The 41,938-nt window shown below is 38.0% G+C and carries 43 protein-coding genes; 3 read left to right on the forward strand and 40 right to left on the reverse strand.

Annotated elements, in window-relative coordinates:
- Window positions 1-140 precede the first annotated feature (140 nt).
- Window positions 141-503 (forward strand): helix-turn-helix domain-containing protein, encoded by a 363-nt coding sequence (locus B5E87_RS10665; protein WP_010817911.1) that lies wholly within the window; start codon window positions 141-143, stop codon window positions 501-503.
- Between the two features lie 39 nt (window positions 504-542).
- Here the strand turns inward: B5E87_RS10665 and B5E87_RS10670 are convergent, their stop codons facing one another.
- From B5E87_RS10670 to B5E87_RS10805, 28 genes are all read right to left on the reverse strand, one after another.
- A complete protein-coding gene (locus tag B5E87_RS10670; RefSeq protein WP_010817910.1) occupies window positions 543-785 on the reverse strand; it encodes a winged helix-turn-helix domain-containing protein in 243 nt (80 codons plus the stop codon).
- Window positions 786-993: 208 nt separating this feature from the next.
- Window positions 994-1,596, reverse strand: a complete 603-nt coding sequence (locus B5E87_RS10675) for a DUF998 domain-containing protein (RefSeq protein WP_078234315.1) — start codon at window positions 1,594-1,596, stop codon at window positions 994-996.
- 4 nt (window positions 1,597-1,600) lie between these two features.
- Window positions 1,601-1,840, reverse strand: coding sequence for an AbrB/MazE/SpoVT family DNA-binding domain-containing protein (locus B5E87_RS10680; protein WP_010817908.1), 240 nt, complete (start codon window positions 1,838-1,840; stop codon window positions 1,601-1,603).
- A gap of 140 nt (window positions 1,841-1,980) precedes the next feature.
- Complete coding sequence (locus tag B5E87_RS10685; RefSeq protein ID WP_236906564.1) at window positions 1,981-2,247, reverse strand: winged helix-turn-helix domain-containing protein; 267 nt, start codon at window positions 2,245-2,247, stop codon at window positions 1,981-1,983.
- A gap of 325 nt (window positions 2,248-2,572) precedes the next feature.
- Window positions 2,573-2,959, reverse strand: coding sequence for a DUF3592 domain-containing protein (locus B5E87_RS10690; protein WP_010817907.1), 387 nt, complete (start codon window positions 2,957-2,959; stop codon window positions 2,573-2,575).
- A 17-nt stretch (window positions 2,960-2,976) separates the two neighbouring features.
- The gene (locus tag B5E87_RS10695; protein ID WP_010817906.1) at window positions 2,977-3,618 is read right to left on the reverse strand and encodes an ABC-2 transporter permease; all 642 of its coding nucleotides are present in this window, start codon (window positions 3,616-3,618) and stop codon (window positions 2,977-2,979) included.
- 2 nt (window positions 3,619-3,620) lie between these two features.
- Window positions 3,621-4,478 carry an ABC transporter ATP-binding protein gene (locus tag B5E87_RS10700; protein ID WP_010817905.1) on the reverse strand — a complete coding sequence of 286 codons (858 nt, stop codon included), beginning with the start codon at window positions 4,476-4,478 and terminating at the stop codon, window positions 3,621-3,623.
- 1 nt (window position 4,479) lies between these two features.
- Window positions 4,480-4,854: a GntR family transcriptional regulator gene (locus B5E87_RS10705; protein ID WP_087244912.1), complete on the reverse strand. Its 375-nt coding sequence runs from the start codon at window positions 4,852-4,854 to the stop codon at window positions 4,480-4,482.
- Between the two features lie 127 nt (window positions 4,855-4,981).
- Complete coding sequence (locus B5E87_RS10710; protein ID WP_087244913.1) at window positions 4,982-5,875, reverse strand: conjugal transfer protein; 894 nt, start codon at window positions 5,873-5,875, stop codon at window positions 4,982-4,984.
- A gap of 15 nt (window positions 5,876-5,890) precedes the next feature.
- Entirely contained in the window at window positions 5,891-6,898 is a 1,008-nt protein-coding gene (locus tag B5E87_RS10715) for a bifunctional lytic transglycosylase/C40 family peptidase (protein ID WP_087244914.1), read from the reverse strand.
- Window positions 6,895-9,021 (reverse strand): CD3337/EF1877 family mobilome membrane protein, encoded by a 2,127-nt coding sequence (locus tag B5E87_RS10720; RefSeq protein ID WP_087244915.1) that lies wholly within the window; start codon window positions 9,019-9,021, stop codon window positions 6,895-6,897. The genes B5E87_RS10715 and B5E87_RS10720 overlap by 4 nt, the downstream gene beginning before the upstream one ends.
- Window positions 9,021-11,468: a conjugal transfer ATPase TcpF gene (gene tcpF, locus B5E87_RS10725; RefSeq protein ID WP_087244916.1), complete on the reverse strand. Its 2,448-nt coding sequence runs from the start codon at window positions 11,466-11,468 to the stop codon at window positions 9,021-9,023. Before tcpF ends, B5E87_RS10720 begins: the two co-directional genes overlap by 1 nt.
- Window positions 11,455-11,844, reverse strand: a complete 390-nt coding sequence (locus B5E87_RS10730; RefSeq protein WP_070087533.1) for a conjugal transfer protein — start codon at window positions 11,842-11,844, stop codon at window positions 11,455-11,457. Before B5E87_RS10730 ends, tcpF begins: the two co-directional genes overlap by 14 nt.
- Window positions 11,845-11,952: 108 nt before the next feature.
- The gene (locus B5E87_RS10735; protein WP_087244917.1) at window positions 11,953-12,456 is read right to left on the reverse strand and encodes an antirestriction protein ArdA; all 504 of its coding nucleotides are present in this window, start codon (window positions 12,454-12,456) and stop codon (window positions 11,953-11,955) included.
- 17 nt (window positions 12,457-12,473) lie between these two features.
- Window positions 12,474-12,971: an antirestriction protein ArdA gene (locus B5E87_RS10740; protein WP_087244918.1), complete on the reverse strand. Its 498-nt coding sequence runs from the start codon at window positions 12,969-12,971 to the stop codon at window positions 12,474-12,476.
- Window positions 12,946-13,182, reverse strand: a complete 237-nt coding sequence (locus B5E87_RS10745) for a hypothetical protein (RefSeq protein ID WP_087244919.1) — start codon at window positions 13,180-13,182, stop codon at window positions 12,946-12,948. Before B5E87_RS10745 ends, B5E87_RS10740 begins: the two co-directional genes overlap by 26 nt.
- Window positions 13,183-13,305: 123 nt before the next feature.
- Window positions 13,306-13,719, reverse strand: a complete 414-nt coding sequence (locus B5E87_RS10750) for a DUF3788 domain-containing protein (RefSeq protein ID WP_087203349.1) — start codon at window positions 13,717-13,719, stop codon at window positions 13,306-13,308.
- Between the two features lie 26 nt (window positions 13,720-13,745).
- Complete coding sequence (locus B5E87_RS10755) at window positions 13,746-14,204, reverse strand: VOC family protein (RefSeq protein WP_087244920.1); 459 nt, start codon at window positions 14,202-14,204, stop codon at window positions 13,746-13,748.
- A gap of 186 nt (window positions 14,205-14,390) precedes the next feature.
- Window positions 14,391-14,612 (reverse strand): hypothetical protein, encoded by a 222-nt coding sequence (locus tag B5E87_RS10760; protein WP_010817890.1) that lies wholly within the window; start codon window positions 14,610-14,612, stop codon window positions 14,391-14,393.
- Complete coding sequence (locus tag B5E87_RS10765) at window positions 14,609-14,749, reverse strand: DUF3789 domain-containing protein (protein ID WP_010817889.1); 141 nt, start codon at window positions 14,747-14,749, stop codon at window positions 14,609-14,611. Before B5E87_RS10765 ends, B5E87_RS10760 begins: the two co-directional genes overlap by 4 nt.
- Before the next feature lie 15 nt (window positions 14,750-14,764).
- Window positions 14,765-15,955 (reverse strand): MobT family relaxase, encoded by a 1,191-nt coding sequence (gene mobT, locus B5E87_RS10770; RefSeq protein ID WP_087244933.1) that lies wholly within the window; start codon window positions 15,953-15,955, stop codon window positions 14,765-14,767.
- A 190-nt stretch (window positions 15,956-16,145) separates the two neighbouring features.
- Entirely contained in the window at window positions 16,146-17,540 is a 1,395-nt protein-coding gene (locus tag B5E87_RS10775) for an FtsK/SpoIIIE domain-containing protein (RefSeq protein ID WP_074143639.1), read from the reverse strand.
- Between the two features lie 62 nt (window positions 17,541-17,602).
- Window positions 17,603-18,208 carry a VanZ family protein gene (locus B5E87_RS10780; protein WP_074143640.1) on the reverse strand — a complete coding sequence of 202 codons (606 nt, stop codon included), beginning with the start codon at window positions 18,206-18,208 and terminating at the stop codon, window positions 17,603-17,605.
- Window positions 18,209-18,321: 113 nt separating this feature from the next.
- A complete protein-coding gene (locus B5E87_RS10785; protein ID WP_074143641.1) occupies window positions 18,322-18,708 on the reverse strand; it encodes a YdcP family protein in 387 nt (128 codons plus the stop codon).
- Between the two features lie 15 nt (window positions 18,709-18,723).
- On the reverse strand, window positions 18,724-19,050 hold the full coding sequence (locus B5E87_RS10790; RefSeq protein ID WP_074143642.1) for a YdcP family protein: 327 nt from the start codon (window positions 19,048-19,050) through the stop codon (window positions 18,724-18,726).
- A 190-nt stretch (window positions 19,051-19,240) separates the two neighbouring features.
- Window positions 19,241-22,285: an SrtB-anchored collagen-binding adhesin gene (locus B5E87_RS10795; protein WP_074143643.1), complete on the reverse strand. Its 3,045-nt coding sequence runs from the start codon at window positions 22,283-22,285 to the stop codon at window positions 19,241-19,243.
- 434 nt (window positions 22,286-22,719) lie between these two features.
- A complete protein-coding gene (gene tpiA, locus B5E87_RS10800) occupies window positions 22,720-23,463 on the reverse strand; it encodes a triose-phosphate isomerase (RefSeq protein ID WP_087244921.1) in 744 nt (247 codons plus the stop codon).
- Window positions 23,464-23,479: 16 nt separating this feature from the next.
- Window positions 23,480-24,664 carry a phosphoglycerate kinase gene (locus B5E87_RS10805; protein WP_087244922.1) on the reverse strand — a complete coding sequence of 395 codons (1,185 nt, stop codon included), beginning with the start codon at window positions 24,662-24,664 and terminating at the stop codon, window positions 23,480-23,482.
- 230 nt (window positions 24,665-24,894) lie between these two features.
- On the opposite strand from B5E87_RS10805, the gene B5E87_RS10810 reads away from it, so the two are divergent.
- Window positions 24,895-25,188 carry a rhodanese-like domain-containing protein gene (locus B5E87_RS10810; protein WP_158095604.1) on the forward strand — a complete coding sequence of 98 codons (294 nt, stop codon included), beginning with the start codon at window positions 24,895-24,897 and terminating at the stop codon, window positions 25,186-25,188.
- A 69-nt stretch (window positions 25,189-25,257) separates the two neighbouring features.
- On the opposite strand, the gene eno is transcribed toward B5E87_RS10810, so the two are convergent.
- The 9 genes from eno to B5E87_RS15710 form a co-directional block, all read right to left on the reverse strand.
- Window positions 25,258-26,550 (reverse strand): phosphopyruvate hydratase, encoded by a 1,293-nt coding sequence (gene eno, locus B5E87_RS10815; RefSeq protein ID WP_087244924.1) that lies wholly within the window; start codon window positions 26,548-26,550, stop codon window positions 25,258-25,260.
- A gap of 189 nt (window positions 26,551-26,739) precedes the next feature.
- Window positions 26,740-28,329, reverse strand: a complete 1,590-nt coding sequence (gene pckA, locus B5E87_RS10820) for a phosphoenolpyruvate carboxykinase (ATP) (protein WP_087244925.1) — start codon at window positions 28,327-28,329, stop codon at window positions 26,740-26,742.
- A gap of 110 nt (window positions 28,330-28,439) precedes the next feature.
- Window positions 28,440-29,333 (reverse strand): DUF7916 family protein, encoded by an 894-nt coding sequence (locus tag B5E87_RS10825; RefSeq protein WP_087244926.1) that lies wholly within the window; start codon window positions 29,331-29,333, stop codon window positions 28,440-28,442.
- A gap of 56 nt (window positions 29,334-29,389) precedes the next feature.
- The gene (locus tag B5E87_RS10830; RefSeq protein ID WP_087244927.1) at window positions 29,390-31,204 is read right to left on the reverse strand and encodes an ATP-binding cassette domain-containing protein; all 1,815 of its coding nucleotides are present in this window, start codon (window positions 31,202-31,204) and stop codon (window positions 29,390-29,392) included.
- Window positions 31,201-33,195, reverse strand: coding sequence for an ATP-binding cassette domain-containing protein (locus B5E87_RS10835; RefSeq protein WP_087244928.1), 1,995 nt, complete (start codon window positions 33,193-33,195; stop codon window positions 31,201-31,203). Before B5E87_RS10835 ends, B5E87_RS10830 begins: the two co-directional genes overlap by 4 nt.
- Before the next feature lie 138 nt (window positions 33,196-33,333).
- On the reverse strand, window positions 33,334-34,542 hold the full coding sequence (locus B5E87_RS10840; RefSeq protein ID WP_087244929.1) for a sensor histidine kinase: 1,209 nt from the start codon (window positions 34,540-34,542) through the stop codon (window positions 33,334-33,336).
- Window positions 34,530-35,225 carry a LytR/AlgR family response regulator transcription factor gene (locus B5E87_RS10845; protein WP_087244930.1) on the reverse strand — a complete coding sequence of 232 codons (696 nt, stop codon included), beginning with the start codon at window positions 35,223-35,225 and terminating at the stop codon, window positions 34,530-34,532. Before B5E87_RS10845 ends, B5E87_RS10840 begins: the two co-directional genes overlap by 13 nt.
- Window positions 35,226-35,289: 64 nt before the next feature.
- Entirely contained in the window at window positions 35,290-37,611 is a 2,322-nt protein-coding gene (locus B5E87_RS10850; RefSeq protein WP_087244934.1) for an HAD-IC family P-type ATPase, read from the reverse strand.
- 620 nt (window positions 37,612-38,231) lie between these two features.
- Window positions 38,232-38,462: a tyrosine-type recombinase/integrase gene (locus B5E87_RS15710; RefSeq protein WP_479684547.1), complete on the reverse strand. Its 231-nt coding sequence runs from the start codon at window positions 38,460-38,462 to the stop codon at window positions 38,232-38,234.
- Between the two features lie 165 nt (window positions 38,463-38,627).
- Here B5E87_RS15710 and B5E87_RS10860 point away from each other — a divergent pair, with 165 nt between their 5' ends.
- Window positions 38,628-39,011: a hypothetical protein gene (locus B5E87_RS10860; RefSeq protein ID WP_241147170.1), complete on the forward strand. Its 384-nt coding sequence runs from the start codon at window positions 38,628-38,630 to the stop codon at window positions 39,009-39,011.
- Between the two features lie 68 nt (window positions 39,012-39,079).
- Here the strand turns inward: B5E87_RS10860 and B5E87_RS10865 are convergent, their stop codons facing one another.
- The 3 genes from B5E87_RS10865 to B5E87_RS10875 all read right to left on the reverse strand — a co-directional run bounded on the left by B5E87_RS10865 (window position 39,080) and on the right by B5E87_RS10875 (window position 41,505).
- The gene (locus B5E87_RS10865) at window positions 39,080-39,976 is read right to left on the reverse strand and encodes an ABC transporter permease (RefSeq protein ID WP_164483496.1); all 897 of its coding nucleotides are present in this window, start codon (window positions 39,974-39,976) and stop codon (window positions 39,080-39,082) included.
- Window positions 39,973-40,887: an ABC transporter ATP-binding protein gene (locus tag B5E87_RS10870; protein WP_087244932.1), complete on the reverse strand. Its 915-nt coding sequence runs from the start codon at window positions 40,885-40,887 to the stop codon at window positions 39,973-39,975. Before B5E87_RS10870 ends, B5E87_RS10865 begins: the two co-directional genes overlap by 4 nt.
- A 237-nt stretch (window positions 40,888-41,124) precedes the next feature.
- Window positions 41,125-41,505 carry a TnpV protein gene (locus tag B5E87_RS10875; RefSeq protein WP_087178933.1) on the reverse strand — a complete coding sequence of 127 codons (381 nt, stop codon included), beginning with the start codon at window positions 41,503-41,505 and terminating at the stop codon, window positions 41,125-41,127.
- Between the last annotated feature and the right edge of the window lie 433 nt (window positions 41,506-41,938).

Below are 41,938 nucleotides of genomic sequence, written 5' to 3' on the forward strand. Positions count from 1 at the left end.
CACGTAGCAAATAATATGAATAGCCAGGACAATTTAATATGAATATTACAGTTATCTCACCTTGTATTCTAACAAAATAAATTGAAGAACTATTTATCATTTAATTTGGCATTCAACAAGCAAGAAAGGAGAGGGGAACTGTGGAAATAGACTATAAAGCAATCGGACAGCGTATCAAGATAGCACGAATTAAGAAAGGCATAACACAGGAAGCCGTCGCAGACCTTATAGATATTACCCCAGCCCACATGAGCAACGTGGAAACAGGGAAAACAAAAGTCAGCCTGCCGACACTAATTGAGATTGCCAATGCTCTTTCCGTATCAGTTGATGTTCTCCTATGTGATAATGTACTTGCTTCACAGAATATTTTCAAGGGAGAAGCAAAAGAGATTTTTGAGGATTGCGACGAATACGAAATCCGATTTTTAGTTGACCTGCTGAAATGTGCCAAATCAGCCATGCGTAGGGATAAGGAAGTAAGAAATCAGTTCAACAGATAAAACCGTAGCGTGCAGATCACAATGAATTGTGAAATACAGCTACGGTTTTTCTTCTCCGCTGAATTTATATCCCACACCCCAGACAGTGATGATATATTGTGGATTGTCTGGGTGCGGTTCGATTTTTAGTCTTAGTTTTCTGATGAATGAGGAGAGATTGCTTGCGTCCGGTGCATTATCATATCCCCATACGTTTTCGTAAATCTGCTCCTTTGTGAACACTTGTCCTTTGTGACGATAGAGAAAGAATAAAAGGTCAAACTGTTTAGATGTCAAATACACTTCTTCTCCGTTAATTTTGACGTAACTTCGTGTATACGGGTCAATAGAAAATTCTGGTGTATATTGTTTGAGCTGAATAGGAGAGGTAACTAATTCGTTTGATAGCCATTCAAGTGCTTTTTTGAAAACTTCTTCCTCATTATCAGAAAGAGAAATAACTAATAACTTCCCATGTAATCACCACCTTATAGATTTCACTACTAATACGCTATTTTTCCAGTAGCATTAAACAGCCCAAAGGTAAGTACATGAACAGCAATGATAACCGTTGCCATAAGCCTTCAAGTGCTAAAAATGTGTTCTTATAATTAGGCTTATCTCCCATAACAAAACATGAAAAAAACAATATTGCTAATATAAAGCACCCTATGCAGAAAAATAAAAATTTGATGTCGTTTATTTTATAAGCATAAATCCCAACCAAAAGCGGTGCAAATGTTAGGCACATAAAACCAATAACAGAGCCATAACCATGTATTTTTTCTGAAAGAGTATCAAGACTTTTCACTTCCCCAACAGAGAATAAACCAGAAAGAATACACCCCCCGATTGCATAAATCAACACTATGAAAAAAAGGATTACTGCAATCAGTTTTGAACTTTCTGAAATAATCGCATATATTTTAAAATCGATTACTGCTAATGTAATTCCAAAGACTATTAGCCACATATTATACACATTATGGAACGGTGCCTTACTATTTCCGAGAACGCTCATAACTTGCGTCAAATGATTATACCCTTTATAGGAAGGTGCTAAGATAAAGGGAATGACCAAATCTAAAATCAAAACTATCGGTAATATAATCATAATGTTATTCTTCATCATTAATACCTTTACTCAAATTACCGAGTCCTTTTAATATTTTTACAGCCAATTCTTTCATAATATCAGCTTTTACAATAGCAAGCCCTTGTTCTTCATCACCCAGCACTAATAAAGTATCTCCTGCCTTAATATCAAAAATCTGCCTTGCTTCTTTCGGGATAACAATTTGTCCCTTTTCTCCAACTTTTACTGTTCCAAATATATGCTGTCCTTTTTTCATTGCCATATTTACATCTCCATTCTTACTTTTTTGTTTAGTCATACTTTTCATACCAACAATACAAGTATAAATCAAAATGAAAAACCTGTCAATATATCCAACACAAAAACCGTAGCGTGCAGATCACAATGAATTGCGAAATACAGCTACGGTTTTTCTTCTCCGCTGAATTTATATCCCACGCCCCAGACAGTAATGATGTATCGTGGATTGTCTGGCTGTGGTTCAATTTTCAGTCTTAGTTTTCTAATGAATGAGGAGAGATTGCTTGCGTCTGGAGCATTGTCATATCCCCACACGTTTTCGTAAATCTGTTCTTTTGTAAATACTTGTCCTTTATGTGAGGATAAGAAATATAAAAGGTCAAATTCTTTTGCAGTCAAATTTATTTTACTTCCCTCTCTATCTATCACGATACGAGTGTAAGGATTGATAGATAATTCTGCCGTTTGAATTTTAATAAGTGTTGGAGTGGTATTCAGTTTTGTAGATAGACATTCTAAAATATGCTGAAAAAAGTCATTATCTTTATCAGTAAATTCTATAATTAATATTTTCCCATACTACCACCCACTTTTAAAATATATATGATGTTTTATTTTCAATATTTTATAACCTTTTACCGTGTATTTATTCACTTCTTACTATTTTTCCATTTGCGATAGATAAAGTTCCCGATTGGCAATAGAATACAAATAGCAATAAACCAGTCTGGAAAATGTGGCATTTTATTCCCTCCTAATGCATTATTTTGAAAGTGATAATTAACAAGCATCCAACTACAACTAAAGAAGAAACAATAATACGCTTTACAGAAAAATGATACAGTTTCTCCGGCTGGAATATATCATACCGTATTTGAACAACGCTTCCAACATCTGCTGTCATGGAAACTTGTATCTGATTTTGTGAAATATAATTTTTTCCAGCAACATTATAGGATACGGTAGCCCATTTTGAATTTCTCATTTTTTCGGTCGAAGGATTGATTGTCCTAAATGAGATTATCGTTCCCTGCGTTTCTTTAGAGTGGCTTCTGTTTATCAAAAAAGAAGCAATATTAGTTAGACAAAATCCGAAAGCAAATAGAGCTATAACACTCATAAAAATAATTTCTTTGTCCATAATAAGCACCTCAAAAATTATGATAAGTCGGCTTTTTTATAAATTCTGACCGAAATAGCAGAAGATACAATTAAAATCAGAAAACTGGCTATCATACTACAAGTCACCAAAAATACAGGGTTTATATTGTCTAAAATATTTGTAATGAAGCTGTTTTCTATTTTTAGCGACTGCGCAAATATAAATGGTGAAGCCATAATAAGCACCACAAAAAACAGCTTTGTTTTTTCATAACCAAGTTTATATTGCGCTGGCAGATAGACACCTAAAAACAATGAAACTACCATGAACAATAGAATTGGTACTTTATATCCGATACTGCGAAGCTGTGGAAATATAAGTGTTTCAATACCAAAAATCAAACAGCAAGCAAGGTATATCAATATGCAAAAAATATATTTTGACAATACTATGTTTTTTCGTGAAAATGGTAAAGCACATAATAAAGTTGAGGCTTTTGGATATTGCGTTTCTTTTAAAGATACATATTGCAAAAGCATGAAAATTGAAAAAATCGTTATCAGTACAAATCCAAGTATACCTGCATATTCTGGGGAACGCCATAATAAAAACACTGGGAAAAGAATACATACTGCGAACATTATTAATACATATTTTTTTACAATCAAAAAGTCCTTTTTCACTAATTGAAATAGCATTTTTACTTCCCTCCCTTAACATTACATAGCATAATATCCTCTATGGTCGGACGCTCAATAATACAATTTGGCATAATTTTCTTAATTTCATCAGCATATTTAGTAATTGCCGTAAAGCCAAAAATTGTTTTATCAATATTCATGAATAGTTTTTCCATTTCTATATTCAAATCTTTTATATCGCCTTTTACTATTCGATAACTATCGAGTAAAATATCTTTTTCCTCTTGAAAGACAATTTTTCCATTGTCAATCATAATTAACATATCAGCGATTTTATCTAAGTCAGAAGTTATGTGTGTAGAGAAAAAAACACCACGCCCACCATACTCCATAAACTCTTTCAGTATATCAAGCAGTTGACTTCGAATAAGAGGGTCAAGTCCGCTGGTTGGTTCGTCCATGATCAACAGTTCTGCTTTATGAGAGAGAGCAAGAGCTAACGCATATTTCATTCGCATACCTTTTGACAGGGTGCCAATTTTCTGTTTAGGGTTGAGCGTAAAGCGTTCAAGATACGATTGAAATACCTTATTGTCCCATGACTTATAAGCCGAAGCTACAATATTTTTCATTTCTGAAAGACTTAATTCATCATAAAAACCGCCATCGTCAAGGACAATTCCGATACGTTCTTTAATTTCTTTTTCATTTGTATCCATATTTAGTCCAAATAAGCGAATATCGCCAGATATTTTAGGAGTTAAGCCTAGTATAGATTTTAATGTACTTGTCTTACCAGCTCCGTTTATTCCGATAAAACCCGTAATACATCCTTCTGGCAATGAAAAGGAAACGTCTTGTAGCGAAAAGTGCTGATAACTTTTATTCAACCCTTTGACTTCTAAAATATTCTCCATATTATTCCTCCTCAAATAGAATATTCATCATGTCATTTAATTCTTGTTGTGTAATTCCAAGTGATTTTGCAGTCTGTATCATTTCCAACATTTTTTGCTCTACAAGGCGACGTTTAGAATCTCGCAAAAGTTCTACATTACTTGTGGAAACAAATGTCCCAATACCCACTTGACTGTTAACGAAGCCTTCTTTTTCTAAATCGTCATAAACTCGTCGTATCGTTAAAACACTTACTTTTAAATCATTGGCAAATGCCCTAATAGACGGTAAAGGGTCTCCCTCAACCAGTTCACCTTTTAAGATAGCGTCAATAATCTGTTCTTTTATCTGCTGGTAAAGAGGGGCATCTGACGTGTTGGAAATAAGAATTTTCATATCGTACCCCCTTAGTGTGATGTTTATATATACACACTATACACTATATGCACTATGATGTCAATAGATATAACTTGATGTAAAGAAATAAAGCGTATATCCCTTAAAAAGATATACGCTTCAATAATTAACCTATAATCTTCCAGTTGCTATCTTTATGGAGCGTCAGCTCATACTGTGATACCTGTGTCGCCTTTGTTTGATTGTCAATAAACTTCACCGAAACGCTCACTTTCACATTGTCGCCGTCAGCCGTGAATACCGGATTGACAAGCTCGGAGTAGAGATAGTCCCCGTTTATCGGTTCAAGGGCATTTCCCTCTACATAGTAGGCAAGCTCCTTGTCCGTTGCGGTAGGGTACAGCTTGAAGAATGTTTCCAGAAATGCCGTAGCGTCATTCACCGTATCAGCGTCCACGCTGTTGTCGGCTTCCTGTGTCTTTGGTTCGTAGCTGGATTTTTCCATAGCAGGGGCAAGGGTCGGGTTCTGGATAATCACCATATCCCCGTCAGTGTCCACATGAACGGTTACGGTATAGGTTTCTGATACGTTCCTTGTCTGGTCGCCCTCTTTTATCTGTTGATCTATTTCATAGGTAACAGAAAAAGCGTTCTCCCCAGACTGTTCCACGTCCCAGATAAGTACGTCCGTAACCGTGGAGCTGGTCGGTATATCCGTTCTCACAGTATCAACATTCAAATCCTGCAATTCCTGTGTCAGATAGGCACTGATAGCCTGTCTCCTTGCTTCGATTGCTTCCTTGTTGTTGCTCCATGTGTAATAGGACTTCGCAAAGTTCTTGACGAAATTTTCTATGCCGTTGGTGTCATTCAAGCGGAGCTGTATGGTTTCTATTTCATGCATGGTGTGCTGGTCGATAGCGGTAAAATTCTTATACACACCAAAGCTCACGCTTGCGATAAGCACCACCCAGAGGGCAATGACGGACTTCTTATGTGTCCCCACTTTCATAGTGCGGATTTTCTTTTCCTTTATCGGTTTTTCTTTCTTCTTGAACATGATTTCCATTCCTTTCTATTGCTTAATTCTGCCAGCCCCGATAAGGTGTTGTTGCCAGTAGGAGCTTGTAAGGTCGGCATAACCTATCGGGTCGCCAGCGTGGTACATCTGGTTATTTCCCACATAGATACCGACGTGGGTTACATACGTCCCAGCATTGTAGGTACTGTGGAAGAACACTAAATCCCCAGCCTGTGCCTGTGATAGCGGGATATGCTGGGTAGCGTCATACTGTGCCTGTGCGGTTCTCGGCAGACTGATACCCGCCTTGCCATAGCACCATTGAACCAGCCCCGAACAGTCAAAAGAAGTGTTAGGATTGCTCCCGCCATACACATAGTCCCAGCCTTGATATTTCAGAGCTTCATTCATTATCTTCTGTGCCAGCTCGCCCGATACTTGACTGACAGTGAGATACTGGCTGACAAGCTCCACATAGAACATATTCCCGTACCCGTATCGCCAGCCACCGTTGCGGGCGACAGCGATAGGGTTCGTGTAGGTGACTTTTGTTCCAACCGACTTGTCACGGGCGAAATTCTCTGCCAGCGTGAAGCTGTGCTTTTTTCCGTTCTTAGCCACATAGCCGATATAGCCACCGCCATAGTTATAGGACTGCACCACGACGTTTATATCCTCTATGCCTTGATTTTCTGCTGAAGAAAGCAGGGAAGCAAAATACTTGCACCCCTGCTTGATTGAACTTTCTGTATCTAGGGAATTAGGCGGTAATCCCATACTCTCGGAACTCTGCATAACGTCCTCGGCTGTCCCGCCACTTTCCACCTGTATGATTGCCAGCAGATAGGGGACGTACTCGGAAATGCCGTACTCTCTAGCGTATTTCTCGACCATAGGCTGATGTTTCAAGACCTCTGCGGACAGGTTCATTCCCGTTACCCATGAGGAAGAACCACCGCTCCCGTCGTCGTCCTCGGCACTGATAAGCACACCAAAGAAAAGCACTATTGCAATGAGAAATGGAAATAGACTGCCGATAATGGCGATATGTCTTAGTTTCATTTCTTACGTCCTTTCTTTTTCGTGGTGTTTATGGTCGCTTTCTTGATGTTTCGCTCTTTTCTGGTGGTCTGTCGGTTCAGCTCCACACCATTAAGCCTTGTCCCGTGTTTCTGCGGTACAGGTTCATCAGATTTTGAAGCCAACGGACGCTCCTTGACGGATTGTGGCGTGGTCGGCTCGGTATGTACCTTGTCGGTAGTGGCAGGACGCTTGATTTCCTGCATTTTTCCTGTGTCTGTCTTAGAGGCGGTGACAGGTCTTTCATGGGGACGGGTAGCTCCTGTTGTCGCTGATCCGTCCGTCGTTTTGCCAGCCTGTTTTGCTTCCTGTGCCTTTTGAAGCTCCATACGCTTGTCAGCGATATTCTGTCTGTGCTGTTGGAGCTTGTCGGCACGCTCACTCTGTCTGGTTTCCTGCCCCTGCACAATGCCACGCTTGAAGTCGGACACATTTGCTTTTGCCTTTTCCTTAGCGGAATGTACGGCATAGGCGGTCTGGGTCGGCATATCCTTGATATTCTCCTTGACAGCCGTTGCCTTGTCCTTGACCTTGTTTTTCGTATCGAGTACCGCACCTACGGCTGAACCAGCTCGGCTTCCGAAAGAAGCGTTGTCACGCTTGCGGGTCGTGCCGGCATGAGATTGTTTACTGCCAGCACTGGATAAGACAGAACCAGCCATTGCACCCGTTCCAGCACCTACCATACTTCCTTTTCCGACAGCTCTTACCAATCTGTTTTCCATACGCCTAGCCCTGTGTCGCATGAACATATACGGGCGACGGAATATCCTGCGTCCCATGCTCTGGCTGTCCCCAGCGTTGAGAGAGAACATACTCATAAGGTCGCCCAGCTTCATGTAGATACCCGCAAAACATACTATCTGCAAGAACGCAATCATAAAGAACGGGTAATCGGTGGAGATGTTGTAGAACATACTGGAAATACTGAAAGCCACCGTGACAATAAGCGTTATTCCCGCTCTTGTCATAATCGTATTGAACACTCGGACGATTGCCTGTTTCGCCATATTCTCATAGCTGGGTATCATGGAGAGCAGGAAACTAATCGGCAGGAACATAGCGAAGATGATAAATAGTATCTGGGAAAATATCATCATGCCCGTAAGCAGGAAAACGAATATCGTTATCCCCAGATTAAAGATGAGCAGGAAGAACACCATTCCCAGACGGTTGATGACCTGCGGTATCGTTAGATTGTCGTTGTCGTTATCCTCGATTTCCGTTTTCACCACGTCCTCACGGGTCGCCCCGTCGTCTGCGGACGGACTGACTGATACCAGAGCTTCCACACGGTCAGCCCCGATTTCCTCTATATCGCTGTTTCCAAATTGCAGGAGTAGCCACGGCTGTTGTACTTGTATGGAGAACAGGCTGTCCCTTATCAAGTCCACGCTGTCTTTTCCTTGACTGTCGCTGTCTGGGAGCATGATTTTTGTCCCCAAATCCAGCGAAGCGGTACTTATATCACTGGAAAAGTCGTTTATCTTCTTGATATAGTCGGGAGCGTAGGCGATAAAGGAAGCGGACACGAGAAACACCACAACGAAGTTGATAACAGCGTGGAGTGCCTTGCTGGTTTCTCTCTTTATCAGTCCCGTGTAGGCAACATAGATACCCACGATAAGGATAATGAGAAGCAGGAAGCCTACATAGAAGCCCGTACTTCCGAACCCGTTTTCCGTTACGCCAGCTAAGGTCTGTATGCTTTTCCCGATACTGTCTGCCATGTCGTTGATGAAGTCCAGCTTATACGCCTGCTGGACGACGTACCCCGTGGCGTTACTTAGATACAGACTGATAGTCCAGATAAAGTTGGTGATACAGTAAAGCCCGTATTGTACGGATTTACCGATACCGTCCAGCCAGTTCCACGGAAGCCAGCCCCAGCTATTGTCCACATAGAAGTCAAGCTGGTAATTCTCCAAAGGGTATTGCGAATACAGGTTGTCCGCATTAACGGTATCATCTACCAGCCCAGAAGCGTGTGCCACCGTCCCCAATAGGGAGAGCAGGGCAATGGTCGTCAGTACCACAATCACAGCTATCTTGAAAAAGCGAAAGAGCTTCTTTCTTGTCAGAAGCCCCTTTATCTTATCTTTCATCACTCCACCTCGCTTTTCACGGGCGGTCTGGTATCAAAGGCGTGCAGTAATTCTTCAAAGACAGGGTGTATCTGCACCACGCCCACACGCCCATACAAGTCTTGAAGCAGGCATTGTCCGTTCTCCAAGTCACGAAGCCTTTTCTGGTTGTTCTCGTCGTCCTTGTCGATACCGAAAAATTCAAGGGTCTGCTTTATCTCATTGATGTCGGTACTTCTAAAGGCAAATTTCAGACCGATATTGTTCTTTAGGCTCTCTTTGGACACGTCGCCAGAGGATTGCGTGACGAAGTACACGCCAGCCTGCATAGCACGTCCCGCACGTACCAGCTTGTTAGAGAGGGTTTCTCCCTGTGCCACATTGAGGAACGCCCACGCTTCATCTAGGTCAACGATTTTAAAAATGCTTCTGTCGCTGTGGATAAAATCAAGGGCAAAGGTACTAATGACAATCAGCATAGCTACGGACAGCAGTTCTATGGTCGTGTATTCCTCAAAAGTCGTGTCCTTGTCGGGCAGTACCAAATCTGCCACCTGTATGATATTGAGCTGATTGTCCAAGCTGATAGCGTTCTTAACCGTTCCGTCCGAGAACAGCAGATGTGCAAAGTCATAGTCCGTAAAGCTGTCGATATGGTCGGCAATATTACGGGCAATCGCCGTGTCCTCTCTGCGTAGCTCGTCTATTACATGAAGTAATCCTCGCTGATCGCTCTGGGTCACGGCTCGCACCGCTTTTCTAAGGACAGGGAATTTCTCACCGTCCCTAGAGGAAATCCCCGTAAGGAATGTGAGAATATCTATCGCCAGACTTTCAGCGTCTTTAACGTTCTTCATAATCACGAACGGGTCAAGAAGTCCTGCGTTCTCCTTATCGCTGGTAAGATTTACGATATTGATTTCATGTGCAATCTCTGGGAGTGTTTCTTTCCAGTTGCCACGTTCACTCTTAGGGTCGAGGATTACAGCCTGCCCGCCAAATAGTACGGAATAGTAGACAATCAGATTGTTACAGAATGATTTTCCACCGCCAAGCGAACCGACAAAGGCAGACGCTAAAGCGTTAGTGACTGTTCCCTTGATCCCCTGTGAAGCAAGGGACGGCTGTAAATAGACGTTTCTTCCCGTGTCCACGGAATAGCCGATATAGATACCTGTATTTTCTCCAAGCTGTTGTGTCGCACCAAATCCAAGCCCTGCCAGAAAATCCGATTTTACATACTGCACATAATCATTGATATAACGCTTGCTGGCGGGGAGAAATTCAGAATGAAGCCCCAGCATATCCCCAGCGGGTCGCACCAGCTTGACGTTCAAATCGTCGTAGAAGTCCTTGACCTCATCACAGCGTCGTTTCAGCTCGTCAAGGTCGGGAGCTGATACACGGATAACGTAAGAAAGTTTATACATACTTTCCTTGCTCTGGTCTAAGTCGGTTTCAAGCTCGTCCACGCTGTCCAGTGCGTCCACCACATTTGAGCTAGTTTCACTCCCAGACTGATAGGCGTGATTGTCCAAGTCTTTCAGCTCTTTCTTCTTGTTGCGGACAGTCGATAAGGCTTTTCTGTTGCCGACGATTTCCACATTCATAGAGGTGTCCACGGGAAAGGTGAACTGCTGTTGCTGGAAATAGAAGATTTCCGACGACGGGAAATCCAGCTCGCCTACAATGGCGTTGACGGTAAAGTAGGACACGAAGCTCTCGCTGTCCTCATGTTCCAGACGCAAGTATCGCTGGCTTTCCTCTATCAGACAGCGGGTAGGACGGATAAGGTCGTACTGCTTGATAAGCGTTGCTTTTTTCAGTTTCTTCTTTGGAAGCGAATACTCGTAGTCCTCATACGCCACGCCGTCCCTGCCGTAGATATGCTCGATAAGATAGCCGAAGTCGTTCTTGTCCAAGCGACGGAACTTGAAACGGCGGGAGATTTTATTTTCCAGCAGTTTTTCCATTTTCATATAGCGGTTGATTTCATCATCTGGCATGGAAATAAAGTCATTCATCAGCGTATGGTTGACCTCATGCAAGAACTCTTTGAACGTCATAAGTGCCGATTTCTTCACACTCTCCAGACTGACTTTTTCCTCGGTCACAATGAGCTTGAAGCCGATAAAAAAGCGGTAGTCCACTTGATTGTCCCCAATCATGCTTACTAACGCTTCTGTCTGTTCATCTATCTTCTGTATCGCCACATCACGAAGTCGCCCCGTTACCAGCTTTTTTGACTGTTCCTGTATGCTTCTTACGGAGCTTTCCGTCGCTATCTGTAAAGCGTGTATCTTTCCCTCACGGGACTGTGCGATAAGCTGACGGAAGCTGTCATGGACGATAAATTTCTGTTCCGCTGACAGAAAAGAATAGTTATACGGTATCAGCTCATAATAGGCGAACACCTCATTGTCCTTGTTCCAGACAAGGTTGTTGTCGATATACTTAATCGGGAACATACATCACACTCCTAACCGCCGTAACGGGTTCGCTGAACACTTCCTTTTCCAGCTTCACGGCTTTTCCTGCATAGGTCACTTTTGGTCGCAGGGCAAATGTAATCTGCGACTTCAAGAAGCTGTAAGGCTTCTTGCCGTCAAAGGTCTTTTGGCTCATGAACCATGTGAGGGCAACGGGAATACCGAAGTATTTTAAAAATGCCCCCTCGATAAGCGATAACGGCGGTAAGTCCCCTAATAGAATGACGGCAAACTCCGTAATGACAAACCACGTTATCTGGGTAAAGGTAACGGGAAACGGGAGAGTAAAGTCATTGATTGCATATAAGACTTTCTCCACGTTCCAGATACCCGTGTAGCTCTTAATCTTCTTCAATTCGTTTCAGCTCCTTTCGTTGTAGTGGAAAAGGACAGCCATTTTTCAGACTGTCCTTGATAGAAAAAGCTGTCAGTAGCGACCTTGCTTGTCGCTGATCTGCCAGCTCTAATATGGTATCTCGCATATCCCTCGGCTTGTTTCAATGAATGTCCCCTCTATGGATAAGTCCCTGCCGTATGCTTCATAGTCGATATAGTTCTGCAACGGTAGCGGAATTTCACCCAATACCTGTAACTCGTCAATGAAGTAATAGGCAATGTCGGTCATGTCCTCACAGTCTGGATAGAAATAAATGTCGTCCTTATGCTCGTAGACTTCTTCCAGACTTCCATAGTGGGATACAAACTCGTCCAGAGCGTCCGTGATATAGTCGGGAAGCTCACAAATCATGTCGTACATCTCATTGAGTTCTTGAATAGAGATATACTCCCCGATTTCAATAGGAAAGTTATCGGTATCATGGACAGCGTATTCTTCATAATAACTGTTCAGCCCGATACGCTCCGCAACATCTTCCTCGTCGATAGGGAAAGAGAACCAATCCCCCACAAGTTCGCCCTCGTTATACTTGCCAAGATTAGCGATATACACCCTCATGTCGTCAACCACAGGCACACACCTCTTTTCTACGGAAGTTCATAGATACCGTGGTCGGTTTCCACAAAACGTCCGTTGTCGTCAAGGTACTGCTCGTAGGCTTCAAAATCAAAATAGCGGGTGACACTCTCACTAAGGGAAGTAAAGTCTGGGTCATTGTTCAGTATGTGGCGGGCAACGTCCGTCATGTTCTTACACCATGAATAATGAATGATGTCGTTTCTGTATCGGTGCAATTCATCAAGGTCAGAGAAATAGCACATCAGCTCCGCATAGTCCTCTTTCAAATCAGAGGGTAGATTTTCGTAGGTATGGTACAGGTCATTGAGCTTTTCGACGGTAGTATCTTCCTGCACTTCATCAGCAAAGGGAAGCTCCTTGCCCGTGATATAGTAATAGTCTGTATCTACATCAATCCCCAGCAGTTCTTCCACCTGTTCCGTGTCAATAGGCAGGGTGAACCAAAAAGCTCTGATTTCTCCGTCTGTCGGTTCTCTTGCTTCAATCTGCACACGCATTTCTTCCATGTTTCATCACGTCCTTTCTCGTCAACGCTTCCTGTATGACGGCGTAAGGCACACCGAATACATAGCGTGAAAAATCTTCTAACTGTTTCTTAGAGTAGTCAGACAGGCAAAGGCATTTCATCTCAAACCAGACCGTACGCTTGTAATAGGGCAGGTCGGAAAGATACGGACACCCAATTTTTGCCTGCATATCGGTAAAAATATCTTTCAATCAATCACTCCAATCTAAAATTTGAGTATAGAAAAAGCGGTTGATCTCCAAAGGAGTAACCGCTTTGTGTGTGGGATATGGAATTGTAAAATTAGGATTTCGTATACGCCAACGTGATAATTATTACTTTTTATTTGGCTTTCTCTTAATTCCTAGTAATTTAATAAAATCTTGAAACATTGATGTATCGGTGGGTTCAAACATTACCCATTTACCATCTCGATAGGTTTTAGCTTCATCATAGATTTTTTGGACTTGTTGAGAATAATCATTGCGTTCTGCTTCAAATTTTGCTCTTTCGTCTTTTCCAAAGATAATCATAAATCCTATACAATTTTCTCTGGCATATAACGCACAGAGCGTTTTACCACCTCGGCGATATTTGTACTCATAAGTCCATGCCTTTCCACCTTTATTCCACAGACGTTCCATTTCATATTTTTCGTCAATTAAAGCACATAACTTATTCCATACATCATACAATGATTGTCCAACCAAATTCGTCATTTCCTCTGCATTTGGTATTTTATCAAGCATAATTTTTACCCTCCAAACACTTTGATTTATCGCATACAAGCATTTACAAATTTCATGGGAACATTCATACGCTCTGCAACTTGTTCTGGTGTCATTCCACTATCCAAGAAACGCTTGCAAACCACTTTCATATTTTCGCCCACTTCAATTATATGCTTATCTGGGTCATAGAAGCGTACTACACGCTGTCCCCACGAATGTTCTATAATAGGGTGGACATATTCAATTTCAAATTCTTTTAGCTTATCGGTAAATTTATCGAAATTATCTTCTTCAAAATATATTTCAAAATTGTTTCCACCAAAAGAAATATCCTCTGTTCTTATAAATTCGCTGTATGTTTCAAGTGTCTGTAAAGCCAGTCCGCCCGTTAAAGTCTTGTTTGCCCCGAAATCCATGATAACATGAAGTCCGAACACCTTTTTATAAAACTCAACAGACTTCTCCATATCAGATACTACCAGCATAGGATTTTTTAATTTCATTTTTACAGCCCCCTTTAACTGATTTTATATTCAAATTATATCAGTTATAAGTATGCCGTTCAATAAAATTCATAGCGTGACTATCTATTATCTGTGTACCATTCCGTCACCCCCCCTTTCATTCCCCCTATGCCCGAACTCCCATAGGGGGACAGGTAAGTTTGCGTGACCGCAAACGATTGATTGTTACGCTCCAATGATACGGTTGAACAGCTCTAACAGCACGTCCTTGACACCGCCGGCATTGAATACCAGCCCCACAGCGATTAAGGCAATCACAAGGAAGCCGATTAACTTAGAAAACTCTCTCTTAAATCCTAAGTAGATACCGATTACCACGATTGCCATAAGCACCAAGCTCTGGGCGTTGCTTAAAAACCAGTTGTATAAGTTCTGTCCGAAATTCATTCTTTATCAATCCTTTCTTTTTTAATTTCTTCCATTTCTTCGTCAGCCATTTTGCTGACCTGTGCGATACACATAAGGACAACGCCGATACCCATTCCCAGTGATACCAGCACCAAGTCCTTGACAAGTTCTGCCATAATCTCAATTCTCCTTTATTCTGTGATAAGCTCCTCTGTGTCCGCTGTCTGCTGTCTGATTATCTGCAAATGCTTTTCCGTCAGCTTTGCGTTGTCCTCAATCTCTTTCAGATAGCTTGTGCTGTTGCCAGCGTCTATCTTTTTCAGCATTTTCAGTGTAGGGGCGACCTGTCGGCTTATCCAGCCCAGCGTTCTTTCCAATGTGTAAGGCTCTGGGTCAGTTGTCAGCTTGATAGGGGGACGGTCTTTCCCGATAAACCACGCCCAGCGGTCATTGAGCTTCCAGTCTGTCTTTCGCTTCTCCGGCTCTCTGTCCACGAAGCGGATATAGTGATTGATGATAGAAAATGCCGTCTGTTCTGCGTCATAATGGGTCAGCAGTTCACGGACGGCATAATAGGCTCTTTCATCTTTCAGTCGTATCTCGAAGCGGTTCTTTATGGGGGCTTCCTCAATCGGCACGCCCAGCTTTGCGTACTGTTCGAAGTTCTTCTCATAACAGCAGAAGTAGACCTCTGATTTCAGAGAACCGATATACAGCGTGTGTCCCATGCCCGCCTTGTCCTGCTCGTTGTGCTTCACCAGCTCGCCGGAAGCATAGGACTTGAAAGAACGGAACAGGGAAACACATTCCTCACGGTTGCATTTGGCGGTCAGATCTGGAATATCCAGTATGCCCGCCCTGTCGTTAATGGCAAGGTCAAGGCGTTTCATCACACCGCCCTCAATCAGAGCGTCCATAAGGAAGTCGTACCAGCTTCGCTCCTGTGCCAGCAGATAGCTTTCAAACTGGCGACAGCCTTTTCCTTTCAGCTCCAGAAGCGTGCCTTTTTCTTTGTCCTGCGAGGTATAAACGAACACATCACCCAGATAGTAATGTTCTGTATATTTGTAGTGTCCGTAGTCCTCATGGAGCATATAGTCAACATTGAGCTTCAATATATCTCTGATAACGTGCTGTATATCCAGCGTGGGGAAACGGATACGCACATAGTCGAACAGCAGGAACATAGGAGCGTCGGGATTGAATTTCTCAACAGCTTCCATGAGCTTGTCCTGCATATCGTCCGTGAGCGTTACCTTGCCCGCTTCGATACGGTTCAAGTGTTCACGGCTGATACCAGCCATGATTGCAAGCCTTGTCTGGGACACGCCGTAGGACTGGCGTTTCTCTTTCAAGGCGGTTATAAAGGTGCTTTCATTCAGCCTGCATACCCCCAATCGTGAAAGTGTGATATTTTCCGCAGATTGTCACAGTCAGCCATGAGTGAGAGAAAACCCTTTTGCCAAGCGGGATTTCCAGACTTTTTGACCGTAGTTTCCAGCGGAATTGTGCCCCTCTGTTAGATACCGAGGGGCTTCTTTCGCTGGCGTGGCTGACGCCACACCAGCAAGGCTAGTCCGAGCCGTCGCCTTTCGCTTCGCACGTCGCCGTCCCGTCCTGCCTTGTAAGGACGAGTGAGCCGATAGCCTGTAAAAAATCATGTCCCTTTGGTACAAGGGGAGTGTAAAACTCTGATATGACGCTCGTACCCACGTCACAATAGCCACGCCCTTTGATACGCTTCTGGAAGAACTGTTTCTTTACGTCGCTTCCGAAAAGCATACCATAGCCTAGCTCACTGATACGCCCCAAGCCCACACGGAAATTGAAGTTATCTCTGATACCGTCTGAAAAATATTTTGCGTCGGGACGCTGGCAGGCGACAATGAGGAAATACCCCGCCTGTCTGCCAAGCATGACGATTTTCTTTAGCTGGCTTAAAAGGCTTATACTTTCCTTTGTCCCCAGCATTTCCAAGAACGCCACATATTCATCAAAGATAAGAAAGCAAGGCGGTAAGCCCAGATAGGCATAGTTCTCGCCCGTCTTGTAGTCTGGGTGGTGCTTCATTTCCTCGCTTCGCTGTACCATGCCCTCATAGAACGCATTGACACACTCAATCATATCTTCTTTGGTGTGGTACACGTTATCCATGACCGTACCCAAGTCCGCAAGGTCGGCGTTCTTAGGGTCTAAGATGAAAAGCTGGGCGTTGGTCTGCAAGAGGGCTTCAATGATTGTCAGCAAGAAATAGGTCTTTCCACCGCCAGTCCCGCCACAGATAAGGGCGTGAGGGAGTGCGTCATATTCCCATGTGAGGTTCTTCATCAGACGCAAACCCCCGTTTTCAGCCTTTACTTCGTCAATCGTGATACGGTTCGCTATCATGTCATAGAGCAGGGTGTATTCGATATAGCCGTCATGGAGCGTCTTGTCGGTCAGCTCACAGTAAAGCCCGCTTTCCAGCTTATCTTCCAATCTAAGGAGTTTATCTTGATACTTTCCCAAAGAGATTTCACAGCGGATATGGAGCAAGCCCGTTTCCATTTGATAATAGATTTTAGGAAACCAGATGATTTTTTCCCTTGATCTGCTCTGCAGGTCAGTGAAAAAACCGCTGTCCTGTACGGTCTGGGCTTCATACCACTTGTTATCCAGTATCATGCGAGAGAGCTTTTGACGGTGTAATAGCTTCTTGAAGCTGTCATAGCGAAAGTGGTAATAAAGGAAAGCGACCAATGCACAAACACCAGTCGCTATCCCTACGGTTATGAAGTTGTATATAGAAAGCGTCACGCCATTATCAAGCAGGCTGAAATGCTCCCAATCGGTACGCATAAGCTGTCCCAAGTTCAGTAGCAGAAGAACCGCCACGAACAGGAGCAGGAGCGTACCCCCACAGAAACGGTACACAAGGTACTTGTCGCTGGCTCTGATACGATGTCCTTTATATTTCAAAATGTTCATATATACCTCTTTTCTGAATATAAGAAAAGCAGTCAATCATATAGATTAACTGCTTCTAAAACTTAAAAAAACCATGTCCAATTATATAACAGGAAATTACAGATACAGGCTAAAGATAAATAAATAACAGGCTCACATTTTCCCAATGAAGTAGTGCGTTGTTCTTCTTTCTTATTGAAAAAATATTTTCCTATCATTTTCCATACTACATAGCCTAAAATTGCACCTAATGTATTCATCATTAAATCATCAATATCCACTAACCTGTTAGTTGGTAACTGTGCAAATTCAATAAAGATAGAAAATGAAAAACCTGTTAAAGCTACTTTCAAAGGATTTCTAAAGTTCTTCCAAATATAAGGAAGTAAGAAACCTAAAGGCATAAGCATGATTACGTTCATACAATATGTGAACATACCCTCTGATTGAAAAGGTATCAAACTAATATTAGCCTGTTGAAAAGTAGCTATCAACCCACCTTTTGAAATCATATCCCATATAGAGCCTATTCCAGTAACAGAAATAACAAGCCATATATAAATCATCATAATATATGTCCATACATAATGTGTAGATGTAGACTTTTTCTTACCTAGTAACATGACTGTTTGATATACCATTACTGGGGCTACGGTTAAAATAATTGGAATAATTAACATTAAAAGCATTTCCCCCACTCCTTTCTTGCATTGTCAAGCTAAGTGTACCACATATATTTGAAAGAATTTCTAAAAAACATGAAATTCTTTCTTAAATTTTCCTAAGAAGCAGGGGAATAAAATTATTTCTTCGCCTGTCCCTGCGGAGCATGGTTCTGTGGATTGCCTGCGGGCTGACCACCTTTATTTTTCAGCACAATGTCGTCTGCCTTGATGTACCATTCCACATCTGCCCCTCGGTAGTTGGCGTTTGCCACCGTATCGGCAACAGGATTGATAAGCTCCACCTCGGCATTGTACGGATAGTCCTTGACAGGGATTTCCGCTGGGATAGATACCTGTATCGTGCGTTCCTGCTGACTGCACTTCAAATCATAGGTTCTACGCTTGATTTCTTCGCTGGTCGTCCCATCCTCATTCTCTACACGCACCTCATGTCTTAATGCGGAGAACTTCAATACTCCGAAAGTCTTTTCCTTATCTAATACAATTCCATTCGCTAATCTCATAATCTGATACCCCCTTTACTTGCTTTCCTCGACTGGAAGCATATCGTCAGCCGTTAAGATATAGTTGGTGTAGCCACGACCTCGCACGTTCTTTCCCTCGGCGGTAATCTTAGGATTGACGAGCTTTACTTTCTGCTCATACTTGAAACGCTTTTCCCCAACCTTTGCAGGAAGCACCACGATAATGTCGTCGGCTCTCTGAATGTCGGAATACAGGTTATAGCTTCTTGTCACGGGAACAAAGCGACCATTGACACGCTGTTGCTCCACGTCATTTTCTCCTGCAAACTCTAAGTTACCAAAAGTCTGTGCCATATTTGGCACGATATATTTTAATTTCATGTGTTCTACCTCATTTCTTTCTGTGATTGATATGTGGGGAGCTACACTCCCCACGCCCCTAGTGGACTGTTCTTTTCCGTCAATCCGCAAGCAGATTAACAGAAAAGGAACAGTTTCGATTTTCATTTCCTGTTACAAGTACATACGGCGGGGAACGGGATTTCTTCATTATCATAAGCAGACCGCCCGATTAAGAGCGTCTACGCTTGAAGAAGTATGTTCCTGCCACGCCTGCACCAGAGAGGATAAGAAGCCCTAAGAATAAGGCAATGTTTGTATTATCGCCTGTCTTTGGAGCGTCTGTTGTCTTGCTCGGTGTATCTGGTGTGGTCGGCTGTTCCGGCTCTGTTGGTTCTTCTGGTGTTTCTGGTACTTCTGTGATTGTCACCGTCTGCCCGTCGTCCTCAATGTCCTTATGCTCTGTAACCTTTGTCGGTTCATCTGGATTGCTCAAATCGTATAATTCCTCAAAGGTCACAAGCTCTTTCCCGCCCAGCTCGGAAGCGTCGAATGTAAAGGAAATCTGTACTTCCATGCTTTCACTGTCGGCAGTAAAGGTATAGTCATTCTCGACACGCTCTCCGTTGATGATAAGCTCTGCGTTTTCGTCCTTAATCATCTGCCAGCCTACAAGCTGATACTTTGTGCCGATTTCCAATCCGTCAAACGTAACGGTATCAATGATTGTCACGTCTTTTCCTGCTTCAATCTCTTTCTTTCCGTCCTCGCTGGTCGCTGTGGTATGGATAGAGATGATACGCTCTGTGATAAGCACCGTCTGTCCCTCGTCGTCAATGTCCTTGTGTTCTGCCACCTTTACAGGCTCGTCCTCGTTGGAAAGGTCGTAAAGTTCCTCAAAGGTTACAAGGTTCTGACCGCCCAGAGAAGAAGCGTTGAACGTATATTCCATTTCAATCTTCATTTCTTCGCTGTCGGCTGTGAATGTGTAATCACTTTCCACACGCTGTCCGTCGATAAGAAGCTCGGCGTTTTCCTCTTTCAACATCTGCCAGCCTTTGAGCTGATATTTTGTGCCTTTTTCCAGCCCGTCAAGCGTAACCGTGTCAATGATTGTTACCTCTTTGCCAGCTACGATAGACTTCTCGCCGTCCTTGCCTGTGGCTGTGGTATGGATAGAGATTTCTTTCTCGTATTCATCAGTGAGTGTCCCTAAGTCAACGGTCACATTGTTTCTGGACACCACGATTTCAAACGGCGGGATAAGCTCAAAGCCTTTGTTGCCCTCACAGCGTAATTCCTCAATGATATAGGTATCGTAAATCAAAGCACCTTTGCTGTCGTCTGGCTCACTTGTTCCAAACCAGATACCGTCCTCGCTGGTCTTTCCTGCATTGGTGTTATGTTTGTGGGAAGCCCAGTCGGAAGAAGTAGAGAACTGCCCGTTATCATCTGTCACGATAATGTGGCTCTCACCTGTGGTCTTGCTTGTGATCCTAAACGGAACTCCCGCAAGACGCTGGTGTGTGCCAGCTCCAATCTTGACACCCTCTAGGTCGCCACGCTTCACTTGATTGTAAATTGATGTGTCCGCACCTGTAAGGTCAACGATTTTTCCGTCCTCTGTGATTTCAAATTCAATCGGTTCTGCACCGTCCGTCAGATAGCCCTCTGGTGCTTTGCTTTCCTCGATACGGTATTTCCCGTAAGGTAAGAGGTCAGCGGAAGTAGAAGCCACGCCCTCAATGTCGGTAAGGATTGTCTTTACCACTTCGCCTTTATTGTAGAGCTTGCCCTCGACAAGTACGGCATTGTCATTAAGGGAAATGATTTCAAATTCAGCGTCTTTCAAGGTCGCACTTCCTTGACCTTTGGTATCGCTGGTTTCCAAATCTCTTTTCTGGATTTTCACACCGCCACGGATAACCTTGTCTGATACATGGTACTGATTGCTTCCAGACAATACGGCAATGTCGCCGTCCTCGGTAATCTGTGTAAGGTACATTCCTTTAATCTGTTCTTCGCTACCGTTTGCCTGCATATACGCACCGTCAAGAAGATAGCCGTTAGGAGCTTTCGTTTCCTCAACGGTCAGCGTCCCTAGAGGAAGCACGTTCTTTCCGTCCTGTGTATAGAAGCTGTCTCCAGATACCTTGTATTCATCAGAAAGGCGGGAAACATAATGGATAGTGCCGTCGCTGTCCTTTTCAGCGATTGTCTTTGTCACCCATGTTTTTGTAGGCTCGCTGGGGAGATTGTCAACGGTATAGTGTCCCGCATAGAATTTCCATGTGAACTCCGCACCCTCTAGGGAAGCGTCGCCCTGTGGAGCGTCTTTCTGTGTTTCCATGTCAATCTTGAAAAGCTCGATAAGGGTATCTGTAACCTTTGGCGTATCGGATACGTTCAAGGTCGCTGTCTTGCCAGCTTCCACATTTAAGGAATACACTGTATTGTCCACCTTGTAGCCAGCGGGAGCGGAAAGCTCTTTGATGTAGACTGTACCAGCCTTTACTTCCACGGTATCAGTGTTTCCGCTGTTATCCGTCGTAAGGGTGGCAAGCTGTTTTGTGCAGTCCTTATCAGAATAGACACCATAAGTCGCACCAGCGATAGAGTAAAGCCCGTTCCCGTCGGTAATGCTGGCATTACTGGAAGTCTTTTTCAGTGTGGCATTTCCTACGGCAAGTTTCGCCCAGAACTGTCCAATGTCCTGCCCCTCGCCAGAGTAGATATAACCGCCACATTCATAGCGTCCTTTGTTCTCGCTGGCAAAGGCTTTCGCCCCAGCGTACACCTCGTCCTGTATCGCTTTTGGGATTTCATCATAGGAAGCTCTGACGTTATCGCATTGCCAGCCTAGATGAACACTCAATCTCTGCCATACGACGCATTGTTTCAAAAGGTAGATATGCTGACTGCTCAATCCGCTGTGGCTCTGCACATACTGATTAACATACTCGATTGAGAGGGCAACATCTGAAATCTGGTCGTAGCTCATGCGTGTGCTTGCGTCGGCTCTGGTCTTATAACCGTTGCGGAAGTTGGTGTTAATATCCACGCAGAAAGCGTCCTCGCCCTCAACGGTCATGTGTCCCTCATTGAATGTCGAACCGATAGAACCGTCATTCATTACTTTTTCAACGATACCGACACGCTCGGCACTTTCCGTCCAGTATTGCTTCTCGGAAGCGTGGACTGCCGTTGTCGGCAAAGCGGTAACGATAGTCGCAAAGGCAAGGAAGCCTGTGGCTAATCGCTTCAATATCTTTTTCATAGCTTTTAAAATTCTCCTTTCGTTTGGATATAGAAAAAGCCGTCCATTTCTGAACGGCTGGTAATAGAAAAGGAACGTCAATATCGGCGTTCCATAATCTACTTGCGATATTCAATTTTAATCTTTTCAATACTGATGTGCTGTACCATATCTTTGCATATCTGGGATTTCTAACGTATCAAGGCTCATTCAATGGTAGTAAAATCGTAGTAATTTGAAGTATTTCAATCCTTGAATGTGCTGATAAGTACAGTGTTTTAGCGGACAATCAGATTTTTAGTTGTTTTCTAAAACAAAAAAAGCGAAAAAACAATGTAAACCTTTTCAATTTATAAAATTATTTTTCCCAATAAAAATCAATATTTTCCATATCTTTTATTTTCATTTTCAAAAAAAGCCAACCCATATTTATAGGTTGACTTTTCAATAAACAATTAGTCTAATGCAGCAATCATAGCTTTATATGAATCTTCTTGTAAAGAAGCTCCACCTACTAATGCTCCATCAATATCAGGTTGTTCTAATAAAGCTTTTAATCCTTCTGGTTTTACAGATCCACCATATTGGATTCTCACTTGATCAGCAACTTCCTGTCCATATAATTCAGCAACAACGCTTCTAATATATGCACAAACATCTTGAGCGATTTCATTAGTTGCAGTTTTTCCAGTACCAATAGCCCATACTGGTTCATAAGCAATAACAACACGACTTGCACAGTTTGGACATACATCTTTAAATGCAGCTACTGTTTGAGTTTTCACAACATCTTTAGTTGTTCCTGCTTCATATTCTTCTAATGTTTCACCAACACATACAATTGGAGTTAAATCATTTGATAAAACTTGACGCATTTTTGCATTCACTGTTTCATCAGTTTCACCAAAATATTGTCTTCTTTCAGAGTGACCTAAAATAACCCATTCTACTCCAATTTCTTTTAACATGCTTACACTCACTTCTCCAGTATAAGCACCACTATCTTTAAAATGACAGTTTTGAGCAGCAACAATTAAGTTTTTAGCTGCACCTTTAGCAGTCTGTAAAGCTAAATATGGAGTTGCAATTCCCCAATCAGCTTTATCAGTGCATGCTCCATCAACTGCTTCAACAAAAGCTTTTGTTTGGGCAATTGTTTTATTCATTTTCCAGTTTCCTACGATAATTGGTTTTCTCATTGTCATAATCCCCTTATTATTTATCATCAATTGCAGCAATACCAGGTAATACTTTACCTTCCATATATTCTAATGAAGCTCCTCCACCAGTTGAGATATGAGAAACTTTATCAGCATATCCAAGTTGCATAACAGCAGCAGCACTATCTCCACCACCGATAATTGTATTAGCATCTGGTAAGTTTGCTAAAGCTTCGCATACTGCGATAGTTCCTTTAGCGAATGGTTCCATTTCAAATACACCCATTGGACCATTCCATACAACAGTTTTAGCTCCTTCTAAAGCAGCTTTGATATTTTCAACTGATTTAGGTCCAATATCTAATCCCATGTATCCTTCTGGAATATCTTCACCACATACTTTAATATCACCTTCAGCAGCAAATGCATTATTGATTACTGAATCAACAGGTAAGATTAATTTATCTCCACCTTTTTCAATAATTTCTTTAGCAACTTCGATTCTATCATCTTCAACTAAAGAATTACCAATTTCATGTCCCATAGCTTTCATGAAAGTATAAGTCATACCTCCACCAACGATAACTTTATCAGCAATCTTTAATAAGTTTTCAATAACTAAAATCTTATCAGAAACTTTAGCTCCACCTAAAATAGCAACCATAGGTCTTTCAGGATCACTAACAGCTTTTCCAATATAAGCAATTTCTTTTTCAACTAAGAATCCAGCAGCAGATGGTAAATGAGCAGGAATTCCAGCAGTAGAAGCATGTGCTCTATGTACTGAACCGAATGCATCTTCAACGAATACATCTCCAAGTGATGCCCAATATTGACCTAATTCAGGATCATTTTTGCTTTCACCTTTTTCATAACGTGTATTTTGTACTAAGATGACTTGAGCATTATCAGCTTCTTTAACAGCATTTTCAAGTTCAGGTCCTCTTGTACAGTTTACAAATTTCACATCTACTCCTAATAATTCAGATAATCTAGGAGCTACAACAGATAAATCATTTTTAGCTTTATCTTCTTCAGTTTTTACTTTACCTAAATGTGAGAACAATACGATAGCTTTTGGTTTTTGTTCTAACAAATATTTTAAAGTAGGTAATGCGGCAACAATTCTGTTGTCATTTGTAATTTCTCCTGTTTCTTTGTTTCTAGGTACGTTGAAGTCAACACGAACTAAGACAGTTTTTCCAGCGACTTCAATATCTTTAATTGTTTTTTTGTCCATTTTTCTCAACCCTCCATGTGCAAATTATAACATTCTTATAACTGATTTTCAATTGCTTTTATAGTTGTTAAAGCAATAAGAATTGTCATTTTTTGTAAAAATAGAAAAAGCTGTTTTTATATTTTATGTGAACTCAAAATAATCTCCGTATAATCGTCATTTATTGACTCATTCTATAAAAACACTTTCACCAACACATGATATTGACATATATTAATAGTGGTGATTTTATGTATGATGATATCCTTCAACATATCCATAATCCACAAACTCTCATTATTGATTTACGTGATGAATTTTCTTTTCGTCAACTTCATTTAAAAAATGCTATCAATATTCCTGGGGATGATTTAAAAAGTCAAATTCCTTATTTACCTCATGATAAACTTCTATATTTTATCTGTGATACTGGAAAAACTGCTAAAAAGATGGCAGAACAATGCCAACAATTAGGTTTTCAATGTCAATATTTTCCACATAGCTTTCAATCCTTACTGATTTTAAAAAATGAACAATATTTTTAATAGATAAAAAAAGGAAAGACTTATGATTGATACTCAAGTCTTTCCATTTTATCTATGACCAATAAAATATTATTGATTATTTAATTGATAAAAAGCTTCTGTAGATGCATAACAAGATTGATTTTTTAACTCATCTTCAATTCTCATCAACTGGTTGTATTTTGCAATACGGTCTGTACGAGAAGCAGAACCAGTTTTAATTTGACCTGCATTTGTCGCTACTGCAATATCAGCAATTGTTGTATCTTCTGTTTCTCCAGAACGATGTGAAACAACAGCTGTATAGTTTGCTTTTTGAGCCATTTCAATAGCTTCTAATGTTTCAGTTAAAGTTCCAATCTGATTCACTTTAATCAAAATAGAGTTAGCAACACCTTTTTCAATACCTTGTTGTAAACGTTTTGTATTTGTCACAAAGAAGTCATCACCAACCAATTGAACACGATCACCTAATTTTTCAGTTAAGTAATCCCATCCTTCCCAATCATCTTGATCTAATCCATCTTCAATAGAAATAATTGGATATTTATCACAAAGTTCAACATAGAAATCAACAAGTTCTTGAGACGTAAATGATTTGTTGTTTTCTCCTGGTAGTGTATATTTTCCATCTTTATAGAATTCACTACTTGCAACATCCATAGCTAATTTCACATCAACACCAGGTTTGTATCCAGCTGTTTCAATCGCTTCTAAGATTGTTTGAATCGCTTCTTCATTAGATGCTAAGTTAGGCGCAAAACCACCTTCATCACCAACGGCAGTATTTAATCCTTTTCCTTTTAAAACTTTCTTTAATGCATGGAAAACTTCAGCTCCCATGCGAATAGCTTCTTTAAATGAAGGCGCATTGACTGGCATAATCATAAATTCCTGGAAATCCACATTATTATCCGCATGTGCCCCACCATTAATAATATTCATCATTGGCGTAGGTAACACATGAGCATTCGCTCCTCCAATATAACGATATAAAGGAATATTTAATTCATGAGCAGCACATTTGGCAACAGCTAATGACACACCTAAAATCGCATTGGCTCCTAAACGGCCTTTATTGGGTGTTCCATCTAAATCAATCATCATCTGATCAATTTTTCTTTGTGCAGTGACTTCTTCACCTACAACTGCTTTTGCAATTTCCTCATTAACATTTTGAACAGCATTTAAAACACCTAATCCTAAATATCTGTTGGCATCTTTGTCTCTTAATTCAACAGCTTCATGAACACCTGTTGAAGCACCACTTGGAACGATGGCTCTACCAAAAGCACCACTTTCGCTTTTCACTTCTACTTCTACTGTTGGATTCCCACGTGAATCCAAGACTTCTCTTGCATAGACACTGACGATTTGACTCATTTTACTTTCCTCCTAATAAGTTTCATTGTATGATCTATATCACATATAAGTTAGTTATAACTAACTATTAATAGAATAACACATTTTCTGATCTTGTGCAATCTTTATACTTTCAAAATCACTTATCACTCATAGTATTTACATATCTTCACTGTTCTATACAAGTTAAAAAAGACAACCCATTATTTTTTAAAACGTATTGTTAATCTTTCCTCCTGGTCCAGCATTGATAATCATTTCTGGGAAATTTGTATATTGTTTAAAGTTTTCCTGGAACATTTCAACAAGCTTTTGAGCTGTCATATCATAAGCATCTTTACTAACCCATGTTGTTCGAGGGTTTAATAATTCATGAGGAACTCCCGGACAAAAGAGTGGAATGTTTAAATTAAAGAATGGATCAACTTCATAGCTAACATAATCTAATTCTCCATTAATGGCCGCTTCAATCATTGCTCTAGTATATTTTAATGGAATGCGACGTCCTATACCATAAGAACCGCCAACCCATCCAGTATTAATCAAAAAGACATTGGATCCTGCTTTGGTCATGCGTTTTTGAAATTGTTTCGCATAAAGTAGTGGATCCATTGGTAAAAATGGTTCTCCAAAACATGTAGAGAATGTTGCCTGTGGTTCAGTAATACCATTTTCCGTACCAGCCAGTTTACTTGTATAACCTGATACAAAGTGGTAAACAGCTGAATTTTGATCCAATTTAGAAATAGGTGGCAAAACACCAAAAGCATCAGCAGCTAAAAAGAATATTGTCTTAGGGATAGGTCCCATACCACTTGGTTCAATATTTTTAATAAATTCAAGTGGGTACCCCACACGTGTATTTTCTGTAATAGAATCATCATCAAAATCAATAATTCTTGTATCTTCAAATAAACAGACATTTTCTGCCATAGCTCCAAATCTAACAGCGTCCCAAATATCTGGCTCATTTTTTTGTGAAAGATTGATACATTTTGCATAACATCCACCTTCAAAATTAAAAACAGAAGTCCGTGACCAACCATGTTCATCATCACCTATCAATTGACGATGAGGATCTGTTGATAACGTTGTTTTTCCTGTTCCTGACAATCCAAAAAATAATGCCGTATTTCCATCTTCCCCAATATTAGCTGAACAATGCATTGTAAAAACATTGCGTTGAGGTAACATATAATTCATGACACAGAAAATACTCTTTTTGATTTCTCCAGAATATCCAGTTCCTGCAATCAAAACAATCTGTTTTTCATAATCAATCATAACAGCCACATCACTATTTAAACCAACTGATGCATCAACATGACAATCAGGAGCAACTAATACTAAATAATCCTCTTGAAAATGTTGTAATTCACGTGGTGTTGGTTTAATTAATAAATTAGAAATAAAAAGATTTTGACTTGCTTTTTCATTAATAATTCTAAAACCATAAGAATACTTTGGATTTGCGCCAGCATAACCATCAAAAATATATAAATCCTTATCTTGAAAATGTTGAATAATTGCCTGATAAACTTTTTCAAACTGTTCTCTAGATGCAGGTTGATTCACTTTTCCCCAAGCAATTTTATCATGAACAGCTGGTGTATCTACAACATATTTATCATGAGGTGAACGTCCCGTTCTTTGACCTGTTTCCACACATAAACATCCAGCTCGACTTAAACGTCCTTCTTTTTTAATTAAAGCTTTTTCAATCAATGATCCCGCTGGAATATTTCTAAAAACATTTCCTGTCGTACTAATCCCATATTTTTTAATTCCATAATCATCCATACAAACACTCCTTTCTTTTTTAAGACTTCTTTCTTTTATTTTATAAAAAATAATTTCTCACCACAAGAAAACTCGTTTTTTCAAATAAAAAAATAGGACTCTTTCGAATCCTATCTATTCACTGAAGATGCAATTTTATGATATGTCCAACGTTTACCTCTAATCGCAATTGATAATGCCATAATATTTTCAGGTAAAGCAATACCACACCAACCAGCATCACCAATATGTTGGATATCAATACCACAACGTTTATTGACTAATGCAATTTGTCGAATTGTTCCTTCATCACTACCTTCTTGAGATGTTCCAATAGAACTTAATGATAATGCTCCTTTAGATTTAATTAATTTACAAGCAGCAGTCACTTCTTCTTCTGATAAACCAGGTACTGTATAAACAGCAGGCATTAAAATAATATCAGCACCTGCATCAATAAATCTTTCAATGCTATCTAAATCAACTAATGCTTCATCAATTCCTGAAGAATGCATTTTACCTGCAATAATCATTCCACCAAAGTATTCTTTTGCAAGTTTAATGGCATTTTCAATAGATGCATTACTTACACCTGTTCCAGGATTTCCTGTCAAACAGATAAAATCAAATCCCAATTCTTTAGCTTTTATAAATGTTTCTTTTGTCGCATGACGACCACTAGAAATCTCTAATCTGTTTTCCATCATCTTTGCATTTTCATCAATTGGTTCAAGATTACACCCTACTGGTCTACCTACTAATTTCTTTAATAATTTCACAGGTTCATCTGTTTCAGGTAATCCATTAATATGAGGATTATTGCAATCAAAAACATTTAACAAAACCATATCACTTCCAAAAGAAACAGCTAATTCAGCATTTGTTAAATCACCAAGTAAAGGTGGACAAGCCACAACTGTTTCAGTCATAATTGTTCTTCCTTCACTGGCTAGAATAGATTGTTTCAATTCATCTTTGTTCATTGATAACATTTCACTTGTTGTACAATTTAATAATCTTTTCATTTCCCGTATCCTCCTGACACATATTATATCGCTTTATCAAAACGCTTTCAATACATTTAATTTCTAAAGATTTTTTCAGGATTCAGATTCTTAACCATAACACAAGATAACAAAATAGAACATAAAAGCGATAAGCCATAAATAAAACATAAAATAGCTATCATTTCTAAAGACTGTATTTGAATAATCCAAGATAATATCAACACACATATGAAAGATAAAAACATTTTCAATACTTGATCCATATTTAAAATAAAAATAAATTCATCAAACATCACACCATTAGCTTTTAGAATAGTAAGTTCTTTTTCACGTCTTTTTAATGACCAATAACACATATAAACAAAAATCAAAGCAAACAATATCATTGTTATATACTTTTCCATTGTATACATACGTATTGTTTCAGTCTTTGTATTAATTAATAAAATGTTGTCTTGAAATTGATCATTAATATTGATATTTTCGTATTTTTTCACAATATAATCTTCTAATTCGTATAATGCATCAATATTGTCACAAAAGATTACATATGCACTTTTTACTGGTTCAACACCAGCACGTAAGGCCATAGCCTGCATATCACTATAATCCATCAACATATAATCCAACGAACTTTCATACGCTACATTCATTCCTATCGCCATAATTCCACTGACGGGAACTTCCTGATTCACTGTAACCTCACTATCAAAAATAAAGTGTGAGAAATGATATTCGTTATTGTCATTAATAAATTGATATAGACTATGATAAGAAGGATAGAGATGTCTGTTGTCTTGAATTGTCTGAAACAATTTTCCTTCCAAATGATTTTCAGGATACAGTGGATATACTGGCACTGTCTGTTCACCTACTTGAACAGATAAATCAAAATATGGGTAAACTTTTTTAACTCCTGAAAATTCTTGAATATTCTCTATCAATTCTTGTGGTAGTGGAGAAGCATCTCGATAAACCCCTAATTTCTGTGATACATCCTGACTTTCAATCATCATTTGAAAATCAGATATACGACGCATCTTATCATCTACATCCATTAAGGCCTGATCAATAGATTTTTGAATCACTAACGTTCCTAAACTTCCTAGAGCTAAGACAATAACCATTAGTATATTCATCAATCTTTCATTGTAAAAACTTTGTTTTAAATAATATAAAAGAAACTTTATTCTAGGTTGCATTATTTTTTGAACGTGACTCATAGGTTGGTCTTCACATTCTTTTTTTAATACAATTCCCTGTTCGTTCATTTCATAGATACAATCTGCATATTCTTCAACAAGATAGCTATGACTTGCTACAATAATCGTACAATTTTCTGTTTTCAATAAGTCTTTTAATAATTGAAAAATGTCTCTTTCATTTATTTCATCCAAAGCACTTGTTGGTTCATCCAAAATCAAAATTTCTGGTTCTTTCAGTAAAGCACAGGCAATCGCCAATCTTTGCTTTTCTCCTCCTGATAAAGTTTTCACTTTTTGATTAAAATGACAATCAAGATGTACCTTATCTAACAGTACTTTCATCGCATCTTCATCAAATGACTTCCCACTTAAATAACAATAATATTTTAAACATTCAGCTACGCTCATATTTTCTAGTAAACCATAATCCTGAAAAACATAGCCAATAGTATACCTTCTTAATTTTGCTTGTTGACGACTACTTAGAGTCATTATATCCTGATTTTGATATTTATAGTGATACTTTTGATCACGTGATATTAAACCTAATTTATATAATAAAGTTGACTTTCCACTACCACTTAATCCTTGAATAAATGTTAAATGATGTTCAGGAATCCATAAACTTTGTTTTTTCACCTTCTTTGATGTATAACGTGTGGACACATGTGTTAATTGAATCATCTTTCAACCCTCCCCAATACAATCATTGGTATACCTACTTCTATACATAAACTAACTATCATACAAAATACAAAGAATGATGGACGAACAATAAATACTTCATTATACATCAAATCAAAAAACACATACGCAATGATAAACATAAAAATAATGGATAAAACAATACATATCAAACTTTCATACAAAAAATAAATACCTAACATTTTTCTTGAACGAGAAACTGTTAAACCACGTTTTGTAAAGAAATGAATAAAATCAACATAATCCTGTTTTTGATTATATTTCACCCCAAAAAACAACATGAAAACAACGAGCATAATTAATCCTGAAATCATAAAAATACTTTCATTTAATTGTTTGACAATCTGAACTTTTGTATAAGTTTCATCATACATAGATGCAACTTTAAACCCCAAGGCTTCTATATCTTCTTTAGCTTTATGAAAATCATAACCATCTTCTACTAGAAATTGATAATAATTATAATAAAAAGGCACTGTACCTTCTGGTATTGTTTTGGATAGTTCTTTTTGGTATTGTTCCATAACGCTCAAAGGATAAAAAATATCAGCATCTAACATACCATTCCCTGTCGCCATCGTTAATGAATAAGACGTTTCTATAATCCCTTTGACTTTCATTTTGACTTTGACTGTCTTATAACAAATATCATCTATATCATTATCCATTGTACGATAAATAGGAACATTGATTGGAAATTCTATTTCTGTATCTTCGTTTACTTCTTGGCACATTCTTTCTAATTCTTCTTTATGAGCACCAAAATCTTCTATCAAATCTCCCGTTTTTAAAAAATATAAAAAATCAGGTGAGATATAAATACCTTCATCATTATCAATTTCTTTTGCATCATTGATTTGATAATCATAATCCTCATTATAAGATGCGACTAAAAAAGCTCCAACATTTGGTTCTAGTTCTGCTTGATTTTCTAATTGACCCTTTTGATATATCTTTAATGTTTTATCATTTTCCTCTACACTTAAATGACTTTCCCAGTTTTGATCTATAACGAATGGCCACGTTTTTATGTGCGATAATTTTTGAACTTCTTTCATTTCCTCACCAATCGAAGGAGGTGCAATGCAATTTTGAGAATACTCATGATAAAATATACCGCCTTTATTCAAAGGTTCTAATTGATCGACATACTTTTGAATAACAGATTGACCATATAAAACAGAAAAACTACATAACCCAATAGACAAAGAAACGAAAAAAATCATAGTCATTTTTAATAACTTACGATGTTCAAACATTTTATATAAATATTGCGTATAATGTTTTAAATTCGCTAAAACAGACTGATTTTTTTCAATCCTTTGAGGAACATTGATTATATTTTGTATAAATTGACAATTTTCAATCTGATAAATAACGTCAGCTTCTTTTTTTATGAAAGCATCATGTGTAAAAATAATGACTGTATGTCCTTGATGCGCATATTCTTTGAGTAATTTCACAATCAATTGCGTATGATGTTTATCTAGAGATGCCGTAGGTTCATCAAAAACAAGTATTTCAGGTTGATGAATCATAGCCAATAAAATACTAACCCTTATTTTTTCTCCACCAGATAACTGTTGAGGAAATAATGAATAAGTATGTTGAATTTCTAATTGTTTGGAAATCTCATCAATATCATATCCATGAAATAATGATTGACATAATTTAATATGATCTTTAATCTTTAAATCATTAATAAATACAGGTATCTGATTCACAATTCCCATATGAGATTGAATAAATTCCTGTTGTTGATTCTCATCTAAATGTGTTATATCTTTTCCATTATAATAATACTCATATGTTCCTGTTCTTTGAAAAGTTAATAATTCATGTAAAGTAGATTTCCCACTCCCACTTTTCCCAATCACAACAGTCAGTTCATTGTCTTTAGCACAAAAATAGGCATGATTATAAACAACATGGTGATCATAATGAACACAAATATTCCTCATTTCTAACATAGCATCACCCACTTTCCTACTGATTTCTATCTCTTCTTATATGTAAAAAAGATGAATATTTTCATATTCATCTTATAATAAAGGATATGAGATTGATATAATCTAAGGATAAAGTGTTGATTTGAAGGATAAATAGCATTACTCTGCTAGTAAAGAAATTTGTATAATAAAGGTTTTATCACTATAATCAATATCTAAATTGCCATGATACTGATTCACGATTCTACGAATACTCTTTAATCCATACCCATGATATTTTCTATCTTTCTTCGTTTTCAACGTTTGATCAAATAACTGATCTATATCATTTTCCACTTGAATATGTAATATTTGTTGTTCATAAATAATATTAACTTTTATCAGTCCATTTTCAGGACAATTTTCTATCGCATTATCTAATATATTAGATAGTAAATCATTTAAAATATAATCTTGGATATGAAATTGTTGAGGAACATTAATCAAACATTCTACCTTTATGTGTTTCATATCAGCATTAATGATTTTATTATTGATAATAGCATCAATCAGCTGATTATTTGTTTTAACTAATACGGGTATTGATGAAATCAGATTACTATGATTATTGATTAATTCTTTAATTTTTATGTAATCCTTTTGATTCAAATAGTAGTCAATCAATTGATAATCATGTTTCAAATCATGTTTTGTCATTTTTAATTGATCATATATATGAAGTAAAGTCTGTTCATTTTCTTGTTGTTGTTTTAATTTTTCATATTCTTCTTTTTTATTGTTTAAATCAAATAGATAAAGCAAAAGTATAAAAACACCTAACAAACATAATAATAGTATTCCAAACATTTTGATTAATTCAGGTGTATCAAAATTGAAAGCAAGATATTCCTGTGTAAAGAGTGAAATTATACAATATAGACCAAATAAAACAACAATTAAAATATAATAATTCATTTGATGCAAAGAAAGACGCATAGCTTTTAATTTTTTCAAAAAGAATAGTGCTAATATAAAATAAAAAAACTTAGCATAATAATCATTGAATTCCAATAAAAATAATTTATTAATAAACAACAACATGATATTCATTGTCAAACTATAAATACTTTCCAATATAACAACAAATACAATTTCACTTATTTTATTGTATGTAAATATACATGCTAAAATAATATTTAACACAATAAAAACATATGATAGAGGAATATCAAAAATATCTGTCAATCCATATACTGTCACAATGCCAACATTCATAATAACCATTGTGATTCTATAAAACCAGCTCATATTTTTCTTTATATCTAACAACTCTGTTATAAACCATGTCTGTAATAAAGAACTGATGACATTTAATCCTATCCATTCCATATGCGTTGACTCCTATAGTGCATATATCTTTGCATAAATGTTTTTTTACTCCCTCGAGTAAAAGGAATGCAGATTTGTTTGATGAGTTCAATATGTTGTTTTTGTATACTGACAACATAATCTAAATTAATAATGATATGATTATTAAATTTATAGAAGTTATGATGATTTAATTCTTGATATGTTTGTTTAAGTGTCTGATATGAAGTATATGTTTGTATGGGTGTATGTATGATAATCTGATTACGCAATGACTCCACATAAATAATGTCTTGCTGTTTGATATGGATATGGACACCTTTAATAATGAATGAAATCTCTTCTTGAATTCGTAAATGCATTTTTTGATATTTTTTAACAAAGTTTTGATAATCTTCATTAAAATGTGATTTTCTGATAAAGAAAAAAGTATTTTGTTGATAGCTTTCATAAACAAAATGATCAACACTAGAAATATAAACAATAATAGTATGTGGATAAAGTTTTGAAATATTCATACCATATTCAAAACTTTCTCCTTCCTTTAACATTACATCTAAAAACACACAATCATATTCTTTCGTGTAAATATCATTACAAAAAGAAATATATGTATCCATTTGTATATCTTGAAATGTCTGATTTAAATATGTTTTTAATTGTTTTGTAAACTCTGTATCATCATCAATAATCACAGCTTTCATATAACATCACCCATCCTCGTATTTTTATTTTAACATAAGTCATTATCAAAAAACTAGGCTAAGCCTAGTTTTGAGGATGTGTATCCAAATAATGGACAACTATTTTTGATAAACATGTTGACACAATCAAACCAAAAAGAAGTGTCATGATAAGATACTGAAGCAACAGTGAAGTCACTGGCGCAAGTTGCAATAAATCATATGTGATATAAGAAACAAGTACAAAAGCTACAATATCAACAATTAAAACGACTGTTCGATAAAGATTAATAGGACTATAAATACGATAAATCATATGAATGGATAAAATAGCTGTTGTATAGTAGAGAATTGTAAAAGCCTGATTTAAAGATAATGATAATGTCGGTGCTAATAGTTTTAAAGCAATGACACATAAAACAATCGCAATAGCATTTGGAAATGAATAGCGCATTGTATACCTACCAATAGATTCTTTTTGTTTAGAGATATTCTTTTCAAATAAAATCATAAATGATGGGAATCCCTCTACAAAGTTATCCAGTAATGTCATTTGAAAAGGAATAAATGGATAAGGCATATTCAAAAGAATACATGTGATAGATATCAAAATTGTATAGATTGTTTTTAAATAATACATCGAAGCAGAACGTGTTACATTATTAATATCTAGTCTTCCCTCTTTCACAACATCTACCATTGTTGATAGTTCACCATTGATGACAACAAATTGTGATATTTGTTTAGCGGCATCTGATCCAGAACCCATAGCAATAGATACATCAGCATCTTTTAAAGCCAAAACATCATTCACGCCATCACCTGTCATCGCAACCTTTTGTTTATGTTTTTGTAAACATAAAATCATCTCATGTTTCTGTGATGGTGAGGCACGTCCTATCACATGATAGTTTAAAATGGCATCTTCTAATTCTTGTGGCGTTGATAATGTAGAGGCATCAATATAATTTTGGGCATTTTCAATACCAGCCTGACTTGCTAGAGCACTAACAGTGACAGGATTATCCCCAGATATAATTTTCACATCAACATCATTATCTTTAAAAAACTGTATTGTTTCTTTAGCATCTTCTCTTAATGGATCTAAAATAACAATCACTGCCAATGGAACACTATGCATCATATCTTCCTGAAAAGTATCAAAATCATGATGTCTAGCAATCAATAAAATTCTAGCGCCTTGATGTTTAGCCTCTTCTATTTGGGTAGGCAAAACAAAATCAGGCAAGATGATTTCTGGTGCTCCAACAATAATCGTTCCTATATTTTCTAATTCTAGTGCACTCCATTTTCTTGCTGAAGAAAAAGAGACTCTTCTTAATGTGGAATAAGGGGCTTCACCTTGAAAATAATCCTGTAAAGTCAAAGACGTTGCATTATTATCAAGAGTTCCTTTCACAAATGAATTCATAATCAAAGAAAATTGATTGCGCCATTGTGTATCAAAAGTATAAACATCTTGAACTTGCATTTTTCCCTGTGTTAATGTTCCCGTTTTATCCAAACATAACACATCGACATGGGATAATGTTTCAATACTGAACATTTCCTGAACTAACACTTTTCGTTTCCCCAGTCTTACAACACTTGTGGCTAAAGATACACTTGTTAATAAAACCAGACCAATTGGTAACATACCTAATAATGCTGTTGACGTATTGACAATGGTTGTATTCAAAGTTTCATTTCTGATACCCATAGCCTGATAAAGCAAGCAAATACTGATTGGTAATACAAGCATACTTGTAAAACGCGTGACTTTCTTAAAAGTTTTCACCAACTCTGATGTCACTGGCTTACGTTTACGTGCTTCACTAGCAATCTTTGTTGCATAGTTATCCATACCCACATGTTCAACACAAGCATGACATGCTCCAGAAATAATAAAACTTCCTGATAAAAGATGATCACCGATATCCTTTAAAACCGGATCAGCCTCACCAGTTAATAATGACTCATCAACTTCTACCTGCGTATCTAGCACAATGCAATCTGATGATATCTGCATTCCTGTTTCCAAGAAAACAACATCATTCAAAACAATCTCTTCATTATCTATTTCCTGAATACAGCCATCACGTAAAACTTTTGTCTTTGGTGAAATAATTAAATTTAAACGTGCCACCATATTACGTGAACGAATATCCTGATAAATATGAATCACTGTATTCATTGTGACAATCAATACAAAAAATAAACTTGACCATGCTTTAACATAAATCAAAGCACAGGCAATCACAAAATTATAAACATTAAAAAGTGTAAACACATGTTCACAAAAAATCTGTCTATTTGTCTTAACTAAAGGTTTTGGTGAAACATTCACATGTCCTAACTGAACTTGTTCTTTCACCTGCTGACTTGTTAATCCCTTCACTTCACTCATAATATCACCCATTTTTAATATATAACTATTTCTAATCTTATCATATTTATATGGAAAAGCCATGAATTTTTTCTAAAGTTTTTCTAAATAAACTTCATTGACCATTTAAATCAGTTGGTTTATATAAGCAATTCTTAGTCTTGTGTTTTAATAAAATTATTTGAAAGAATAAGCTAAGATATTTTCGACAAAAGTGTCAGATTATCTATAAAAAATAAATAATAAAGTTATAGAAGAACCTGTATCAGCAATATAGTATGAAGTATCTTTTCAAAAGTAGAAAAAGAAATAGAAATACTTATAAGCACATAATATAATGCGATTAAAGACAAATTATTTTTCCATTTTTGTATGTGAGAAAAAGCCAATTTTTATCCAACACTTAAAAATATAACAATAAATTTTCAAATCAGTCTATCTAAATTAAAAAAATAAAGGTATATTTGTCCTATGATAAATAGGAACAAAAAATAATGAGATAGAAATATTTTACAAATTCTTATTTATCTATTCAATCCTCTATAAACCCTGTATTTTCAAGGCATACCGCCTATTAAATGTTCAAACCTTATGTATTTTCCCTTGTTTTTGCCCTTATGAGCCGAAACAAGGGAAATTTTTTATTCTCCGCCGATTACCTTATCCAGCAGTCTTGCGGAAGTACGCTTCGCTTCCCTTGTAGCGTGAGCGTAAATGTTCATTGTGGTACTGACATCAGCGTGTCCGAGAAGTTCCTGCACATCTTTCGGGGCAGCTCCATTTGAAAGCAGATTGCTTGTATAGGTGTGTCTGAGCATATGGAAGTGGAAATCCTCCAATCCCTCCACCTTTTTTCTCGCTGTCCTGCGCATAATCCCCACCGTACTCGGTGCTTCAAATGCTCCGTCAGGTCTAAGGCAGACAAAGGATAGTTCCTTGTACCCTGCTGGGACTTCCTCCGACCTCGGCAGACTGTAAACCTCATAATAGGTGCGGTCTTTTTCTTTAACCTCCAGCAGGACAAAGTTCTGCCGCAGTTGAAACAGCAGCTTGCCGATACAAAGGGGCTTTTCAAAGTCAAAGAGCGAAAAGCGTTGGAAGTAAAAATCAAAGAAACCGAAGCAGAGATTGCCGACAGGCTGGATAAAATCCCCGACACGCTCAAAGAGGACGGTTATCCCGATGTACAAGTTTTTATGAGGACTTTCCGAGAAATGGAAAGCGTTGTAGAACAGTACAACCGTGACCTTGCCGAGTGGGAACGCCAAGACAGCAGGAAACCGACAGCCACCGCTAAAGAACAGCTTAGACCGCCCGAAAAGCAGAGCGTGCTAAAACATTTGCGTGAGATACAGGAACGCAACAAGCAGAACCCACCGCAAAGAAAGCGTAAAAAATCCATTGACAGAGATAGCCGATAGGCATTGAAAAACCGCCGTTATGGTTTTACCCATAGCGGCGGATTACATAATCATTTGCAGCTACTAAATTAACAGTTATATTTTTTTGATTTGTTTAACAAAATATAAATTCCAATCAATACCAAAATAGTGATACCAAGTATCATATACATCATTCCAATATTTACTTGACTTCCGAAAAAATAAATATTGCAATCAAGGGAATCTTTTATTTTTTCAATAACCTCTGTTGGAATACCTTGATTTTGCATTTCGGCAAGCGCCCCTTGCATTGTATGATTTCGGATAAGTGATGTACCATAAGTGCCTGGCAAAAATGAGATTATTTTTTGCAGCCCTTCTCCAAATGAAGAAATAGGCATATATGCACCACAAATGAAACCATATCCCGCACTGATGATTGTGCCTACCGCTGAAATTTGTCCTTGTGTTGATAAGAAAAAATTAATAATCGAAGATAATGCTGTTCCAAACAAAACAAGAAGTAAAATATCAAGAAACAAAAAGAATATATCTGCGAGTGACATATACCAACCGACAATTGCTACATAAGTAAGACAGATACCCGTTGCAGCAAAGCAAATAATAAGTGTTGAAAGCAAGGTTGCAACATAATAACTCAGCGAAAGTGTAGCTGACTTCACAGGAGATATTCTTAAATCTCTTATCGTACCATTTGCTTTATCTTGCACCATTAAAAAATTAGAACAAAAAGCAACCGTTACACACGAAACAGCAAGAATAGAGGAGATAAGTTGACCGCCTACCAGTCCCTCTATTATACTTTCTGATAGTTTTAATGAATTAGGTAAATTAGATGTAAAACTATCCCGATACACATTCCCAAGAAAAGTTACATAGAGTACAAGCAATATAGCAGGCGTTATCAAAGAGGTAAAGAACATTCCCTTATCTTTGAAAAACAATTTGATATTCCTTTTGATAAGAATGAAAGCCATACTCATTTTTCAGCACCTCCCACTAATGTTTTTCCTGTAACAGCAAGAAAAACATCGTCCATTTTTCCTTTTGTTATTTCGTAATCATTAAACAACTGTGGATTACGAATAATCAATTCAGTTGCAGCCTTTGTATTCGGTACAGAAAGGCGATAACCGTTTCGGATTTGCTCATATTCCACATCAAGTGCTTTAATATCCTTTTCATCTACATCATAAATTGTGATGTAATCCCCAGTATAAATATTTTTTAATTCAAGCGGAGTACCCTCTGCGGATATTTTTCCATTATCAATGATTACAACATAATCAGCTTCCGCAGCTTCTTCCATATAGTGCGTAGTTAAAAATACAGTCATATTTTCATCTTTGCGAAAACTTGATATAACATTCCAAATAAGTCGGCGTGTCTGCGGATCAAGCCCTGTTGTCGGCTCATCAAGAATAAGAATTTTAGGCTTATGAAACAAAGCCCTTGCAATATCAATTCTTCGGCGTTGTCCTCCTGATAATTTACCAACGGTGCGTTTCAATAAATTTTCAAAATCTAATATTTTCGCCAGTTCCTCAAGTCGTTTCTTAAACTCCATTCCAGTAATGCCATATAAAGCGGCACGACTTTCCAAATTATCATAAACAGAAAGGGCAGAATCCAAGACAGATGATTGAAAAACTACACCCAGTTCACGTTTAATATAGTCCATATCCTTATCTAAATCGTGTTTATCAATAAAAACGCTTCCACTGTCTTTCGACAGTTGTCCACACATAATATTGATTGTAGTTGATTTTCCTGCTCCATTGATACCAAGAAAGGCAAACAACTCTCCTTTTTTCACACGAAAACTCAAATTCTGAACAGCGTTTACACTTCCAAAACTTTTATTAAGATTATTGATTTGAATAATATTGCTCATTCAATTTCCTCCTGTATAATCGGTTTTAATCTCGCATAGAGAGCAATCAATATAATCTTTTCCTGTTCTAATCGAACTCCAAATTAGTAGATGCAGCGCGATACCGTAAATTAAATTCATTATAGCATAATGAATTACCAAAGTCATTATGAAAGAAAACACATCGAATCATAATTGTGGCAGGCAAAGTCTTAATTTTTGACTGCCACAATTTTAATATTCTATATATTACATTTTTTACTTATAGATAATATCGGCATATACAATTTCTCGTGCTCTTGCCTGTATCTCATTCATTCGACCAACCCACAACATCGGGTTTTCTACTTTAAGTTGTTCGGTCACGCCCTCCTTGTCAGCCATTTGCTCAACCAATCGAAACATCATTTCCGTTGCTTGTTCGTCAATGTCGGCAAGGTAATTATTCAATTTGCCGCTTGTGAGCAACGAAATATAAACCGTCCGTTTATGTTCCTGTAAGTAGTGTTTGTGTCGCTGCCCCCACAAACTGATAGGTTTGTTTTCTTTTTCTGCTGGTAAAGTAAGGCAAGGAATATAATAATCCCCCTGCAACTCATACCATAAACCATTGCTCGCATCATAAATATACTTGTCCATTAAAAAATCCTCCGTTATAATATATTCGCACATATGTCACAGTTCTCCGATTGCCACACTCTGTTATATCTTGTTATGAGATTTTCTTGCCCTTGATTTTGCCCTTATGATTGTGCAGAACAAGGGTAACATTGTGTGAAACCATATAAAGAGATAAGGTGTACTGATTGCGATAAATCCTTTGTTTTCAAGGCTTTCGGAGGATTTTATTGATAACCTATGGAGAGCAATAATCACTCATAATTTTATGGTTTTCAAATTCCAATTTGGAGAAATTGATGATAATTATTTTAGATAAATTTTAATTTTCATAAAATGAAATAGGCGAAGTCTAGAAGACCTCGCCCCTTCCCGAACCGTACGGGCACCTTTCAATGCATACGGCTCTCCATTTCTAAGTGAGTTTTCGTTTTGCGATTTGATTGTATTCTAA

This window comes from Massilimicrobiota sp. An142 (assembly GCF_002160725.1).
GTDB lineage: Bacteria > Bacillota_I > Bacilli_A > Erysipelotrichales > Coprobacillaceae > Allocoprobacillus > Allocoprobacillus merdigallinarum.

Excerpts from the sequence above, each read along its gene's own strand:
- B5E87_RS10675 (WP_078234315.1), bottom strand. The coding sequence starts at position 1,596 with ATGATTATATTACCGATAGTTTTGATTTTAGATTTGGTCATTCCCTTT.
- B5E87_RS10680 (WP_010817908.1), bottom strand. The coding sequence starts at position 1,840 with ATGGCAATGAAAAAAGGACAGCATATATTTGGAACAGTAAAAGTTGGA.
- B5E87_RS10690 (WP_010817907.1), bottom strand. The coding sequence starts at position 2,959 with ATGGACAAAGAAATTATTTTTATGAGTGTTATAGCTCTATTTGCTTTC.
- B5E87_RS10695 (WP_010817906.1), bottom strand. The coding sequence starts at position 3,618 with ATGCTATTTCAATTAGTGAAAAAGGACTTTTTGATTGTAAAAAAATAT.
- B5E87_RS10700 (WP_010817905.1), bottom strand. The coding sequence starts at position 4,478 with ATGGAGAATATTTTAGAAGTCAAAGGGTTGAATAAAAGTTATCAGCAC.
- B5E87_RS10705 (WP_087244912.1), bottom strand. The coding sequence starts at position 4,854 with ATGAAAATTCTTATTTCCAACACGTCAGATGCCCCTCTTTACCAGCAG.
- B5E87_RS10710 (WP_087244913.1), bottom strand. The coding sequence starts at position 5,875 with ATGTTCAAGAAGAAAGAAAAACCGATAAAGGAAAAGAAAATCCGCACT.
- B5E87_RS10715 (WP_087244914.1), bottom strand. The coding sequence starts at position 6,898 with ATGAAACTAAGACATATCGCCATTATCGGCAGTCTATTTCCATTTCTC.
- B5E87_RS10720 (WP_087244915.1), bottom strand. The coding sequence starts at position 9,021 with ATGAAAGATAAGATAAAGGGGCTTCTGACAAGAAAGAAGCTCTTTCGC.
- tcpF (WP_087244916.1), bottom strand. The coding sequence starts at position 11,468 with ATGTTCCCGATTAAGTATATCGACAACAACCTTGTCTGGAACAAGGAC.
- B5E87_RS10740 (WP_087244918.1), bottom strand. The coding sequence starts at position 12,971 with ATGGAAGAAATGCGTGTGCAGATTGAAGCAAGAGAACCGACAGACGGA.
- B5E87_RS10750 (WP_087203349.1), bottom strand. The coding sequence starts at position 13,719 with ATGCTTGATAAAATACCAAATGCAGAGGAAATGACGAATTTGGTTGGA.
- B5E87_RS10755 (WP_087244920.1), bottom strand. The coding sequence starts at position 14,204 with ATGAAATTAAAAAATCCTATGCTGGTAGTATCTGATATGGAGAAGTCT.
- B5E87_RS10760 (WP_010817890.1), bottom strand. The coding sequence starts at position 14,612 with ATGAATTTCGGACAGAACTTATACAACTGGTTTTTAAGCAACGCCCAG.
- B5E87_RS10765 (WP_010817889.1), bottom strand. The coding sequence starts at position 14,749 with ATGGCAGAACTTGTCAAGGACTTGGTGCTGGTATCACTGGGAATGGGT.
- B5E87_RS10775 (WP_074143639.1), bottom strand. The coding sequence starts at position 17,540 with ATGAACATTTTGAAATATAAAGGACATCGTATCAGAGCCAGCGACAAG.
- B5E87_RS10780 (WP_074143640.1), bottom strand. The coding sequence starts at position 18,208 with ATGCTTTTAATGTTAATTATTCCAATTATTTTAACCGTAGCCCCAGTA.
- B5E87_RS10785 (WP_074143641.1), bottom strand. The coding sequence starts at position 18,708 with ATGAGATTAGCGAATGGAATTGTATTAGATAAGGAAAAGACTTTCGGA.
- B5E87_RS10790 (WP_074143642.1), bottom strand. The coding sequence starts at position 19,050 with ATGAAATTAAAATATATCGTGCCAAATATGGCACAGACTTTTGGTAAC.
- B5E87_RS10795 (WP_074143643.1), bottom strand. The coding sequence starts at position 22,285 with ATGAAAAAGATATTGAAGCGATTAGCCACAGGCTTCCTTGCCTTTGCG.
- tpiA (WP_087244921.1), bottom strand. The coding sequence starts at position 23,463 with ATGAGAAAACCAATTATCGTAGGAAACTGGAAAATGAATAAAACAATT.
- B5E87_RS10805 (WP_087244922.1), bottom strand. The coding sequence starts at position 24,664 with ATGGACAAAAAAACAATTAAAGATATTGAAGTCGCTGGAAAAACTGTC.
- B5E87_RS10810 (WP_158095604.1), top strand. The coding sequence starts at position 24,895 with ATGTATGATGATATCCTTCAACATATCCATAATCCACAAACTCTCATT.
- eno (WP_087244924.1), bottom strand. The coding sequence starts at position 26,550 with ATGAGTCAAATCGTCAGTGTCTATGCAAGAGAAGTCTTGGATTCACGT.
- pckA (WP_087244925.1), bottom strand. The coding sequence starts at position 28,329 with ATGGATGATTATGGAATTAAAAAATATGGGATTAGTACGACAGGAAAT.
- B5E87_RS10825 (WP_087244926.1), bottom strand. The coding sequence starts at position 29,333 with ATGAAAAGATTATTAAATTGTACAACAAGTGAAATGTTATCAATGAAC.
- B5E87_RS10830 (WP_087244927.1), bottom strand. The coding sequence starts at position 31,204 with ATGATTCAATTAACACATGTGTCCACACGTTATACATCAAAGAAGGTG.
- B5E87_RS10835 (WP_087244928.1), bottom strand. The coding sequence starts at position 33,195 with ATGTTAGAAATGAGGAATATTTGTGTTCATTATGATCACCATGTTGTT.
- B5E87_RS10840 (WP_087244929.1), bottom strand. The coding sequence starts at position 34,542 with ATGGAATGGATAGGATTAAATGTCATCAGTTCTTTATTACAGACATGG.
- B5E87_RS10845 (WP_087244930.1), bottom strand. The coding sequence starts at position 35,225 with ATGAAAGCTGTGATTATTGATGATGATACAGAGTTTACAAAACAATTA.
- B5E87_RS10850 (WP_087244934.1), bottom strand. The coding sequence starts at position 37,611 with ATGAGTGAAGTGAAGGGATTAACAAGTCAGCAGGTGAAAGAACAAGTT.
- B5E87_RS15710 (WP_479684547.1), bottom strand. The coding sequence starts at position 38,462 with ATGCGCAGGACAGCGAGAAAAAAGGTGGAGGGATTGGAGGATTTCCAC.
- B5E87_RS10865 (WP_164483496.1), bottom strand. The coding sequence starts at position 39,976 with ATGAGTATGGCTTTCATTCTTATCAAAAGGAATATCAAATTGTTTTTC.
- B5E87_RS10870 (WP_087244932.1), bottom strand. The coding sequence starts at position 40,887 with ATGAGCAATATTATTCAAATCAATAATCTTAATAAAAGTTTTGGAAGT.
- B5E87_RS10875 (WP_087178933.1), bottom strand. The coding sequence starts at position 41,505 with ATGGACAAGTATATTTATGATGCGAGCAATGGTTTATGGTATGAGTTG.